This window comes from Arthrobacter sp. NPDC056493, from assembly GCF_042795115.1.
Lineage (GTDB): Bacteria > Actinomycetota > Actinomycetes > Actinomycetales > Micrococcaceae > Arthrobacter.
The window spans coordinates 1-41752 of the sequence record NZ_JBHTSL010000051.1; the positions used below are offsets into that span (position 1 = coordinate 1).

The following is a 41752-nucleotide window of genomic DNA, read 5'->3' on the forward strand; positions in this document are numbered from 1 at the left end:
CCAACGTTCCTCGAAGGAGCCCTCCGGACCTCCCCGATTTTCGCCGGGCTCGCCTTGGCGGCGTTGACCATCGGCTGGCCGATCAGCGCGTCCCAGGCCGGCCGGTTCTACCTGCGGATCGGGTTCCGGAGGACCGCCCTGATCGGCGTCACTGTTACGGTCATCGGGACAGCCGTCCTGGCACTAACTGCCCCGGCACCCAACATTTTGGTGGCAGCGGCAGGTTGCTTCGTCGTCGGACTTGGCCTGGGGCTGGTGGCGGGCCCGAGCCTTATTGCCGCCCAGTCAAGCGTCGAATGGAATGAGCGCGGTGTAGTTACCGGCACCAATCTTTTTGCACGGTCGATCGGAAGCTCCATCGGCGTCGCCGTATTCGGGGCAGTGGCCAACGCGATTTACGCCGGCGCCCCCGGCGGCGTTGCCGATCCGCAGACAATCGTGTCGGCGTCGGCCGCCGTCTTCCTGGCAGTGTTGGTGAGTGCTGTACTCACCGTGGTTGCCGTTGTCGCGATGCCTGCCGTGGACGGCACGGGCGCCGCCCCCGCTGCGGCCGCCAAGGCCAGCGCGGCGGCCGCACAGGATTAGGACCGTACCCGACCTGCCGGCGCTGCCAGCCGCTGCCTCTTTTGTCGGGCAGCCTGAACAGGCTGGGGGCGGGTGACGGCCAGGATCATGCCGACGCCGGCCAGGGAAGAGATCACGATGGCCATCACAGCCTGGCCGATGATCCATCGTTATCATCACGCTGGAGGAGACGATGCGGGCAAGCGTGACCTCGGTCCGGGCGATGATCTTGAAAACGGCGATGCCGAGGACCGAAAACAGGACGAGAGCCAAGAGAGTCAGCAGTTCTTCGCCGAGGATCATGAGGATGAAGTCGTTGTAGGCGTCGGGGACAAGTTCCATTTCTCCCGCGCGGGTTCCACAGCTGGCGTTGCTCGGTGGGTTCTGTTGGTCGGGTCAGGGCGTGGTGGTTGCTTCTTAGGTCGGGACGGCGGCCGTGCAGGTGTGTCACTGCATCCAGGATCCAGGCGATGAGTGCTCTCCCGGGCGTCCTTGGGAAAGCAGCAGGTGCTTTCGTCTGGGCGGGGTGATGATTTCTCCCGACGGTGGCGAACAGCCGGAAGCGCCGGGCTCTAATATCCCAGTTTGGCGTGGTGGCCGTCCTGGCAGTGCGGATGTGCAGCCAGGAGACGAGGTCGCTGCCCACGTCGGCGGTGTTGGCCCAAGGTGGTTGACGGTCAAGTCGAACGGAAGTTTGCCCGGCCCGTTGTTTTCAGGGTCTTGATCCGCTTTCGGAACCGACCGCCGAACAGGGGCCTGTCTTGCAGAGCAGTCGAAGTCCAGGGCGTGAAGGAATTCCGTCAGGACGTTCGTGCCACCGCTGAAATCGAGTGAGGGCGGGTGAAAGAAACCGGTAGGGATGGAAAGGTACGGCTAATATCAGGCACCCGAAGGGTGCTCCTTCGCTCGGCAGCGTAACGGTCTCGACAACCACTATTTTCCCCGGCCCTCAGAGCACCCTTCCTTTCCTTAAACACGCAACCTGGGATCATCGGCTCATGAAGCCGAGGCTAGTCAGGAAAGACAACGGCGCCTGGATCGCCGGCCACGAAGGCATTTCGTCGACAAGGTAACACTTCCTCGACATGCCCCGCCGGTAACGCGCCCGGCGTCCTGGCGGGACGCCGGGAACGTGCTCGGGCAGAGCCCTACCGCCGGTTGCCGTCAGGGCTGAAAAGCGACCGTGGGCTACTCGTCGTCCGTGGATGAACTTGCCAGCCGAGAGGCCAGAGCATCGAGCCACTCCACTAGCGCTGTCGTGGCTGAGTAGAACGGTGAATGGTCCGTATCCAAGACCGCGTAGTCTCCAATGAGCTTCGCCCGTTCCAGCTGGTAGCCGGGACTCGAGCTGCGATCATCGCTGCTGACAAGATAGCTTGAAGGAATGTCCTTCCATGCTGGATGACCAATGCGTTCGTCCAGTGTCCGGACGCCCCTCGGTCGTAGTCGTGCGACTGCCTTGGCGATTTGGTCGGGGTGGCATCGATGGTAAAAGATCGTCCCGGCATGGTCCGGATTGATACTAGTGGAGAGCCCGTCCGGCGACCGAATCACGGCATCGGCGAGGTGAGGGACACCGCTTCGGGGAGCCAATGACTCGACGCAATCACCGGCGTCGGGCACGGCGGCTGCGACAAATGCGAGGTGATCGGCCTCGTGACCGCCCTGTGAAATCGGGAATCCGCCGTAGCTGTGCCCGACGAGTAAGACCGCATCGGCTCTTTTGCGCGCGCTGCGGACAGCGGCGCGGACGGTGTCGCCGTCGGCACTCAGCGAGGTCATGGGAAGATCGATCGCCGACACGTCCCACCCTCTGCGGGTCAGGGGCGGTTCCACCTCCTCCCAGCACCACGCCCCGTGGTAGGCGCCGTGTACCAACACGACTGCCACGGTCTTATGCCTTCCGACATGCGAGTCTGACGCTTGCATACTCGGTCCTTCTTTCTGTATTGGGTTGCACGGCAGGGCAGACGTGCTCAGTGCTCCAGCCCTGCAAGGGACGGGGCTTGCAATCGGCGGTCCACATGCGACACTGTCAGCAGCCGCGTGAACTCTCGCACGTCGGTTACGGATTCGAGGTCATCCAACAAACGTAGGGCCCGCCGCGCCTGTCCTTCGTCGACACCGGCGCGGTTTGCCGCTTCAAGGAATACGAGCGAGATCTCGTCTGTGCTGAGTGGGTTGTTCGGGTGACCGGCAGCGAAGACAACCGGTTCCGAGCACACCATTGATCCGTCGCGCAGCCGTATCTCAACCGCGGTCCCCTTCGCCTGCGGGGACATCAGCACGGTGGTGCGTTCGGCCAACGCCCGCAGTTGAGGATCGGACAGTGCTGCAGCTGTGTAGTGGTCAATCGTGACGTTTCCGTCGCGCAGTGCGGCGCTGACTGCCCAGGGGATGCTGAACTGTGCTTGGACAGGCGTCTGAGGCGATCGCCTTAACTCCACCGGTTCGGCCATTATCAACAGGGTCTCCGGACCCTTGACGGAAATGGAGTCGACTTGCGATAAATCAACGCGTTCACGGATGCTGCGCACGGCGTCGAGCGCGGGATGCGCGGCTACTCCGCATGGATACGCCTTGTACGCCACTTCAGTGATGAGCGAGCCGCTCCCAAGCCCGTCGAGCAGTTCATCGACGGAAACCTCGATGTGCGGATAGTGCGTGGCGTACAACCCGGCTTTTCCAGTGATCGACGCGCGTGGACCCTGCATTCCCACTTCCGCCAACCGCGCCGACTCAATACCGCTACGAGCAGCAAGGCCTCCTTGCAGAGCGACGCCTCGACCCTCTATCTGGGTCTGAAAGCTGCCGGAGGCATGTTCGTGGGCAAGGCCAAGCGCGTTGACGAGGCGTTCTTGGTCAAGTCCGAAGATCCTGCCAGCTGCGGCGGCAGCGCCATATGTGCCGAGTATGAATGACGGATGTTGCGTTGAGTGTCCAACCGTGAATTTCATTCCGAGCAGGCGAGACATACGCACCACGAGATCAACGCCGCAGGCGACGGCAGCGCCCAAGTCCTGCCCGGTCACCGGGCTGCGAGCTTCCGCGGCAGCCACGGCTGCCGAAATGACGCAGTAGGCCACACCCGGCCCGATGCTCTCGTCGGCCCAGTACTTATCCTCGTGTTCCCAGGTTTTTGCAGCACGCCCGTGGAGCAATGCAGCCAATTCCGCCGAAGTTTGTAAAGCAGTACCGAGTACTGTCGCCTCCGGTTCTGCACGACGCGAGGCCGCGTAGCGCATCAGTCGACGTTGATCTGGATCAGTGACCCCCTCAAGCGCTGTGGCCGTCCACCACATGAGTGCCCGAACAGTCTGGTCTTTCGCTTCAGCAGGCAAGCTGTTCCAGCTTGCCTGCTGAATAGTGGCCGCAACGGCCTCCTCGATGTGAGGGTCGGTGGTTCCACGCATTGGGCTCCCGTATTCCTTCCGCATTGAATCTCGGCACCGCATCCGGTTGGACCGACTTGCGGATCGGCCGGCATGGAGGCGGCATATACGCCAAGAGCTCGTAATCTTAGGTTCGATGGTCTTCGGGAGAACTGGGCGAATAAGTCATTTTGGATTCAAAATGAAAGTCGCGGCCATCTCACCGACGCGATCGAAGAACGATCGGAAACGCTCAACGTTCTGATCAAGATGGCATTTTCAAAGCTGGCATTCTCTTGTCTTCTTTAGGCGTCCAGCGGTCGCTTGGCGGTCTCCTTCATGAAGAAGCACGCGATGAGCGACGGCACGGCCGAGGCGATGAGCAGCCAGGCCGGGGCGTATCCGCTGCCTGTCACCGAGACCAGCCAGGTGGCGATATAGGGTGTCGGGCCGCCGAAGAAGGCCGAAATGATGCCGAGCGCGAGGGCGAACCCGGAGTAGCGGTACCTCGTGGGGAAGGCTTCGAGGGCCGGCGCAGTCGCCTGGCCGGTGACAGCGCCGTGCAGGATCCCAAGCAGTATCAGCCCCAGGGCCGGGACGAGGACCCCTCCGCTTCCGTGTCCGCTCTGCAGCAGGGCGAACGCGGGGAAGGCCAGAGCAATCTCGATCACGCAGGCCGAGAACAGCACCGGACGGCGGCCGAAGCGGTCCGAGAGGTGACCGGCGACTGGCTGTACGACCATTGCGACGATCACCGCGGCCGCCACTGCCAGCAGGGCCTGCCCGCTGTTGAGGTGCAGGCTCGTGGTGAGGTAAGCCGGCATGTACGTGGCGAGCATGTACCCGGTGAACCCAAAGGGCAGGAAGAACAGGAACGCCTTGCCGAGCATACGCCAGCCCTGCGCATTGCCGAGGATGGCCTTGAGCGGGTGTTCGAGCTTGACTAGCGACTGCTCGACCTTGCGGAACTCGGGGGACTCCGACACTCTTGAACGGATGTAGAGGCCCACAGCGCCCAGCGGAAGACCGAGCAGGAACGGCAGACGCCAACCCCAACTCAGCATGTCGTCAGCTGAGAGCACCGTGAACATCAGGGTGGCGACGAGCAGGCCGACGATCTGACCGAAAGTCACCCCCCACATCAGGAAACTAGTCTGGAGGCCCCGTCGTTCGTGTCCGCTGTGTTCTCCAACGAAAGTGGCCGCGCCCGGGAACTCACCGCCGGCAGAAATGCCCTGGACGAAGCGCAGCACGACGAGCAGGATCGGAGCCCAGATACCCGCCGAGGCATAGCTGGGCAGTACGCCGACCCCCGCTGTGGCGATGGCCATTAGGACGATAATCGCGACCAGCGTGCGTTTCCGGCCGATCCGGTCGCCCAAGGGCCCCCAGAACAGGCCGCCGATCGGCCGGGCCACGAACGCCAAGGCGAACACGGCGAAGGTGTTCAGCAGACCGGTGGTGGCGTCTCCAGCCGGGAAGAAGACCTTGGCCATCAGGGCCGCGAACGATCCGTAGACCGCCAGATCGAAATACTCGATCAGTGAACCAGTCGTTGCCGAGACGGTGATCCGCCTCAGCATCGGGCGGTCTGTCTTAGGGATTGTGTCACCGCCAAAGGACTCCGGGTCCGCGGATTCTTCGGTACTCGAGTTTGCAGTCAATTTGCCTCCCCTTTGAGGAAAAGTATGGGAACGGCACCGGTCCCTACCGGCGTCATTGTTCCAAATCGTTCTAACGAAGTCTCACATTGCAGGATTTATTTAGTCCTGTCAAGAGTGACTTGTCGAACACTCATCCTCTTCTCCCGGAAGCGCGGGGCCAGACCGTCCTCCCCAGCCTGGCCACCCGGTCAGTCAGGGCCAGGCTGGGGAGGACTTCGCGGTCGCGGCCAAAACTACGTGCCGGCTATGTCGCCGACCTCCGCGAACGCGTGGCCGGTACGATCTCGCCGGAGTCCTGTACAGCGACTACGGAGCCGGCCACCTGCACGAACCGCACCATTTTGTGTCCGGGACTAGCGCGTGGATGGGGCAAGTGACGACTGTTATCGAGTAGTAGTCAACTCAGGCCGCAAGAGAGCCGTAAGGGTTGAGACATCCTCGACCTTGTCCAGGCCCAGGACCGTTTCGATGACAGAATCTGTTGCTTCAGGGCTGAGGACACCATCGGCATTGTGGCGGAATTTGACCAGCAGCTCTTCTGTCGTGGTGTAGGTCGAAGGATCCGGAGACGTGCTGCCCTTGGGGTACGAACGCTCACCGACGAAGGTCTTGCCCCGCGCGGACACCTCAACCCGGGCCGGCCGGGCCAGGGGGTCGCCCTTGACGGCACTACCCCAGTTGGGATTTCCCCGCCAGTCGACGCGGGACATGAGGTTCAGAACGGAGTCGCTGAACACAACGGCAGGGTCCTGCCAGTCCTTGCCCGGGCGGATCCCGTGTGCGGCGACGGCGACGCCATGTTTGAAGCTGAACTGCGCGTCGTAAGGCTTGCTGATTACGGTTTCCGCGTAGACCGGAACCTTGGCCGACCACGCCTCGCCGTAGGCGACGATGGAGTCGATCTCCTCTACCTTGATGTCGTTGTCATGGATGGTCTGAATGAGTGCGTCGAGAGTCGCGTGCGTGGTCCGCGTCTGGGTGTAGGGCTTGAACGAGGTTGCCGTGGGGAAGCGCCAATCGACACCGAGCTTGTCGGTGAGTCCTGAAGGATCCCAACGCTTGCTCGCGACCAGGCTGGGGTAGCCGAATTCAGGATCATCGAGCATCAGCTTGTTGCCCCGGTGGCCGAGCTCTGCCAGGTAGGCCGCTGTGAGCGCCGTGGTCACAACTCCGCCGCCCAGGCCGTACTTGATGGTCGTGTTGGGGATGTGCATCTGCCACGGCCGCAGCGAGTTAACCGGCGAGGTGCTACCGGCGATACCCAACGCTTCAACGGTCGCGTTTTCCGGCAAGTCTTTCATCATCGATGCCGCTGCCGTCAGACCGAAGACCATGCTCGCGTATCCGAACACCCGCGGCGTGGCGGGCTTTCCATCCTCCGAAACATCCCGCAGGTCGTCCATGGACTTTGAGAGGCGGAAACACATTTCCAGGCAGACCGACATGGCGGACAGCAGACGCGCGCCGGACAGGTGCCTGCTTTCGCCGAGGGCAAGGGTAATCGGCAGGATGTACGGTGCGACGTGCGCAGGGAGGTTGATGGGGGCGAGATCGAGTGCCGAGATGAGTTCAGCGTTGGCGAAGGCGGCGCCATGGACAGATGTCCGGTCTCGCTGACCGATGATTGTCGCTTCATCTCCGTTTGCACCCAGGATCTTGCCGTACTCAACGCCGACCCGGCCGTACTCGCTGGAGGTGGCGGCCAAACCGCAGCCGAGCGCGTCGAGCAGGATCCTCTTTGCTTCGTCTACAACTTCAACCGGCGGAGGCGCGATTACTGTGTTCGTGGCAAAAGCCCCATATTTTTCGATGTTCGTAGGTGACACTGTATTTCCCTTCGATTGATTTCAGGACCGGGCATGCCGGAAACGGTGCCCGGGGCCCGGAATTATTGCCAGTTCGTTTGGTTTGTGGTCCATGGGCCTTCGGCCCAGACATTTTCGGCTTAATTGATCGCGGCGCTTAGGTTTACTTTTCTCGCTGCGCGACTGCGAAGTCGTACGGAAGGCCGTATGACTTTGGTTCGACGTACGCTTCGAAGCCCTCGTGGCCGGCTTCTCTTCCGATGCCGCTGGCCTTGAACCCACCGACAGGTGCATGGAAGCCTGGTGGGTTCCCATTGATTTCAACGGTGCCCGTTCGGATGCGTGAGGCGATGGCCAATCCATGGTCGAGATCGGTGGTGAAGACGGCGCCGTTCAGTCCATACTGCGAGTGGTTGGCCAGTTCTACCGCCATTTCCTCGTTGTCGTAAGGGAGCACTGCGAGAACGGGACCGAAGACTTCTTCGAGGGCGATTCTCATGTCGGGAGTGACGTCTGTGAACACGGTGGGATCGACAAACCATCCCTTCTCGTGGGGGGTGCGTCCTCCGCCGATGATTGGCTTCGCGCCCTCTTGCGCGCCAATTTCGATGTAGTTTTGGACATTGTCGCGCTGGCGAGCGGTGACCATTGGTCCAATCTGTGTGGCGGGGTCATGGGGGTCACCCACGGGCATAGATGCGACGAGGTCACCCAAACGGTCGATAAATTCGTCGTGACGGCGGCGAGAGATCAGGAGCCGTGTCTTCAGGCTGCATACTTGACCGCTGTTGCGCAGGGCGCCGAGGCGCAACGATTCAACTGTCTGGTCCAGGTCCGCATCGTCAAGGATCAATGCGGCCGATTTTCCACCCAGCTCCAAGGTCACCCGGGTGAGCTGCTGGCCGCAGATAGAGGCTATCCGGCGTCCTGCTGCTGTTGACCCCGTGAAAGTCACCTTGTCCAGCCCGGGGTGTCCAACGAGGTATTCGCTGACTTCCCGGCCTGCGGGCAAAACATTCAGTACGCCCTTGGGTAATCCCGCCTGTTCGAAGAGCTGCGCCAAGGCCAACGTGGTCAAAGAGGTTTCGGGGGAAGGCTTGAGTACTACTGTGCAGCCGACCAGCAACGCGGGCGCCAGCTTGATGACGGCAACGGTTAGAGGTACGTTCCACGGCACAACCGCCGCGACCACTCCGACTGGTTCCCGAGTGACCAGCGCGCTGCCGGATGGGCTGGTGCGGATGTCCCGGAACGGGAATGTTTCTGCCAGTTCGATATACGAATCGAGCAATGCGAGCGGTGTACCCACCTGGATTGCCCTCGACTGCGTGATGGGACTGCCCATTTCATCCGTGATCAGCTGGGCAAAATCTTCGCGCCGCTCCGCGATCGCGTCCCGCACGCGCCGAAGGACGTCACCCCGCTCGGCAGGTGACATACGAGGCCACGGCCCGTTGTCGAATGCGCCCCGGGCCGCCTTAACGGCGGAATTCACGTCTTCGACTGCAGCCGCGGAGACGGATCCAATAGCGGCCTCAGTTGCAGGGGAAACTATTTCTATCCGCTCAGCGCCCGAGGGCTTCACCCATTCTCCGTTGATGAACAGGGAATCGTAAGTTCGCGCAAAGGTCATCTGGTTACTCAAGCTTTCGTCTCAACTTTTCGTTTTGCCCCGGTCAAGGCTCTCGAACGCACTGGTAAACCAGCTCCGCGTCTCAACCCCGCAGGGATAGTGCAGCTCTAGACCGCGCTCCTGGACCCAGTTGCCGTCAAAGCCGGATCTCAAGCCGCGTGTACTGGAACCGCCGAATTGAACTAATCGTAGCAACCGTTCGTATGTATGTACAGTGATTCGTAGATACGAACATATTCTCTGCGTGTTGAGCAGGTTCCGGGTACGGCTTTCCAAAAATCCGGTGTCACCAAAACAGCCCCTCTGGCCGGCTGCAGCGCAAGGCGTAGCCTCATGATCCTGATTTCGAGTACGGCGTGTTCCTATGCGTCCGCCGAAAGGTGGCGGTGCCGCGTTGCCCCTAATGGCCACCCTTGGATCATGGACCGAACGGCGCCGCATGGCCACGGAGGCTCGATGGGCGCGGTCCGCGCGGCTGAATAAGGCTGGGCGAAGCAGAGGGTGCGTTCGTGCTGCCATCATACTGTTCGATATGCCGCACGCTGCTATCATGAGACTAGCCCATCGCCCAACAAGAAGGTGTCCATCCCATGACGACTCCAGTGGACGAAGTAACGTCGACCAGATCCCCAGAGCATCGCACCGTGAGCCGCGTGATGGCCCTTCTGGAAGTGGTGATAGCGAGCGAGCCTGGAGGCCTCCGGCTGGCAGACCTTGCCGACCTGGTGGGTGCGCCCAAGTCCTCAATCCATGGGCTCGCCAAAGGCCTCGCCGCAACCGGCTACTTTCGCGAGCACCAGGGCCGCTACTTCACCGGCCCGGCCGTTGCGATGTTGTCCATCGGCAGCGGAGACGTCTCTGCTCCCTACCGCCATGCCCTCGAAGAACTTTCGGCCACTTGGAACGAGACGGCAACCTTGGCGACCCTTGCGGGAGAATCGGTAATTCACCTGGCGAAGGTCGAACCGAAGCAGATGATCCGAGCCTCGCCTCCGGTCCACCAACGGCGTCCAATGTGGCCCGGGAGTAGCGGCAAGGTTTTCTTGGCCTTCATGGAGCCCGCAAAGCGGGAGCGATATCTCAATCGTGCGCACAAGGATGCCGCTGAGCGGACACGTATCGATGCGGAGCTGGAGGCTGTCCGTGCCAATAGAGTTGCCTACAATATGGGCGAAATGGATCCGGCGCTCTATGGTGTGGCCAGCCCGATTCTGATACCGGGCATGGAGATTAGCTTGGCCATCGGGGTTTCAGGCCTTGGTTCCCGCATGGCTGACCGCATGGATGAGATTGCCGACTCGGTGCGACGCACGGCCGAGAAGCTTTCAGGTTCTTTTGGTTAGTCACTAAGTCGACGCCCGCTGTTCGTGCAGGTCCTTATTGCCGCGCAATAAGGTCCTCACTGAGTCGGTCATCCAGAGTCCCCATGGATTGCAAAGAGTCACGAAATGTGTGGTGAGACACTTCTGCCCACCAGCTGGACGGCTGCGGGCTTTTGCACTTCGAGGATCATACAAGGGCGGGCCGACGCCCTGCGGAGATGATGGCCAAAAAGCTATCGTCCACCACCGGCATCAAGAACGCTCGCGACTTGGCTGCAGGCGCCAGCAACCTCAGGTTGCGCCTAGCCGGGTCGGCGCCGGGTTAACGCGCCGACCCATACACGGCCCGCCATCTGTCCGTCCTGGCGGAACCGGGGGCACAGGGCCCCTCGCCGTTGAGTCGCATGCGGTGCGCCAGACATGACACGAGTAGTTCAGGATTCCTGGGCGAGGACATACAGCCAGCCAGTGCGACTGCGGCAAACCACGCCGGCCCCCAGTGGTTCCAAAGCTGAAAACCAGCCCTTTGATGCAGAGCCTTGGACTCCCGGAATTGCCGTCGCCAATTAGGTCACGCTACGGATGCAGCCTCCGCTGATTATGGCGGGTCTCGACCACTTTTGGACTCCCAGCGTCGGCCACCTCCCCAGGGTCCCCCGGTCGACTTCACGAACCTTGGCAGGGCGCCTGGCCGTTACGGATTGGCCGCAAGCGCAACATACGACTGTTCAGAACTGCTGCGCATGGGGCACGGCGTTCCCAGGGGCCGCCTGCAGCCTAGGTGCTAGAATCAATATTTCGTACAATAATTCGTATTTACGAACACAGGGGCCGTATGCATAACGAAGTCACCGACATCCATTCCTCTCAATCGCGGCCAAGAAGCTCTCTAAAACTCATGTTTGACCCCACTTTCGGCCTTGTCTTCTGGGCAAAACTCGTGATGCAGACAGCAGTATGGGCGTTCATCATGATCAGCGCGATCCTGGCCTTCAGGCTCACGGAGTCCGCCGCGTGGGTGGGTATAGTTGGAGCCGCTGTTATGCTTCCGCAATTAGGGTTAGCCCTCCTTAGCGGCAGGCTTTCGGACCAGCACGGGCCGGTCCGCCAGCTCGTCACGGGGTCATTGATCTCCGGCGTTGCAAGCCTCGCATTGTCACTCTGGTTCGTCTTCTCGGACGTCGGCGCCGACGTTGGTGCAATGGCCCTCGTGGTCTCCTCGCTAATTTTCGGCGTCGGCCTGGCGCTCTCATCCCCTGCTCAGCAGTCGATTGTTCCCCTACTCGTTAGCGCTGAGGAGCTGCGTGCCGCCGTCGGTTTGAATTTTGTCCCCATGACGCTGGCGCGCACAGCTGGCCCCGCGCTGGGCGCACTGGCAGTCAGCACCTGGGGCCCGGTCCCTGCAACCCTGGTCGTGGGTCTCATAACGCTCCTGGTGATACCTTGCTTCCGCTTCATCCAACGCAGTCTTGTCCAAGACTTCTCGGCAGCAGACGATCATCGCATACTGAATGCTCTGAAATTCGTCTGGACTAACAAGCCTGTGCTCGTCTGCCTACTTGGAGTGGCTGCTATAGGCGCCGGTTCGGAGGCTGCCGTGACACTCTCCCCGGTCGTTGCCAGCAGTCTCGGGGAATCCAGTAGCGGAGGTGGGGTACTGACCGCCGCATTCGGTCTCGGCGGTTTAATCGGCGTCGTTATCCATCGTATGGCTGAAAGGCGGGGAACAGCCGGTGTCCAAGGCTGCCTGGCAATGATCTTCCTGGGGGCTGCGGTCACAGTTGCCCCGCTGGGTGGCACACTTGCATTCGCCGCGGGAGTGCTTGTTTTGGGTGGGGCTGGAATGGTGGCGGGCTTCACAGCCTTTAGTATTGCAGTTCAGCTTGGGTCCCCACCCGAAATGCTGGGCCGCGTGATGGCGTTGTGGACACTAGCAGCCGCCGGGTTCCGTCCACCTGCTGCAGTTGTGTTGGGCCTTGTAGCTGACCACTTTTCGACGGAGGCGGCCCTGATAGGGGCGGGCGTCTTCATGGTGGCTGCCGGCTGTGGTATCTGGGCTGCGCTTCGCCACTGTAGACCCATGTCAGGAACTCCCTCTGCCTGACTCGATGCCTAACCGCGAGTTGCTGCTTGATGCGACCAGGATTCGTGCTCATCCGCCGCCAGGTTCTGCCTACGTGGGGCAGGAAGGAAGCCCTCTACCGGAACGCCGCGCCGGAGGTGGACGCCTTTAGGGCGAGATGGGTGGCCTGAGTCCTTGTCCGGCGGCAAGGTCTGTTTGCAGCTTCCGGGTGCGCCGAGTAGGACGTTGTCGGACGCTCCGGTGAGGAACGCGCCGGTGGCCAGGTGCGCGGGGTGGTCGCATGTGGGGCCGGACGGGCGGTCGAAGCCGAAAGTCTCGAGCGATTTGCAGGCCGGGAACCCGGCGGTACGTGCGCGCGCCTCGGCCCGGGCGAACACGGGAGAGGACTGCGGCGAGGTATTCCTGATGCGCCGACTCACCATCCCGGACCTGCCCGGCGATTTCCTTGGTTTCAGGCATCAGGCGGCGACCTGCCCGTCATCGAGGACACCGCCCAAGGCCCGGTCATAGTCGCCCAGGTCCCGCACTCCAGCGGACTCGACGGGTGCCGGGCCTGGAAGGCCTTCTGCAAGCCGGCGCACCAGGACCGGGCATGGTCCCCGATGCTCCTGCCGTCCACAGTGATCCCAGTGCCCCAGGTCCGCGATGTCCTCAACGAACCTGCCAAACGCCTGCGGGTGGACGGAGTAGTCGATTGATCCCATCCGGACGTAGTAATCCCGCAGGAGCCGGACCCTTGCTGCGAAATCCGGTCACGGGCGGGGCGACAGTCCATGCATTGCCGCACTGTCCTGAATGATCCGATCCGTTGGCAGGGCACCGGCCCGGCGGGCCAGCTGGCAGTTGGCCTTGGGAAGCCACACGGCGAGCTGGGCGTTGAAGTCGTCCGGCGAGGCCAAGGAACGCCCCCGGCAGGAACGAGAATTCCAGGAACTGGTTCGTGCCTCCGGCCATGATGAACCGCGACAATGCGAGGACACCATGACGGGTGTTATGAGTGTGCCAGGGACTCCTGGCGCGCCGAAGGCTTAGCATCCCGCCGCTGGCTGCAAGCTGCAGCAGTGACGTTTTAGGAACGATGGCAGGTAGTTTACGAATATTGGTGGCCGCCAGCGAGGATGATCACCTGCAGCATCCCGCGACCAGTCTTGGCAGCCGAGGTGCCCTACCAAGGCCGGGTGGCGTGCCGTGCCGACGGTTGCGTGACCCTCCAAAATTGCCAATGCAGGGGCTGAACCCAAAAGGGGGCTGCTTATCGCGCGGCAGCCCCCCCCCAGCGATAATCCGGTTACCGGCCAGTTCTCATTGCATTTTCCGCTACAGCCGGCCGGAAGCACGGGCCCGTGTCGGCCTCAGGTTATACCTTGGCGCCGGACCGGTTGGAGGTGAGCTCTACGTCGGCAAGCCTTTCGACGACCGTGGCTATCGTTTCCACGTGGCTATCGCGGCCAAGCAATGCGATTCCCGTCTGGTAAAGCTCTCGGCTTAGGCTACCGAAAAAGGTCGGAACACCACTCGCCGCACCGAGAGCACATGCGAGTTTCAGATCCTTATGGGCCAGTCCCAAGCTGAATCCCCTGTCGCGGTCTCCGGCAAGAACTTTACTTCCCTGCTGCTCAAGATATGCATTTCGTCCGCCGCCGGCCAGCAACACCTTCAACGCAGCTTCGGGATCGATGCCGTTTTTCGTGGCGATGGCCAGCGCCTCCAGTGAGAGCCAGCGCTGCGAGCACGACAGAAGGTTATTGATCAACTTAATTGTGTGGCCCGTTCCGACTCCTCCAATATGAGTAATCGTTGAGCTGATCGATTCAAGCACTTCTACGGCTCGCTCAACAACCTGGTCGTCTGCGCCCAGCATGATGGAGATTGTGCCGGCCAAAGCGGCCGGCGCACCGCCACTGACTGGCGCGTCGACAAGCACTATCTGGTATTTTTCCAAGTCCTGAGCCATTGCCCTTGTCGCCTCAGGATCACCGGACGTTTGATCGATGATGAGGGAACCCGGCGCCAGCGTCTCGACCAACCCGCCGCTGCCGAAGATGACAGTACGGACGTGCTGCGAAGTCGGCAGGCACAAGAACACGGTCGTACATGTCCGCCCCAATTCGGCGAGGCTTCCACAGGCGACGGCTCCCTGGGAAACCAAGGCCGAAACGGCACTCTCGTTCATGTCGTAGACACTGATCTGGCGCTGACTCTGCAATCGACTTGCAAGCGCGCCTCCCATGTCGCCGAGGCCGATATATCCAGTGCTCATTTTGATCCTCTCATCGGTGTTGCGTTCCAGCAGGCAAAGTGCTCGCGAAACCAAGTTTCCGTACTCTCTGCCGGCGTGCCGGCAGGTAACGACAGTGCAAGTGGCCAGTCCAGAATCCAGCCGACAGCTCACTTGTGATGAACTGTGATTGTAGCGACCAACTGTCCAAAGTGTACCGAATAACGATCATACATTCATCATTTTGAATGAAATTTAGTTTCCGACCGCAATCCACGCACAAGCCTCGAGAGGTGATTCGCAAGTGGCACATGCGAGATTCGAGGTGGAGTCAAAGTGCAACGGCTTGGCACAGCATGCTGGACCAAGTCGCTCCGCAGATGACCATGTTCAGCCGCCGATCAGTTCTGAAGAAACTTATCTATGGACGTCCACCCGCGCTCGGGATTTCGGTGCAGATTCAGGGAATGGCCCATCCCTTCGACCTGGTCGGTGAGGACGAGGCTGTTCAGGGGCCACTGTTGACGTTCGGTCTCCAGGAAGCGTCCGGGCAAGACCGGGTCATGCTCGCCCAACTGAATGAGTACTGGGCATGTCAGTTTCATCAGGCCGGCTTCTTCTGGATCAGCGCGATATCGGATGCTGTCTTTCCAAATCCGCCGCGGTATGGACGTGCGCAGCGTTGAGTTGTCGTACGCTATGACCTCGGGATCGGTCGCTGGGGGGTAGTAAAAGACACGTGCCCGGTCTGCGGGTGCCAGTGTCGAATAGGGTTCCAAGAGGGCCCTCTCCCGAGTACCCGGACCGTGCGGCGAAGGCAGATCAGCAGAGCTGTACCCCGTCCCGGTACTCACGAAAAAATCGGCGACCGGCCACCTGGCCTGCGTGTGGACGAGCAGATAAGTACCCATGGAATGTCCGACGAGCGCGACGAGGTCATGGCCCCCCAGAAATTCCCGGACCCTGGTTACCCCCTGCGCCAGGGCGCTGGCGACATAATCGAAGGAGACTGAGTCTCCGTCAGGTCGGGTGCTTGCCCCAGTACCTGGTAGATCAATGGCGAGGATGTCATAACCCCGCGCTGTCATATATCCAGCATAGGAGTAGTCCATACCGTTGATCCGTCCCGCGTCCCAGTACCGGTGATCATAGGTAACGCCATGAACCAGAACCTGAAGGATGCCGCGGCGGCGTCCTTCAGCCCTGTACAGGTGTCCGGCGAACGTGGCAGCCGTGCCGTCATCCGTGTGCACGGGAAAGTCCAGTTTGATGCTTGCGTTCAAAGTCTTCACTTCACTTACTTTCAATCTGGTCCGCCTGGGTCTTCATCGCTACCTCAACCGAACCAATTTTGAAACTGTACGAATCAGTCGGTCACTTAGCGGATCGAGCCGCTTCATATGTCTCGTTCGACACTGCTTCCTGCCAGTTCACGTCACCGAACGAGAAGGCAAGGTGGAGCATCGAGCGGTCATGTGATCCGCCGTGCCAATGGCGGACATTGGCTGGCGTCCAGACGATGTCACCGACTCCCATTCGAACAACTTCTTCTTCGGTCGCAACGAAGCCCTCACCCGCTTCGACGATCAGCAGCTGGCCGCCCTCATGGCTGTGCCAATGAGTCCGGGCACACGGTGTAAAGAAGTTCTTGCTGGCACTGGTTCCATCTTTCTGGTGGAGAATATCGCGCCAGATCTCGCCCGTGACCGGCCCGTTGACCTGTTCCGAGGTGCCGGTCGTGAGCCTGTCTCTGACGATTGTTAGCATTGGGTTCCTATCGTTAGTTTTGCCTGGACGAAAAAGCCAGGATCGTGCGCACATTGATGGGTGAATAGGCAGTCCCGCGATGAAGCAGGACTGCCTATTCCGTTACGGCGTGAGTGAAGCCTGGGGCTATTAGTGGCCCGAGACAACCTTGTGCTTCTTGAGGACCGCTTCCTCTGTCCAGTCGAGTTCCGTGTTGCTTGTTTCACGAAGCGAGAAAGTGCACGCAGCGGCTATCAGGCAGAGCACGGATACGTATACTCCAAAAGCGAATCCACCAATTGATTGGGTCAGGCCCGCAGCGATAACCGGCCCAAGACCGCCTCCAACGACGCCGGCGAGGTTGTAGGCAAAGCCAGTCGCGGTGTACCGGTAGCGCGTGTGAAACTGCTCAGGCAAGAAGGCCCCGATAGGACCATAGGCAAGCCCTGCGATGAAGAACGTCACGCAGGCCGTGACCGCGAATGCGGTGACCGTGCCCAGATCAAGAATCGCGAAAATGGCCAGCGCCCAAACTGCCGCAATGATGTTGGCCCCGCCGATGACCTTCTTCCGACCGATACGGTCGGACAGGATGGCGCTGACCGGAACCCCGAGGGAGTAGGCCGCTCCGCTGAGGATGCCGATTACAAGAATCGTGGTACTGGAAAGCTTCAACGTGTGGCTGGCGTAGCTGATCAAGTACGTGCTGGAGAAGTAGGCGAAGGAGAACACCATCAAAATGGCTCCTGCCCCGCGGAGGATTGCACCGGGCTGCTTCTTGAATGCCTCCACGAATGGAACGCGGCTTGAGCCACGGTCGTGTTCTTTCTTGAAAACCGGCGTTTCTTCGACCTTCAGCCGAAGGTAGAGACCAACGATGACAAGCAGGCCGCTGGCAAGGAACGGAATACGCCATCCGTAGCTGACGAATTCGTCCTGGCTCATCAGCGCGCTGGTCAAGAGGAATGTAGCGCTACCCAGGATGTTGGGCACCGTCGCTCCAAGCTGCGGAGCGATGCCCCATAGTCCGCGCTTTTCTTTAGGCGCGTGCTCGGATACGAACAGCGTTGCGCCCGCCCACTCGCCTCCTACTGAGATTCCCTGGACAATTCGCAAGATCACCAGGATAACCGGTGCTGCCACTCCGATTTGCGCAGCTGATGGCAAGATGCCCATCAAGAACGTGCCGATGCCCATCAATAGCAATGTGGCAACAAGCGTGTTTTTGCGCCCAAGCCGGTCACCGAGGTGACCAAAAACTATACTGCCAAGCGGGCGCGCCACGAAGGCTGCACCAAAGGTAGCGAGGGAAGCTATCGTCCCCGCACTTTCACCCAGTGCAGGGAAGAAAATATGCGGGAAAACCAAGGCAGCCGCCGTGCCGTAGATGACGAAATCGTAGCCTTCGATCATCGTTCCCATGAAGCTGGCCGTCGCAACGCGCCGCATCTTGCGGTTCTCGGCCCGGTTCTGATCGGAGGTCGCTGGGAAGCCAGATCCGGCTTCGGTTGAGGGTTTGTCCATTGTTAGTCCTGAAGGTGAGTGTGGTGCGGAAAGAATGAGGTGGTTAGGTCCGAGCTGAGCGTATGCCTGCCGTCCGGGTTCGGCGTCCAAACGTCTGGACTTCGAAATCTAAGGAGCGACATCCAGGGCATTCAGCCGGCCAGGCGAATATCGGATTTGAATCGCGTGCCCTTGTAACCTGTGAGCCGCTCGGCAGTTGGGCCGTTCAGTGCGCAACTCATGCGGCGCGGTAGACCTGGTCGAGGTGGGGGCGGGACATCCCAGTTCTCCTATGACAATTAGCGACATCAATACTCCTGTCCTGTGAGTGCTGCCTCGTTGCAGATTGGGATAGCTCCGGCAGCCCATTGACTCGGCCACTCGGGTTGCGGGCGGCCCGTCCAAGATTCGACGAACTTGGCCCTTCTAAATCTGTACCTAAATACGAACGTCTGTGCGTATTCATAAATGAAGCTAGCCGCCGCCGCGTTCCGTGTCAAGCGTCACACGGCCCCTGGCTCACCAATTGGGAAGCGTTTGGTTCTCAATGGTCACCCAGTGTCAACATGTCCGTATCTATGAATGTTATCCCGTAATATGGGATACTGTCCATGGCTTGCTGGCGACGAGACGTCGCTCGTAGCCGTGGCCGACAGACCATCAACTGGAGGATGACCCATGGGCATCCCTTCATCCGACTCAAGGTAGAAGGGCACCTAGCTGCATCGTCTGCTCAGTTTCGCTGCGGAATTCAGCAACTATCGGCGGTCCCAGGAGCAGTTTGGCCTGGACGCGTTACACAACAAAGAAGAGAGCAAACGTGACACGTATAGGAATAGTGGCGGAACTAGGACAGGAAACGAGGGTCGCAGCCACGCCCAGCACAGTGACGCAGCTGGCGGCGTTAGGCTACGACGTCGTAGTCGAGAAGGGTGCCGGGGAGTCTGCCTCCTTCCCCGACTCTGCATATGTCGAAGCGGGCGCCTTGGTTGCGGGTGCCGACGAGGCGTGGGGCAGTGAAGTCGTGCTGCGGATTAATCCGCCCACTGAGGAGGAGATCGGCCGGCTGGCCGATGGTGCGACGCTGATTGGTTCGCTGAGCCCGGGCTTGCGCCCGGAGCTGGTCGAGGCCCTGGCCATGCGTTCCATCACGGCGCTCGCCCTGGATGCTGTGCCGCGCATATCCCGGGCGCAGTCGATGGACGTGCTTAGTTCCATGGCCAACATTGCCGGGTACCGGGCGGTAATCGAGGCCGCGCACGAGTTTGGCAGGTTCTTCACCGGCCAGGTGACCGCGGCGGGCAAGGTGCCACCTGCGAAGGTCCTTATTGCTGGAGCGGGTGTTGCAGGCTTATCAGCCATCGGTGCCGCCAGCAGCTTGGGTGCCATCGTGCGTGCGACCGATCCGCGGCCAGAGGTCGCGGACCAAGTCAAGTCGATCGGCGGAGAATACCTGAAGGTTGAAGTGGACGAGGTGATGAAGTCTTCGGACGGGTATGCCAAAGCCACCAGCGAGGCCTACAACCGGCGCGCTGCGGAGATTTACTCCGAGCAGGCCCGCGACGTGGACATCATCATCACTACCGCACTCATCCCCGGCCGTCCGGCTCCGAAGCTGATCACTGCCGAGGATGTCGAAAGCATGAAACCTGGCAGCGTGATCGTTGACATGGCCGCCGGTCAAGGCGGGAATGTGGAAGGTTCCGTCGCCGGGGAACGCGTGGTCACGGACAACGGGGTTGTGATCCTCGGATATACAGACCTACCCGCGCGGCTTCCCGCCCAGGCCTCGCAGCTGTACGCGACGAACATGCTGAACCTGCTCAAGCTTCTGACACCGGACAAGGACGGCCAGCTGAGAATCGATTTCGACGACGTGGTCCAGCGATCGGTCACCGTGGTACGGAACGGCGCGAAGACCTGGCCGCCGCCTCCAGTCCAGGTCTCAGCAGCACCGGCAAAAGCCGCGAGCACGCAGGCCGCCGAAACCTTGGGCGACAAAGCTGCGAGCAGGAAGGGAATCAGTCCCGCCGCCAAAGCAGTGCGCGTTGCCGCGGGAATCGCGGCTCTCTTCGGCATCAGTGCCGTTGCTCCGGCGCCCCTGCCGCAGCACTTCACAGTATTGGTGCTATCGGTCGTGGTGGGCTTCTACGTCATCGGCAAAGTGCATCACGCCCTGCACACCCCGCTGATGTCCGTCACCAACGCCATCTCGGGAATCATCGTCGTTGGCGCCCTGCTCCAGGTCACATCCGACAACATCATCATGCAGATCTGCGCTGCGGTCGCGATCCTGCTGGCCAGCATCAACATCTTCGGCGGTTTCGCCGTCACCCGTCGCATGCTCGCGATGTTCTCACGCGGAGACAAAGCGCGTGCGTGAACATCACCTGCAAAGCACCCTGAGCATCAACGAGGAGTTCAACCGTGTTTGATACCGTCTCCGGTCCGTTGACCGCCGACTCCATTGCGGGAGCGGCCTACATCGTCGCCGGCCTGCTGTTCATCCTCAGCCTCGCCGGTTTGAGCCAACATGAGAAGGCACGCGGGGGCGTGATCTACGGTATCTCCGGCATGATCGTCGCCCTGGCCGCCACCATCTGGCTCACCCTGCAAAAAGCCTGGGGAGGAGAACAGACCCTCACCGGAGTGGTCTTTCTCGTCGTTGCCGTACTGATCGGCGGCGCCATCGGCTTGTGGCGCGCACGCGTCGTGGAAATGACCGGCATGCCCGAGCTCATCGCACTGCTGCACAGCTTCGTCGGCCTCGCCGCCGTCTTGGTCGGCTGGAACGGCCACTTAGAAGAACCACACCTGCCCGAATCCCTCCTGGCGGTCCACCACGCCGAAGTCTTCATCGGAGTCTTCATCGGGGCCGTCACCTTCACGGGATCGATCGTCGCCTTCCTCAAACTGTCCGCCAGGATGAAATCCGCGCCGCTCACCCTGCCGGGAAAGAACGCGATCAACCTCGCCGCTCTCATCGCTTTCGTCGCCCTCACAGTCTGGTACGTCAACGACACACAGCTGTGGCTGCTGGTCGCCGTCACTCTATTGGCCCTCGGACTGGGTTGGCATCTGGTAGCTTCCATCGGCGGCGGAGACATGCCCGTCGTCGTGTCCATGCTCAACAGCTACTCCGGCTGGGCCGCAGCGGCCGCAGGTTTCCTGCTCAACAATGACCTTCTCATAATCACCGGCGCGCTCGTCGGCTCCTCGGGCGCCTACCTTTCCTACATCATGTGCAAGGCCATGAACAGGTCCTTCATTTCCGTCATCGCCGGCGGCTTCGGCATCACGACATCGGCAAACAAGGACGCGGACTACGGAGAGCACCGGGAAATCACCGCACAGGAAACCGCAGAACTCCTCACCAACGCTTCCACGGTCGTGATCACCCCCGGGTACGGCATGGCGGTCGCGCAAGCCCAGTACCCCGTCGCCGAGCTTGCCCACAAACTGCGCGAACGCGGGGTGAACGTCCGGTTCGGGATCCACCCGGTCGCCGGTCGCCTGCCAGGACACATGAACGTGCTCCTGGCCGAAGCCAAAGTCCCCTACGACATCGTCTTGGAAATGGACGAGATCAACGAAGACCTTGAGGAAACCTCCGTCGTCCTCGTCATCGGCGCCAACGACACCGTCAACCCCGCCGCAGCCGAAGACCCAGGAAGCCCCATCGCAGGGATGCCCGTCCTCCGCGTATGGGAAGCGGACAACGTCGTCGTGTTCAAACGCTCCATGGCCGCCGGCTACGCAGGCGTACAAAACCCCTTGTTCTTCCGGGAAAACTCCCAGATGCTCTTCGGCGACGCAAAACAACGCGTCGAAGACATCCTCCGCGCTTTCTAACGGAGACCGATCAGTACGGTCAGCTCGTCCACTTCGGTTTCATAAAATAGCCCCGTGTTTGAAACGAAATCGCCTAAAAGGTCTTCGCGCCTGGAGCCCCAACTGCCGGTGCTCCTGTACAGACGAGGCGTCAGTAGCCGGACGGGTTGTCGACATCGATGAACCTTCGGCGTCACCTTGGATTGGCCTCCACTGCCAAACGGGACCTAGAAAGCATCCCCCTGAGGAGTTATGGAGTACCAGCGGCGATATTGATATGTCTAATCGATCGGGGAATAACAGATAAAGAGCCTCCGACCAGCAACACAGCCTGGTTGGAGGCTCCTTATTTGACATGTCAGCAAGCAACTCAACCAAGGCAGCGGACGCCGGCGATGAGCCTGCCTCATGGGAACCCATCGATGACTGGTCCAGGCTCAAGGATCAACACCTAGACGCAACCAGAGGAGGAAGAGTGACTGACCAAGGTCGCGTGGATGACGTTATGGCTGACGGGTCCGCGCTTTGGCTAAAGCATGACCGAGTATCCAGTCGGCGCATCATAGAGAACCTCCGGGGACTCATATCCGCCTTAGCGCGAGATGCGGGACAACCGCTTCCGGTTTTCCGTGGCCCGAAACTCGTCCATGCCAAGCGTTTAGGCCCCGATGGGGCATCAGGTTGCGGTACACCCCAACCTGACGCGCAGGACCTGCAACTCTTGACGTTCGTCCGGGAAGGCCCTAAAACTCAATCCCACATGTAAGAGTGTTGGAGGCAACGGTGGCTGGTCTGCGGATTGGGTACGTGGGCGGGAGCACGCTGGATCAGAACGGGAAGCGCCAGCTCGACGGGCTGGTCCTCGACCGGGTCTTCACCGACATTGCATCCGGCAGGGACACCACCAGACCCCAGCTGACGGAGCTGCTAGGGATTGCCCGCGACGGGGACACTGTCGTGGTGCACAGCATGGACCGCCTCGCCAGGAACCTCGATGACCTCCGCGCCCTGGTCCAAGGCCTCACCCGTAAATGCGTGCGGGTGGAGTTCGTCAAAGAGGGCCTGGTCTTTACAGGTGGGGACTCCCCCATGGCCAACCTCATGCTCTCGGTCATGGGCGCCTTCGCCGAATTCGAACGCGCCCTCATCAGGGAACGCCAGCGCGAAGGCATCGCCCTGGCCAAGCAGCGCGGCGCCTACTAAGGGCGGTAGAAAACCCTCACACCGGAACGCGCTGCCGAACTGGTCCAGCGCGCCGCTGGCGGCGTTCCGAAATCCGTCCTCGCCCGTGATTACGGCATCAGCCGGGAGACCGTGTACCAGTACCTACGGCTCGCGCCCCTTCCGTAGCGGCCTCAGGGCTCCTCGTTAACGGAACATTGTGGTTTCCGCCCCGGGCCCTGGAAACCGACCTGGGCGCGGAGCGGACGGGAACGGGCCACCGACGGACACGTTCCCCGGTTTCAGGCCGTGGGAGTCCTCCGAGGCATGGGGACGAACGGTTTCGTGGGAAGCAATAGGTTGGGTCCGGCTGGATGGATACATCTGCTCGGCTGCTCCGGGCAAGCGAAGGGGGAAGCGCCGTGGCCATCGTCGCCCATGACACAGTTCATGCACAGCAGCTCTTTTGGGGAACGTTGTACGGTTGCATGCAGCTTCGCTTGGCTATGTTCGGAAGTGGTTTCACCGGTAGCTGGATAATGGGGGCCGCTGGGTTCGGTAAGAGTTCCCGTCGCCTTGTGTCTTGGTCGTAAGGATAAACGGCAGGGCGGCCCGTCCAGACTGGGCCGCCCTGCCGTCTTAATCATTGGGATCTTTTATCAGAGTCCCGCTTGCGCTGCGTACGGGTCAAAAGGGAAGGTCGAGGGCATCGATCGCCTCGTTGATCAGCCAGCGGCCGTTTTGTTTCACCATGTTGAAAACGTAGATCCCGGTCGTCACAAGACGTGCGCTATACGTTATCCCGTAGATCGCTGTGTGTGCCAGTACTTTGGCTTCCCCTGCGCTGAGCCCTTCCACCACAAGGCTGCCAACTATATGGCGCCTTTGGTCCGGTTGGGACTGCATCACCTGCGCGAGCCAGTCCAAAACGTTCGTTCGTCCCGACTGGCTGTGCACGGGTCCTTCGCCGAAGCGATAAGCGAAAGTTGTTGTCTCCGTCATCAGGCTTTCGAGGACGTCCAACCGCCGCTCGTCGTAGGCCAGACAGTACCTGGACGCAGTCTCCTGAACCATGAGCCTGTCGGCAATGGCGGTTATCTCGCTGGGTACCGGGGCCACGGGCCGCAAATTGATGACTCCGGTCGCGTGCACCCATCCCGGGGTGCACGCGACCGGCTGCGTCGCTGCCATCAGGTGATGGTCCGGCCGCCGTCGACCAGAATCTCCGCGCCTGTGATGTAGGAGGCCTCATCGCTTGCAAGGAAGAGAACTGTCTGGGCAACTTCGATAGGCTGGCCCGCGCGCTGCAGGGGCGTCCTCGTGATGTCCGGGTGTGGGGGGCCCGCTGCGGCGAGCACTTCACGGGTCATCGGTGTTTCGATAATGCCTGGCGCGACGGAGTTGACGCGGATCCCGTCGGGGGCAAACTCGACGGCCGCAGTTTTCGTCATGATGAACACGGCCCCCTTGCTTGCCTGATAGGCCACGGCGCCTCCGCTGCCGACGTGCGCGTAGGTCGAGGACAGATTGATGATCGAGCCGCCGCTGCCGCCCTCGCGCATGAGCGCGGTGCCGTGCTTCATTCCGAGCATCACACTGGTCTGATTGACGCTGATCACCTTGTCCCATTCGCCGCGGTCGATCTTCGCGATCCCCTCCAGCGAAAGAATGCCGGCATTGTTGACCTGAATGTCGAGGCGCCCAAAGCGTGTCCGGATGCTGTCCATCGCGGATTCCCAGGCTGCTTCGTCGGTGACGTTCAGTTCAATACCGAGGGCTTCTCCGCCGGCCCGTTCTACCCGGTCGACCACTGCGGCTACCCCGTCGGCGCTGATGTCGGCGACGACAACCTTAGCTCCTTCCCGGGCGAAGAGTTCGGCCTCGACGGCCCCTTGACCGCCCGCTGCGCCGGTGATCAGCGCGACCTTTCCATTGAGACGTCCCATATTGCTGTTCCTTTTCTTGCTGGAGGTTACTTAGTGGTCTTCCAGAGCTTGGTGTAGGCGCTCTTCCAGTCGATGTCCCCGTCCCACGGGACCGAGGTGACGTTGTCTTTGTTCACGAGTTTCTGGGGGACGTTCACGGTCTTGAGGTTCGCCGGGAGGCTACCGTCGAAAAGGCGGACCATCTGGTCCATGGCGGCGTAGGACTGCCACTCAACGCTGAAGGCGACGCTGGCGCTGAACGGCTGGTTGCCGGCCTTAATGGCTTGGAGCGCCTCTGGATCGCCGTTGTGGGAGACGACAGTCAGCTTGCCGTTCTGGGCGGAGCGGGTGATAACGGGGGCGATTGCCAGGGCTACAGGGTCGTAAGCGGTCCAGACAGCGTTGGCTTTGGGGTTGGCCTGGAGGATGGCCTGGAACTGGGTTGGGACCTGGCTCTGGAGGTTGGCGATCTGGAAATCGAAGTCCTTGACGATCTCGCAGCCGGGGCAGAGCTCCTTGAGCCCGTCAGTGAAGCCCTGGTGAAGCTCGACGTCGGACTGGAACTCGGAGTCGTTGACGGAGATGACTTTGCCGGCACCGTTGGTCGCCGCGGCCACGTAGGCAGCATTCGCCCGTCCGGCCTGGACGTGATCGTAGAGGCTGTTGGCGTCAGCAAAGCCTTCGGGGGCGGGCTCGAATGTGTTCACCACTTTGATTCCCGCCGACCGGGCTGCCGCAACGTCGTCCTTGACCACACTGGCGGGAACGGCGCCGAGGACGATTCCGTCTGCGTGGAGCTGGATGGCGGTGCGCACAGCTGATCGCATTTTCTGTGGATCCCCGGCCGGGTCGATCATCTGGTACCGCCAGCCGAGAGTCTTAGCAGCCTCGGCGACGGCGTCCACGCCCCGCTTGCAGCCCTCGGCCGCGTAGGCGCAGGGAATACCGATGACGAGCTTGTCCTTGGGGACGGAGACGGCATCCTTCGGGAAATCGAACTTGGTGACGGGGGCCTGTGATTGTTTGACCACGTTCTGTGCCGCAGTGATGTCGTGGCTGCCGGCGGAAGCGGATGTACTCTTCGCGCTTCCGCAACCCGTGAGAGCGAGGGCGGTCACGGCGAAGGCTGCAGCCCAGGGGGCAACGCGGCGCTTGCTGAGGATCATGGTGTCTCTTTCGACTAAGGGGGTGGGTTGATGGTGTTTTAGCGGGCGGCGCGGCGCCGGCGTCTGCCGACGAGCACCGAGGCTGATACGGCGATCATGAGGGCGACTCCGTTGAAGATGTTGGTGACCCAGGTCGCCACCCCAAGCAGGGTCAGGCCATTGCTGCCGACGGCGAGAAGGATGACGCCGATGACGGTGCCCCAGACGTTGAAGTATCCGGGCTTGATGGTGGTCGCCCCGAGGAAGGCGGCGGCGTAGGCAGGAAGGAGAAAGTCAGGACCGAGTGTCGGGGCGGCAGTGCCACCCCGGGAGGCGAGCAGAGCCCCGGCCAGCGCGGCAAGAACGCCCGCGGCGATAAAGGATGTGGCGAGGTAGCGGTCAACGCGGACCCCGCTGAGGCGTGCGGCGTCTCGGCCCATGCCCGTGGCCCGCAGGTAGCGGCCGAACGGGGTCTTCTCCATCACGAAGTAGAGCACAAGGCTCAGCACGATGGCGTAGGCGAGGACGATTTGGATACCGAATGTCTCTGTGGTGGTGAGGGCTCCGAACTCGGCCGAGTCCAGGACGAGCAGGGAGCTGTTGGTGAGCAGGAGGTTCAGGCCCGATAGGATCGTCGCCGAGGCGAGCGTGGCGATGAACGCGTTGACCCCGACCTTGACGACGAGGAAGGCATTCACGCCACCAACGGCAGCGCCGACCAGCAGGGACACCAACACTGCCACGGGCCAGGGGACCCCCGCATCAGAAAGAGCAATGGACGTGATCGCGCTGAAACCCAGGACGGCACCAAGCGACAGGTCAAACTCGCCGGCAGCCAGCGGCAGGACAGCAGCCAGGGCAAGCATCGCGGGGATCGACTGGTCGGAGAGCACAGCCTTGGCGTTATCGAATGTAGGGAAGGTGTCCGGCAGCAGAAGGGAGAAGACAGCGACCATCACGATCAGGAAGATGATCACGCCATAGGAGGTGGCGATGGTGCCGAAATCGGGAAGGCTCCTCTTTGGCTTCGGGGACCGTTGGACCTCCGATGGCGTGCTGGTGGTGGTGCTCATGGTTTCCTTCTGCTGATTCTCGTGGGTGGTCGTGCGTGATGTGGTGAAGGCGCTCATGCCGCGGCCCCGTTCGTAGATCCGTGCTGGGCACACAGGAGGGCAAGGTGCTCTTCACTGATGTCAAGTCCCGTGGCTTCGGCAACCAAGCGGCCGCGGTCGAGGATGAGGACCCTGTCGCAGAGGCCGACGAACTCCTCGAAGTCGGTCGAGGCCAAAACCACGGCCAGGCCGTCGGCCGCGAGGGACCGGACGATGTTGGCGATCTCCTGCTTGGCCAGGGCGTCCACCCCCTGGCTCGGTTCGTCGAGCAGGAGCGCGGTCCCGCCATAGCCGGCGGCGCGGGCGACAACGACCTTTTGCTGGTTCCCGCCTGAGAGCAGTCCGATGAGCTGGGAGGGAGCAGGGGGTTTGACGGCGAACTGTTCGATCAGCCGCAGTGCGCCCTCACGTTCCTTCCGTCCGTCGAGCATGCCGTTCTTCGCGAAGGCCTTCAGGCGGCCGAGGGTGATGTTCTCCCTCACCGTCATGGAAAGCACGGCGCCCTCGCGGCGGCGTTCCTGAGGAACGCATGCAACCCCGCGTGAGATGGCGGTGGCTGGAGAGTCGGGCCGGTACGGCTTGCCATCGAGCTGCATCTCTCCCATCAACGGCTTCTGCGCCCCGGCAAGGATGCGGACGAGTTCGCTGCGCCCGCACCCGACGAGGCCGGCAATGCCGACGATCTCTCCGGAGCGGACATCGAGGTCCACTTCGCGCAACCGCGGTCCGCTGATGCCGCGGGCCGAGAGGACGACGCCTCCTTCGCGTTCGCTCTGCCGGGGGAGGCGCGTCTTCTCGAGCCTCTTTCCGACGACGCGGGAGACGATGTCGTCCACTGTCATGTCCGCGATCGGCTCGTCCGCAACGAGCTTTCCATCCCTGAGGATCACGAGCTGGTCCGCGATCCGTTTCACTTCCTCGGTGCGGTGACTGACGTAGATCACCGTGCCGCCGTTGGCCTTGAGCTCCTCCAAGGAGGTCAGGATGGTGTCGACCTCCTCGACAGGGAGGGAAGCGGTGGGCTCGTCGAGGACAACGACGTTCTTTGCGAACGCGGCAACGCCCGACTCTTCCTCGTCCTGGAACGCCCGTGCCAGACCGACCATAGTACGCAGAGTCGGGTTCAGCTGTGCCACGAGGGTCCCGGGGTGGACGGAAACGCCGAACTTCGCCAACGTCGCGGCCACATGCTCATGCTGGCGGCGTTGGTTGATGGGACCGAGCAGTCCCGGGGAACGGAAGCGGTCGACAAAAGCGAAGTTGTCGGCAATCGTCAGGCTGTCGACGAGCCCGACGTCTTGGTGCAGAAAACGGAGACCTGCCTCATGAGCGGTTCGGGGCGTCATCGGCAGTCGGGCCTCCGTGTCGCCGATCGTCAAGCTGGCGCCGTCGTCGGGCTGGTAGACGCCGGCGAGGACCTTGATGAGGGTGGATTTTCCTGATCCGTTCATGCCCAGCAGAGCAGTGATCTTCCCGCGTTGTACCGAGAAAGATACGGAGTCCAGCGCTTTTTGGCTGGCGAACGTCTTGGAGAGGTTCTCTATGCGCAGCGCATTCGTCGCGACACGGACGTCGGTGTCCGAGGTGGCCATGGGGTGCCTTCCAGAGGGGATTTTGGGTGCACTAAGGGCAGGCATCGTCCTCGATCGGGATGCCTTGGCGGTAGTACTTCAAGGGGTGGTGGGGGCCGGAGTGGGCTCACGGCCCCCAGGGGAGGCGGGACCTGGTCGGTTCCGGGTTATTTAGAACGGGTTATCGAATCCGCCGAACATGTACTCGATCTGCCAGACCCCGGACTCTGCCTTGGCGAAGCGCACGCGATAGAAGCCTGAGGTGACGACCTTGGTGGTTCCTTCGCTGGCCGATGTCAGAAGCAGGTAGCTAAGAACCTCCGCGGTGGTCTCGGTCTGGGAGACAAATATGTGGTTGATAGCGTTGTGGCGCCGCTGGTCGCTCTGCGCGGCCATGTGTCCCTGCAGCCAGTCGGAGATGGCCTGACGCCCCCGAATTGGTTCGATGGCAAAGGTTCCGGCGACCGATCCTTCCCAGACCGCGTCCTCACTGAAACTGCTCTCGAGGGCAGCGATGTTCCGCTCGTCATATGACCACGCGTACCGCCCGAGTACATCGAGGATGTTCAGGCGGTCGACCAGGCCTGCCTGAGTCAGCGGTGTCTGGGAATCCCCGAAGCTGAGGAAACTGTTTGACCTTCCCCAAGCGGGGAAAGGGGTCTGCTGAACTTCAGTAGTCATCGTCGACTCCTTGGTTAGTAAAACTTTTTACTTGTTACCCGAATCACGGTACACCGCACTCGGAGGGTGTGCAATAGGTGCTCTTCAAGTGCCCGACAAGTCTTGTGCGAGCCCGGAAAAGCAGGCACAGTCATCTGGTAGTAAAAGTTTGAACGACCTTGAATTGGCCCTTTCGCCTGAGTGGAGAAGCAAGATGACCTGTCCCATCGACGACGCGGATGTCTCGGATCAGGACTTCCTGTCCTTCCCGGAAGCAGCACTGGCAGTTACCCGCGGTCGCCTCCCCTCGGCCGACCTGGAGTCGATGCGAGCGGTACTCCTCCTGCACCGCGTCACGAGCGCCATCGTGTACGACCTCGAATCGTCAGTCCACCGCCCTGCCGGTTGGTCATGGTCTTCCTTCCGGCTCCTGTTTACCCTCTGGATCTCAGGGAATCTGGAGTCAAAGCGGGCCGCAGCACTCTCCGGCATGAGCCGCGCCGCAGTTTCCAGCCTTACCAAGACACTGGAAAAGGCCGGCCTGCTTGCCAGGAGGACCGACCCGCTCGATGGCCGAAGCGTCATTCTGAAGCTCACCCCCACGGGCGCCCGCCGATTTGAAGAAGTCTTCCGCGAGCACAACTCCAGGGAGACGAGCTGGATGGGGGAACTGCCGGACGAGGACCGGGCCGCGATCATCCGCATCCTCCTCGAACTGAACCACACGGCCCGGAGCCCCTGGGTCAAGCGCCGCTGACGAAAGTAAAACTCTTGACTATCCTCGCCGGCAAAGCTATCTTCGACAGAAGCGCATGCCGCTCTGCATTCCGCCATTCCGGGGGGATTAATGCCGGGCCGCGGGTCTACCGAACTCTTCATAATGCAATTGCGCTTTTCCGACCTGCCCATTCTCCAAAGGGACCAGACGTGCCAAATTCACATCTTTTCAAGCCGCTGAACATTCGCAAGACGACGATCCGCAATCGTATTTGGGTATCGCCGATGTGCCAGTACTCGGTCGACGAGCACGACGGTGTGCCGCACGACTGGCATCTGGTGAATCTCGGACAGACGGCCGCCGGCGGAGCCGGCCTGGTCTTCACCGAAGCCACCGCCGTGAGCCCTGAAGGCCGGATCACGAGCGAAGATACCGGCATATGGAACGACGAGCAGGCCCGGGCGTGGGCGCGGGTCGTAAAATTCCTGCACTCCCAAGGCGCATCGGCCGGCATCCAGCTCTCGCATGCCGGTCGAAAAGGCTCCGACTATAAGCTTTTCACCGACAAGTGCGGGACCACTAAGCCCGTCTCAGAGGGCGGATGGGAGACTGTAGCCCCCTCACCGCTGGCCTACCCTGGCTTCGACATTCCGAAGGAACTGGATTGGGAAGGCATCGACGCAGTCGTGGACGACTTCGCCGCCGCGGCCCAACGATCAAGAGAATCCGGCTTTGACGTCGTGGAAATCCACGCCGCACACGGATACCTCATCCACCAGTTCCTCTCGCCCCTTAGCAACGAGCGCACGGACGACTATGGCGGCAGCTTGGAGAACCGGTCCCGTCTTCTCCTCCGCATCATCGCGGCCGTCCGGGAGGCCATCGGCGAGGAAATGGCGCTCTTTGTGCGCTTCTCAGCCACCGACTGGACTGAGGGCGGCTGGGATGAACACCAGAATGCCACCGTCGCCGCATGGTGCCGGGAAGCCGGTGCAGACTTCTTCGACATCTCCAGCGGCGGCATCATCAACGGCATCTTCATTTCCGTTGAGCCCGGGTACCAGGTGCCACTCGCGGAGCACGTAGGCCGCCACGGCGAGGTCGACGTCGCTGCCGTCGGACTCATCACTACCCCTGCCCAGGCAGAAGAGATCGTGGCCTCCGGGCGCGCGGAAGCGGTCATGCTTGGCCGCGAGATGATCCGGGACCCCCACTTCGCCCTCCGTGCCGCCCACGAACTCGGTGAAGAGATCGACTACTGGACCAGACAGTACAGGGGCGCGGTCTACCAGACGGCCGTCCTCGCAGAGTCCTCACGTGGAGGCGAATAACATGCAGAACGTTCTCGTCTTCGGCGCTACCGGCTATGCCGGCGCCCACATCAGCCGCGAACTTACCCACCGTGGCTTCCCGGTTACGGGAGTAGCGCGCCGTATACCGCAGGCGAATCCCGACCAGATGCTTCCGCCGATGGTCGAAGGTTCAATCTTCGATGAAGCTCTGGTCAAGCAGAACGTGCGGGAAGCGGACATTATTGTCGTGGCAGTCCCGTCCACCGCCGACGGAGCCGGAGGGGAACTGCATACAGCTATGCCCGGCCTCTTGTCTGCCGCAGCCGAGACCGGATGCAGCCGGCTTGCCGTGGTTGGCGGAGCAGGAAGCCTCAGGATGCCGCAAGGAGACCACACCCTCGCCGAGGATTCTTCGTTCCCCGACGCGGCGAAACCTTCGGCCGCTGGGCAGAAGAAGGTTTTGGACGCCCTGGAATCGGCGCCAACCGACCTCGATTGGTTCTACCTCAGCCCGCCCGCGCAATTCGGCGCCCGCTTCCCGGGTGAGAGGACAGGCCGCTATCGGGTGGGAAAGGACACGCTCCTCGTCTCAGATGGTAAATCGACGATCTCCGGCGCGGACTATGCGCTGGCGTTCGTCGATGAGATCGACCTCCCCATACACCACCAAAGGCGTTTCACGGTTGGCTACTAGCTGCATTCAACGCCGGTGTACTCGTTTGTCCTCCATCGCAGTATGAGGAACCTTCACGTCGAGGGGCCACCTGCCCCCGCCGTTATTCGATTTCCACGTACAAGCTGTTGGCTGCAGCCCATCGGGCGCGCCGAGGCAGTAGAGGAGAGTGTGCAGCGGCGGTTGCAGGGCTGCGAGCCCGAACCGCCGCTGGCGCGTGTCCCTGGTGATTCTGGCGGGGCACCAAACCGTCCGCCGCGCACCGGATCGGGGGCCGGCGATATGCCGCTCTGTCGGCGCCGGTACGCCTGTCATGCGAAGCTTCTCGCGGTGCTAGGGTTCACCCATGACACATATCGCGGGAATGGAAGCCCTCGACTCGCTCTCGATGACCGACATCGCAGTCCAGCGGACAAAGGAGCGCTTCCCGGCTACGGATGCGGACGCCATGCATCTTGTCCTGCTCCTGCACCGGGTCGCCAATGTGCTCACTTACGACCTGGAGTCGGCGGTTCATAGGCCGCGCGGTCTTAGCTGGCCTGCCTTCCGACTTCTGTTCACCATTTGGGTGGGCGGGGAATTAGAGTCAAAGGCCGCAGCGGCCCAGAGTGGCATGAGCCGGGCAGCAGTTTCCAGCCTGGTGAACACTTTGGACAACCTCGGCTTCATCCAGAGGACTTCCGATGCGCAGGACAAGCGGAAAATCCTGCTGTCCCTAACCGCAACCGGACGCTCCACACTCGAAGATGCACTCCAAGCGAATAACGTCCAAGAACAGAAGTGGGCGCAAAACCTGACCAGGGACGATCTCCAAGCCCTCATCGGGCTCCTCAGCAAGCTCGGGCAGACAGCGCAGTCCGAATGGGTGACCCACAGGGACTAGGGTCAGGAAAGCACGGGCTCCCTTCGCGGCGCCGGGAGGTTCCCTGACGCGAACTCCACCTCTTCCCAGTCGAACACATCCGCTGTCTCATCAAGGAGCTCTACCCACTCTCTTGAAGTGAGGGCCATGGCAAAGTCCTGTTCCGAGGGGAACCACAGGTTGCAGGAAGCATGGAGCTCCGAACCGCCGGCACTCAGCAGCGGACCGGGCATGGCATCCAGGAGGCAAGGCAGGCATGAGACGAGCGATGGGAACACCCTCGCATAAACAGCCTCAGCCAGCTCTGCAGCGATCCCTGACGAAGCGGGGATATTCATGACGACGTTGTGCATGGCCCAAACTTCCCAAAGCCGGAGCGGATAATCTGACACCTTGAGTCTGAAAGAAACCCGGCGCCCGAGAAAGGCTCATGCAGATAATGGCAAGAGCGGTTCAGGAATTGGAAAGCCGCTCGTCGCAGATCCGCCGCCCGAGACCACCGGTAGAATTGTGCAATGGAGCTCGACCGAATCCACAACGTGGAGGACTGGGAACGGCGCATCAGCCAGTCATACTTTCCCTTGGTAATGAACCATGCCCAATCCGACTTTGAGGCCTCCATTGCCACTGTTGACCTTCCTCGCGGGATGCGCGTTTCAAAGGTCGACGTAGAGGCGAACCACCTCAAGCGGACCGGACGGCTTGTCAGGGCAGAGCCATCCGAGCACGTCCTCGTGCTCTTCCAACACACAGGAAAAGCGATCATGCGGCAGACCGATCGCGAAGTACTTATCGAAAACGGTTCGGCCGCCATCGCGGACCCGTCCGAACCTTACGAAGTCAAGATGACGCAGGGTTCGCACCAGATGGTGCTCCTCGTTCCAGCGGCTTCGATCCGGTCGGCGGGCGCCCAGATCGCTGAGGTTCGCACGCGGCTCCTCCCGGGGAACTCTCTCGCTACCAAAACCCTCTCATCCCTCGCCGCTGACATCGTCGAGAACGGCGTTCCATCCGAAGAGGCGGAGGGCCTTGCGGCGGCTTGCTTCGACCTCTTGCGTGGGGCGCTCGGCCGACTGGGCGGCTCTCCCCCCTCTGTTGGTGCCGTCTCCCATGAAGCGCAGCGCCGGCTCGTCGAGGAGTACATCCACAGGCACCTTGGCGACCCTGGTCTTAACGTTGAAGCCGTAGCGAGGGCGCACCAAATTTCGACCCGGCATCTGGCCACGCTCTTTGGCTCCAACGTGACTCCCGGCGCTTATATCCGTCAGGCGCGCCTCCAGCGGATTTTCGATGACCTCACCAACCCAGGGTTGGCGGGCATGACCGCTGCCAGTATTGCCTCACGATGGGGCGTCGACCACTATCCCACTTTGAGTCGGGCGTTCCGCCGGGAGTTTGGGCTGACTCCTGTCGAAGCGCGCGCTTACGGGCGGTGGCCGAAGGCCGCAGAGTAGCGGCCCAGCCGTGTGCCTTCGGGCCCAGAGTGCACACGGGCTTTCATGCCCCCGGTCAGGGTGGTCAGTAGGCGACGGTGAATCGGCTGCGCCTGTGCGCGGGGTACCCGATCTCGTCGGCGAAGGCGATCGCATAGTCCTGGCCTGATATGTACGAATTGCCTTCCGCGTCGAAAAGCAGCTCGTCCCCGCCCAGACGGTACGTGCCCTTGCGTTCTCCCGGGGCATACGAGCCAAACAGTGCCGGCGGGCTAATGTAGAACCAGTCGAGATTGCCCCCGTAGTTCTGCAACAGTTCGAGGGCTTCGGCATGCAACCGGGCTTCCGGCAACTGTGACTGATTGAACTCCGGCCGGTCCATGTGCTTCACGCCGGTCCCCGGGAGGCGGAGGCTTCCCGCTCCCCCGACGATGCCGAGGCGTGCACCCGACTCAGCGACGAGTGGGAGGATCCGCTCGAGGGCCTGCGCGAAAGTGCGCCCTTCGGCGGCGATCATCCCAGCTCGCGTTGCGAGTACAACGACGTCCACGTCTTGAACCGCGCGCTTTACAGCATCAAAATCATGGATCGATCCGGTTTCGAACCTGATGCGGGGGTCAAGCGAATCGGGCTTTGAGCGGGCAATCCCCGATACCTCGAATCCCCGGTCCAGCAGCTCCTTGGCAATGTAGCCACCCGCGTACCCGGTGATTCCGAAGATTCCGGCCTTATGCATTCTGGTTTCCGTTCCTTGCGCCCTGCTTTCAGGCGCACCTGTGGTCATTTATGCCCGGACAGGGTTTCCTGCGTTGAGCCAGGTCTCATCCGGGGTCGGGAATTCGTAGCAGTCCAGGGCGGGTGTCCCCACCAGAGGATCAATCCGGGTACGGACAAGTCCGGAGAACGAGATGCGCCAACCGGCGGGTGTCCGCAGGTACTCGTCCTGGTAAAGGCCGTACCCCCGAATGCCATACATGCCCGGCACCCGAACGTTTTTGTAAATGCGGCTGTCCGGCTCCCAGGTGACATAGTCGTTCATGGTCCATACTGCGCGGACCACATCGGCAGCGATCGGTTGGAACCGTGGCATTGTCGCGCTGTGATGGCTGCGGGCGGAATCGAGGAAGGCGGAAAGAGCGGCGACGAATTCCTTTGTTGTGCCCGCGACGTTGAACGCGTATCCGGTGAACCGCGCGTTGTCCGTGAAAAGGCCCGGGACAAGGTCCCACCGCTTCGAATCAACGTAAAGGAAGTACCGCGCCTTGAGGTCGCTGATCGCGAGAAGGTCATCGAACTTCAGAGTCGGGGGCACAGTCAAATAAAGCTCCTGCTGGTGTTAGCCTTCCCTGCGGTCCTTCGGAGGGGTAGGCCGGAGAGATCAAGCGGTGGCGGGACATGTACCGGGCCCGGCCATGGATGAAGGGGTGTTACCGGCCAAAGGCGGATTCAGGAGGTTATGCCTGACTGCCCGTTTCAGTGACACCTTGGGTCCCGGGTGTCGGGATGTCCGTAGTGGCTCGTGTCAGCAACTGCCAGCCCGCGCAGCAGGCGTCGGCTGGCAGTTGCGGTTACGGGCGCCGGAAAGGGCTGGGTGAGCAACTGTTCTTACTCCCCCGGCCCCTGCCGGTCGTTGGCTTCTGCTCAAAAGCCCCGCTCGTAGGGGCCCGTCGCACGGGCATAAGTGGGGATAGCCAGATGAGGATCGGCTCCGGCGAGTCGCGCAGCGCCCAGCGCCCAGTGGGGGTCCCGCAGAAGCGCCCGACCAACAAAGACCAGGTCCGCGGCCCCGCTGGATACGAGGTATTCTGCCAGCTCGGGGCTGCTGATGGATCCCATTGCGGCGGTCATGACCCCGAGCTCCTTCTTGAGATCGAGCGCGTAGTTCGCCTGATAGCCCGGGTAAACAGGAGCCTCGTAACCAGGGACAATGTTCCCGGTTGAGACATCGAAGAGGTCCACGCCCTCTGCCATGAGCTGCGAGGCAAGCCAGCTGGATTCCTTAAGGCTTAGTCCGCCGTCGACCACGTCTTCGGCCGAGAGGCGGACGAAGATGGGCATGGAGTCCGGAACGATGCGGCGGATTTCCGATGCGATCCGAAGCACAATGCGTGAACGGTTTTCGAGGGATCCGCCGTACTCATCGGTTCGGGCGTTGGCGATTGGTGAGAGGAATTCGTGGAGCAGGTAACCGTGGGCGACGTGGAGTTCGAGGCAGTCAAAGCCCGCGGCGACAGCGCGTCGTGCTGCTTCCGCGTAGGCGCCCACAACGTCGTCGATCTCGGGTGCAGTTAGTTCCCGGGGCACGGGGAGCCCCTCGTAGGCTATGGCGGAGGGAGCGACGCCCTGTTCTTGGGCTTTCGATTTCCGCCCCGCGTGGGCCACCTGAAGGCCCATCTTCGCGCCGTGCTCGTGCGCGAAGTCGACGATGCGGGCCAGGCCGGGGATGTGTTCATCACTCCACAACCCGAGGTCGGACGTGCTGATGCGTCCCTCGGGGAGGACCGCGGTGACCTCAGTCATCACGAGACCGACCCCGCCGAGGATCCGTGCGCCGTAGTGCACCAGGTGCAGATCCCTGGCGACGCCGTCTTCGGCGGCCATGTACATGAGCATCGGCGACATTGCGATGCGGTTGCTTACGGTCATGCCCCTCACGGTAAGGGGTTCGAAGAGCGTGCTCATTCCTGTCACCAGATCGAAAGTCCGCCGGTGACGGGGATGCTCGCGCCCGTGATGTTCCTGGCGCGGTCCGAGGCGAGGAACGCCACGGCTTCCCCGATGTCCTCGGGAGTCTGGCCGCGGCGAAGCGGTATCTTGGCCTCCTGCATAGCCCACTGTTCCGGGTCCAGTCCATCCCACAGACGGGTCTTCACCACGCCGGGGCAGACGGCGTTCACGGTGACACCGGAGGGTCCCAGCTCGAGTGCGAGGGTCTGGGTGATGGCGACGGCCGCGAACTTTGAGGCGTTGTAGGGGGCGTATTCCTCGATTGCCTGCTTGCCGCAAAAGGAAGCCACGTTAATGATCCTGCCATCGCCCTGTCCCGCCAGGGCCTTGCCCGCAGTCTGCGCGGCAAAGAATGTGGACTTGGCGTTGATGTTGTTGATGAAGTCCCAATCACGCTCGGTAACCTCGTCGTAGGGCTTTTGCATTGCGACGCCGGCATTGTTCACCCAGATGTCGAACTGCCCGAATTCCTGGCGAGCCCGGGCGATAAGCCCCTCGGCAGCTTCGAGATCGGTGACGTCATGCTGGACACCGATTGCTTTTCCGCCGGCCGCAACAATCTGTTCTGCCGTCAGCTTCGCCTGTTCGCCGTCGAGGTCACTCACGACGACCGCGGCACCATGCCTGGCGAGGACCGTGGCGATACCCTGGCCAATACCTTGGGCTGCTCCTGTAACGATGGCCACTTTGCCATTCAATTCGGACATGTCGTCCTCCATTCGACTGGGGCGGAGGACGCCTTGGGCCCGCTCCGCAATGAGTTGTCTCTAGGAGACTAGGCGGAGGCAGATATTTAGTCAAGAGTTTTACTATCTGTTCGGCCTAGGCTCTATGGGGCTGGGGAGTCTGCCCGGAAGTCGGACGGGACCATGCCGTAAGCCCTTTTGAACGCCCTCGTGAAAGATGTGGGGTCGGGGAATCCGACCCGGAGTCCGATGTCGAATATCGCCGTGCTGCGGTGGGCCGGAGCCCGAAGAAGGTGCGCCGCGGCCTTCATCCTCGTGTCCCTGATGAAGGTTGCGGGGGAAGTTCCGGCATTGGAAAAGATTTTGGCAAGGAGCCGAGGCGAGATGCCCAGATGCGCTGCGACGCGGTCGGGTCCGAGCAGCGGATCCCTGTACCGCGCAAGGATGAAATCCTGAGCGGCCCGGAGCAGTGCCTCGTGGCCGAGGAGCCCCCGCCGGCGTGACGGGTCGGCGGCGTAAACGCCCGCCAGAAGATCTAGGGCCGCCGAGGCCATTGACGTGGCGGCTACTCCCTGCCCACCGTCGGAAAGGCCGGCGTCGCCGGCTGGGGATCCGGTGCCGTCGAGCTCGACGAGCTCCAAGAGGACAGCCCTCAGTGCCCTGCCGACTGGGCTCCCGTGGGCGTGTACCACCCGACCTGCCTCAGCCTCAAGGCGGGATGCGGTCGCCCGAGGAACCTTCACTACCGTCTGCTGCAGCGGAGTTGTGAAGTCGAACAGGTAGGGCAGCCGGGTGTCAATCAGGACGGCGTCCCCCGGACCAAGCAGGGAACGCTCTCCCTTGTGCTCAACCCGGCCCTGCCCTCCTCCTTCCTGGAAGACGATCATCAGGTCGTCGGAGTCGTGCCGGCGCGTTTGGATCGGCGTTCTCGATACTCCGAAGGGACCCGCGGCGAGGAGGTGCAGGGAAAGGTCGGGGATGACAGAGGTCGCCTTGATTCCCGCCCCAAAAGACGGGGCAGCCCAATCGACTGTGCAGAGCTGAAACTGCTCGGTACAGAGGGCCTCCCACGCGTCGGACGACTGCGCGCGATACTCAATCACCCTGTTGATTCTACGCGCGCCCTTGTTTCTGGATTCCTTCGGGCGCTTACCGCCTAAAGGCTACGGGCGAGTCTCCCAGCCTGCGCGGTCCGCATCCTCTCCCGTCCGAGCTGCCGCACAATGCGCAGATTGCCGAGAACCCCGTGCAGATTTTGCCGTCTCAACTGGCTCAAAGACTTATAGCGTTCTGATTCCCTAACACGCCTAGCGCCCTACCCAAGGGAGAATTCCATGGAACAACGCGACAGCATCGTCGAATCGCGCTCGTTCGACCACGTACCCGAAACGGAACGGCACGGAACCATCCGCAGCCAGGTCCAGTTCTGGTTCATGGTCAATGCCACACTGATTACACTCTTCACCGGAGCCGTCGGACCAGCAATGGGGCTGGGACTGACTTGGACGCTGCTCGCCGTCATTGTCGGCAGCATCTTTGGCACGCTGTTTCAGGCCTTCCACGGGGCCCAAGGTCCACACATGGGCCTTCCGCAAATGATCCAGTCCCGCGTCCAGTTCGGCTCCAAGGGAGCCGTGCTCCCCTTGGCTGCCGTAACCATCGTCCAACTCGGCTTTGCGATCTTCTTTATTCAAACGGCTTCGTCATCACTTGCCGCCATCACCGTTGACCAGACGGCGGTCTTCGACATCGTCATCGGCGCTTCCGCGGTCGTTCTCGCCATTGTGGGATACAGCCTCCTGCTGCGGGTGGAAAAGGTCGCCTCCTACATCACGCTGGTAAACCTCGTGCTCCTCACAGTTGCCGCGGCCGCGGTCCTCCCGATCGGCGCCCTCCTTGGAAACAGCGCGTTCGTGCCGATCGCGTTCCTGGCCCAGTTCGGTGCATCGGCGATGTACCAGATCGCAATCGCGCCGATGGTCTCGGACTACACCCGTTACCTTCCGTTCCGGACCAGCGGTCGTGCCGTCTCTGCCGCAGTCTTCGGCGGTACCCTGCTCTCCGCAGTGTGGCTCGAGGCCCTCGGCGCAGCACTTGCCCTTGCTGATCCGCAGGGAGCCGACCTCATTTCCGGAATCCGGGACATGGGAGACAGATTCGGGTTCGGACTCGGCACAGTATCAATGGCCGTGGCCGTCATGTCCTGCCTGATTACATGCTCCCTCTCCTTCTACAGCGGAAGCGTCTCACTCCTCAGCGCCTTCGAAGCCTTCCGGCCGCTGAAGTCGACCGGAGCGGTGCGCGCCATCGCCCTGGCCGCCGCCGGCATCGTCGTCATCACAGCAACTCTCTCCCTGCCGGCCGACTTCCTCCCTGTCTTCAATGCCTTCCTGAGTATCCTGGGCTACTTCCTTATCCCGTGGACGGCCGTGAACCTCACGGACTACTACCTCGTGCGCCGCGGCGTGTACTCAATCACCGACATCATGAAGTCCGACGGGGGGATCTACGGGCGATGGGGTATGCCCGGCATGATCAGCTACGCCATCGGCTTCATCGCCATGATCCCGTTCCTCAGCAGCGCGATCTACACCGGTCCCATTGCTACGGCCTTGGGAGGTGCCGACATCTCCTTCGTCGTCGGGCTCGCCGTAGCGTCGGGCTCGTACCTTTTGATCATGCGGGGCCGTGACTTCTCGGCAGAGTTTGAGGCCGTCCGCGCTGCCCCACTGAACACTCTCGGCCACCCGCAGACCAGCACCCCAGTGCCGGCGGAACCAATGGAAGGAAACATCCCAGCATGACGAACCAAGCGACAACAGGGGGCGCATTGCGTCTTCTATGGCCCCAGTGGCAAGGGGCCGCGCCCAACGTCGTAAGCGCACTCGCGCCCGAACTCCCACTCAGCATTGCCCAGACCGGCTATTCTCTCGGCACCCGGATCCTGGACTTGCTCGTACCACCCGCGCCAGGCCAAAGGACCGAGAGTGTCCCCGTGACCGAAGATTCCCCGGATCCTGAAACAGAGAAGGGCATCTACGCCAGGAACGTTGTCATAAGCCAGCTCCATGCCGCACTGGGGATCCTCCAGGAGGCCGACCCCGAACGGGTCACCACGCTCGGCGGTGAATGCTCGGTCAGTGTGGCGCCATTCAGCCATCTGGCATCAAAGTACGGCGATGACCTCGCCGTCGTCTGGCTCGATGCCCACCCGGACTGCACCCTCCCCGAAAGCGACTACGACGGCTACCATGCCATGGCCATCTCGCACCTCACCGGCCACGGCGACCCCGAAGTCCTCGACGCACTGCCGGCAACCATCGACCCGTCGCGCGTGGCCCTCGCGGGTCTGCATGCTTGGGCAGAGGACGAACTGCCGAACGTCCAAAATTGGGGACTAAAAACATTCGCACCCCAAGTACTCAACCAGGGCGCAGACAGCCTGCTCGCATGGTTCAAGGCCACCGGGTGCTCAAAACTGGCCATTCACCTCGATGTGGATGTGATCGACAGCGCCGACGTCGTCTTGGGGCTCGGCATGGAACCCCAAGGGCTTACAAGGGATGCCGTCACTAAAACGATCGCAGCGCTTCAAAGCTCCGCAGACGTGGTCGGGCTTACTGTTGCAGAGTACGTTCCGCGCCAGGTCCTTGCACTCCAAGACCTCCTCACAAGCATCGAATTCCCCGTATAGGAGCATCAGGTGAACTACACGCTCGCCTTCCTCACACGCCCCAAGAACGGCCTGTCCCTGGAAGAGTTCTACGCCCACTACACAGACGTTCACCGCCCGCTGGCCGAGAAGCTGCCCGGACTGGTGGCCTACCGTCAGACACGGATCCTCAAAGAGGGATACCGCGGCGAGGACGCAATCGACTACGCGGCGTACTCCGAGGACACCTTCGAAACCGAGGAAGCCGCAGCGGCATCATGGAAATCACCCGAAGCTGAAGGGACTGCCCCCGGTTTTGTTGACTCCTTGATCTAGCGAGCTTGTGCTCGTGGAAGGATGTTGACCATGCCCACGCCGTATGGGGCGGAGTTCCG

Annotated in this window: 35 protein-coding genes and 2 pseudogenes; 15 read left to right on the forward strand and 22 right to left on the reverse strand. The window is 61.7% G+C overall.

The genetic code is table 11. The features are described 5' to 3' along the window. Together ACFQ50_RS18150 and ACFQ50_RS18155 are read left to right on the forward strand one after the other, a co-directional pair. Window positions 1-585, forward strand: a 585-nt coding sequence (locus ACFQ50_RS18150) for an MFS transporter (protein ID WP_377997036.1), incomplete at its 5' end; no start/stop codon positions are given. Window positions 586-702: 117 nt separating this feature from the next. Further along, window positions 703-1038 (forward strand): hypothetical protein, encoded by a 336-nt coding sequence (locus ACFQ50_RS18155; RefSeq protein ID WP_377997037.1) that lies wholly within the window; start codon window positions 703-705, stop codon window positions 1036-1038. Between the two features lie 714 nt (window positions 1039-1752). Here the strand turns inward: ACFQ50_RS18155 and ACFQ50_RS18160 are convergent. From ACFQ50_RS18160 to ACFQ50_RS18180, 5 genes are all read right to left on the reverse strand, one after another. Further along, window positions 1753-2493, reverse strand: coding sequence for an alpha/beta fold hydrolase (locus tag ACFQ50_RS18160; protein ID WP_377997038.1), 741 nt, complete (start codon window positions 2491-2493; stop codon window positions 1753-1755). 47 nt (window positions 2494-2540) lie between these two features. Then, window positions 2541-3977: an MmgE/PrpD family protein gene (locus ACFQ50_RS18165; RefSeq protein WP_377997039.1), complete on the reverse strand. Its 1437-nt coding sequence runs from the start codon at window positions 3975-3977 to the stop codon at window positions 2541-2543. 263 nt (window positions 3978-4240) lie between these two features. After that, window positions 4241-5599, reverse strand: a complete 1359-nt coding sequence (locus ACFQ50_RS18170; RefSeq protein ID WP_377997040.1) for an MFS transporter — start codon at window positions 5597-5599, stop codon at window positions 4241-4243. 383 nt (window positions 5600-5982) lie between these two features. Continuing rightward, window positions 5983-7425 (reverse strand): MmgE/PrpD family protein, encoded by a 1443-nt coding sequence (locus ACFQ50_RS18175; RefSeq protein ID WP_377997041.1) that lies wholly within the window; start codon window positions 7423-7425, stop codon window positions 5983-5985. A 142-nt stretch (window positions 7426-7567) separates the two neighbouring features. Next, window positions 7568-9037: an aldehyde dehydrogenase gene (locus ACFQ50_RS18180; RefSeq protein ID WP_377997042.1), complete on the reverse strand. Its 1470-nt coding sequence runs from the start codon at window positions 9035-9037 to the stop codon at window positions 7568-7570. A 590-nt stretch (window positions 9038-9627) separates the two neighbouring features. On the opposite strand from ACFQ50_RS18180, the gene ACFQ50_RS18185 reads away from it, so the two are divergent. After that, on the forward strand, window positions 9628-10380 hold the full coding sequence (locus ACFQ50_RS18185; protein ID WP_377997043.1) for an IclR family transcriptional regulator: 753 nt from the start codon (window positions 9628-9630) through the stop codon (window positions 10378-10380). Between the two features lie 877 nt (window positions 10381-11257). Further along, on the forward strand, window positions 11258-12463 hold the full coding sequence (locus tag ACFQ50_RS18190) for an MFS transporter (protein WP_377997044.1): 1206 nt from the start codon (window positions 11258-11260) through the stop codon (window positions 12461-12463). 437 nt (window positions 12464-12900) lie between these two features. Here ACFQ50_RS18190 and ACFQ50_RS18195 read toward each other — a convergent pair. The 5 genes and pseudogenes from ACFQ50_RS18195 to ACFQ50_RS18215 all read right to left on the reverse strand — a co-directional run. Continuing rightward, window positions 12901-13170 (reverse strand): annotated as a pseudogene (locus ACFQ50_RS18195) (hypothetical protein); the annotation flags it as partial. 629 nt (window positions 13171-13799) lie between these two features. Next, window positions 13800-14702 (reverse strand): NAD(P)-dependent oxidoreductase, encoded by a 903-nt coding sequence (locus tag ACFQ50_RS18200; RefSeq protein ID WP_377997045.1) that lies wholly within the window; start codon window positions 14700-14702, stop codon window positions 13800-13802. A 359-nt stretch (window positions 14703-15061) separates the two neighbouring features. After that, the gene (locus tag ACFQ50_RS18205; protein WP_377997046.1) at window positions 15062-15952 is read right to left on the reverse strand and encodes an alpha/beta hydrolase; all 891 of its coding nucleotides are present in this window, start codon (window positions 15950-15952) and stop codon (window positions 15062-15064) included. An 82-nt stretch (window positions 15953-16034) separates the two neighbouring features. Further along, window positions 16035-16427, reverse strand: a complete 393-nt coding sequence (locus ACFQ50_RS18210; protein ID WP_377997047.1) for a cupin domain-containing protein — start codon at window positions 16425-16427, stop codon at window positions 16035-16037. Between the two features lie 129 nt (window positions 16428-16556). Next, window positions 16557-17930, reverse strand: coding sequence for an MFS transporter (locus tag ACFQ50_RS18215; RefSeq protein WP_377997048.1), 1374 nt, complete (start codon window positions 17928-17930; stop codon window positions 16557-16559). A 799-nt stretch (window positions 17931-18729) separates the two neighbouring features. Here ACFQ50_RS18215 and ACFQ50_RS18220 point away from each other — a divergent pair. The 3 genes and pseudogenes from ACFQ50_RS18220 to ACFQ50_RS18230 all read left to right on the forward strand — a co-directional run bounded on the left by ACFQ50_RS18220 (window position 18730) and on the right by ACFQ50_RS18230 (window position 23090). Beyond that, window positions 18730-20292, forward strand: coding sequence for a Re/Si-specific NAD(P)(+) transhydrogenase subunit alpha (locus tag ACFQ50_RS18220; protein WP_377997049.1), 1563 nt, complete (start codon window positions 18730-18732; stop codon window positions 20290-20292). Window positions 20293-20336: 44 nt separating this feature from the next. Next, window positions 20337-21761, forward strand: coding sequence for a Re/Si-specific NAD(P)(+) transhydrogenase subunit beta (gene pntB / locus ACFQ50_RS18225; protein WP_377997050.1), 1425 nt, complete (start codon window positions 20337-20339; stop codon window positions 21759-21761). A gap of 762 nt (window positions 21762-22523) precedes the next feature. Next, window positions 22524-23090 (forward strand): annotated as a pseudogene (locus tag ACFQ50_RS18230) (recombinase family protein). A gap of 498 nt (window positions 23091-23588) precedes the next feature. Here ACFQ50_RS18230 and ACFQ50_RS18235 read toward each other — a convergent pair. The 6 genes from ACFQ50_RS18235 to ACFQ50_RS18260 all read right to left on the reverse strand — a co-directional run bounded on the left by ACFQ50_RS18235 (window position 23589) and on the right by ACFQ50_RS18260 (window position 29335). Beyond that, entirely contained in the window at window positions 23589-24092 is a 504-nt protein-coding gene (locus ACFQ50_RS18235) for a nuclear transport factor 2 family protein (RefSeq protein ID WP_377997051.1), read from the reverse strand. Further along, on the reverse strand, window positions 24092-24847 hold the full coding sequence (locus ACFQ50_RS18240; protein WP_377997052.1) for an SDR family NAD(P)-dependent oxidoreductase: 756 nt from the start codon (window positions 24845-24847) through the stop codon (window positions 24092-24094). The genes ACFQ50_RS18235 and ACFQ50_RS18240 overlap by 1 nt, the downstream gene beginning before the upstream one ends. A gap of 26 nt (window positions 24848-24873) precedes the next feature. Continuing rightward, window positions 24874-25992, reverse strand: coding sequence for a sugar ABC transporter substrate-binding protein (locus ACFQ50_RS18245; protein ID WP_377997053.1), 1119 nt, complete (start codon window positions 25990-25992; stop codon window positions 24874-24876). A gap of 38 nt (window positions 25993-26030) precedes the next feature. Continuing rightward, complete coding sequence (locus ACFQ50_RS18250) at window positions 26031-27101, reverse strand: ABC transporter permease (protein WP_377997054.1); 1071 nt, start codon at window positions 27099-27101, stop codon at window positions 26031-26033. Further along, window positions 27098-28675 carry a sugar ABC transporter ATP-binding protein gene (locus ACFQ50_RS18255; RefSeq protein WP_377997055.1) on the reverse strand — a complete coding sequence of 526 codons (1578 nt, stop codon included), beginning with the start codon at window positions 28673-28675 and terminating at the stop codon, window positions 27098-27100. Before ACFQ50_RS18255 ends, ACFQ50_RS18250 begins: the two co-directional genes overlap by 4 nt. A gap of 150 nt (window positions 28676-28825) precedes the next feature. After that, window positions 28826-29335 carry a nuclear transport factor 2 family protein gene (locus ACFQ50_RS18260; protein ID WP_377997056.1) on the reverse strand — a complete coding sequence of 170 codons (510 nt, stop codon included), beginning with the start codon at window positions 29333-29335 and terminating at the stop codon, window positions 28826-28828. 193 nt (window positions 29336-29528) lie between these two features. Between ACFQ50_RS18260 and ACFQ50_RS18265 the strand changes: the two genes are divergently transcribed. The 4 genes from ACFQ50_RS18265 (at window position 29529) to ACFQ50_RS18280 (ending at window position 32880) form a co-directional block, all read left to right on the forward strand. Continuing rightward, window positions 29529-30071, forward strand: coding sequence for a MarR family winged helix-turn-helix transcriptional regulator (locus tag ACFQ50_RS18265; RefSeq protein WP_377991942.1), 543 nt, complete (start codon window positions 29529-29531; stop codon window positions 30069-30071). Between the two features lie 170 nt (window positions 30072-30241). Beyond that, entirely contained in the window at window positions 30242-31363 is a 1122-nt protein-coding gene (locus tag ACFQ50_RS18270; protein WP_377997057.1) for an NADH:flavin oxidoreductase/NADH oxidase, read from the forward strand. Then, a complete protein-coding gene (locus tag ACFQ50_RS18275) occupies window positions 31350-32018 on the forward strand; it encodes an NAD(P)-dependent oxidoreductase (protein ID WP_377991940.1) in 669 nt (222 codons plus the stop codon). Before ACFQ50_RS18270 ends, ACFQ50_RS18275 begins: the two co-directional genes overlap by 14 nt. Before the next feature lie 325 nt (window positions 32019-32343). Beyond that, window positions 32344-32880 (forward strand): MarR family winged helix-turn-helix transcriptional regulator, encoded by a 537-nt coding sequence (locus ACFQ50_RS18280; protein WP_377991939.1) that lies wholly within the window; start codon window positions 32344-32346, stop codon window positions 32878-32880. A 2-nt stretch (window positions 32881-32882) separates the two neighbouring features. Here ACFQ50_RS18280 and ACFQ50_RS18285 read toward each other — a convergent pair whose 3' ends face one another. Beyond that, entirely contained in the window at window positions 32883-33212 is a 330-nt protein-coding gene (locus tag ACFQ50_RS18285) for a hypothetical protein (RefSeq protein WP_377991938.1), read from the reverse strand. 162 nt (window positions 33213-33374) lie between these two features. On the opposite strand from ACFQ50_RS18285, the gene ACFQ50_RS18290 reads away from it, so the two are divergent. Further along, window positions 33375-34313: a helix-turn-helix domain-containing protein gene (locus tag ACFQ50_RS18290; RefSeq protein ID WP_377997058.1), complete on the forward strand. Its 939-nt coding sequence runs from the start codon at window positions 33375-33377 to the stop codon at window positions 34311-34313. Between the two features lie 64 nt (window positions 34314-34377). Here ACFQ50_RS18290 and ACFQ50_RS18295 read toward each other — a convergent pair whose 3' ends face one another. From ACFQ50_RS18295 to ACFQ50_RS18315, 5 genes are all read right to left on the reverse strand, one after another. Beyond that, a complete protein-coding gene (locus tag ACFQ50_RS18295) occupies window positions 34378-35028 on the reverse strand; it encodes an NAD(P)-dependent oxidoreductase (protein WP_377997059.1) in 651 nt (216 codons plus the stop codon). Window positions 35029-35076: 48 nt separating this feature from the next. After that, window positions 35077-35604, reverse strand: a complete 528-nt coding sequence (locus ACFQ50_RS18300; protein WP_377997065.1) for a nuclear transport factor 2 family protein — start codon at window positions 35602-35604, stop codon at window positions 35077-35079. Window positions 35605-35933: 329 nt separating this feature from the next. Further along, a complete protein-coding gene (locus ACFQ50_RS18305) occupies window positions 35934-36974 on the reverse strand; it encodes an NADH:flavin oxidoreductase/NADH oxidase (RefSeq protein ID WP_377997060.1) in 1041 nt (346 codons plus the stop codon). Between the two features lie 5 nt (window positions 36975-36979). Beyond that, entirely contained in the window at window positions 36980-37726 is a 747-nt protein-coding gene (locus tag ACFQ50_RS18310) for an SDR family NAD(P)-dependent oxidoreductase (RefSeq protein ID WP_377997061.1), read from the reverse strand. 122 nt (window positions 37727-37848) lie between these two features. Beyond that, on the reverse strand, window positions 37849-38808 hold the full coding sequence (locus ACFQ50_RS18315; RefSeq protein ID WP_377991933.1) for a helix-turn-helix domain-containing protein: 960 nt from the start codon (window positions 38806-38808) through the stop codon (window positions 37849-37851). A gap of 231 nt (window positions 38809-39039) precedes the next feature. Here ACFQ50_RS18315 and ACFQ50_RS18320 point away from each other — a divergent pair, with 231 nt between their 5' ends. The 3 genes from ACFQ50_RS18320 (at window position 39040) to ACFQ50_RS18330 (ending at window position 41693) form a co-directional block, all read left to right on the forward strand. Next, window positions 39040-40509: a purine-cytosine permease family protein gene (locus ACFQ50_RS18320; RefSeq protein ID WP_377997062.1), complete on the forward strand. Its 1470-nt coding sequence runs from the start codon at window positions 39040-39042 to the stop codon at window positions 40507-40509. 191 nt (window positions 40510-40700) lie between these two features. Beyond that, entirely contained in the window at window positions 40701-41399 is a 699-nt protein-coding gene (locus tag ACFQ50_RS18325) for an arginase family protein (protein ID WP_377997063.1), read from the forward strand. Between the two features lie 9 nt (window positions 41400-41408). Beyond that, window positions 41409-41693, forward strand: a complete 285-nt coding sequence (locus ACFQ50_RS18330) for an EthD family reductase (protein ID WP_377997064.1) — start codon at window positions 41409-41411, stop codon at window positions 41691-41693. Window positions 41694-41752: the final 59 nt, after the last annotated feature.

Coding starts and splice junctions, on each gene's coding strand:
- ACFQ50_RS18155 (WP_377997037.1), top strand. CDS start 703: ATGGCCATCACAGCCTGGCCGATGATCCATCGTTATCATCACGCTGGA.
- ACFQ50_RS18160 (WP_377997038.1), bottom strand. CDS start 2,493: ATGCAAGCGTCAGACTCGCATGTCGGAAGGCATAAGACCGTGGCAGTC.
- ACFQ50_RS18165 (WP_377997039.1), bottom strand. CDS start 3,977: ATGCGTGGAACCACCGACCCTCACATCGAGGAGGCCGTTGCGGCCACT.
- ACFQ50_RS18180 (WP_377997042.1), bottom strand. CDS start 9,037: ATGACCTTTGCGCGAACTTACGATTCCCTGTTCATCAACGGAGAATGG.
- ACFQ50_RS18185 (WP_377997043.1), top strand. CDS start 9,628: ATGACGACTCCAGTGGACGAAGTAACGTCGACCAGATCCCCAGAGCAT.
- ACFQ50_RS18190 (WP_377997044.1), top strand. CDS start 11,258: ATGTTTGACCCCACTTTCGGCCTTGTCTTCTGGGCAAAACTCGTGATG.
- ACFQ50_RS18200 (WP_377997045.1), bottom strand. CDS start 14,702: ATGAGCACTGGATATATCGGCCTCGGCGACATGGGAGGCGCGCTTGCA.
- ACFQ50_RS18210 (WP_377997047.1), bottom strand. CDS start 16,427: ATGCTAACAATCGTCAGAGACAGGCTCACGACCGGCACCTCGGAACAG.
- ACFQ50_RS18215 (WP_377997048.1), bottom strand. CDS start 17,930: ATGGACAAACCCTCAACCGAAGCCGGATCTGGCTTCCCAGCGACCTCC.
- ACFQ50_RS18235 (WP_377997051.1), bottom strand. CDS start 24,092: ATGGCAGCGACGCAGCCGGTCGCGTGCACCCCGGGATGGGTGCACGCG.
- ACFQ50_RS18240 (WP_377997052.1), bottom strand. CDS start 24,847: ATGGGACGTCTCAATGGAAAGGTCGCGCTGATCACCGGCGCAGCGGGC.
- ACFQ50_RS18245 (WP_377997053.1), bottom strand. CDS start 25,992: ATGATCCTCAGCAAGCGCCGCGTTGCCCCCTGGGCTGCAGCCTTCGCC.
- ACFQ50_RS18250 (WP_377997054.1), bottom strand. CDS start 27,101: ATGAGCGCCTTCACCACATCACGCACGACCACCCACGAGAATCAGCAG.
- ACFQ50_RS18255 (WP_377997055.1), bottom strand. CDS start 28,675: ATGGCCACCTCGGACACCGACGTCCGTGTCGCGACGAATGCGCTGCGC.
- ACFQ50_RS18260 (WP_377997056.1), bottom strand. CDS start 29,335: ATGACTACTGAAGTTCAGCAGACCCCTTTCCCCGCTTGGGGAAGGTCA.
- ACFQ50_RS18265 (WP_377991942.1), top strand. CDS start 29,529: ATGACCTGTCCCATCGACGACGCGGATGTCTCGGATCAGGACTTCCTG.
- ACFQ50_RS18280 (WP_377991939.1), top strand. CDS start 32,344: ATGACACATATCGCGGGAATGGAAGCCCTCGACTCGCTCTCGATGACC.
- ACFQ50_RS18285 (WP_377991938.1), bottom strand. CDS start 33,212: ATGCACAACGTCGTCATGAATATCCCCGCTTCGTCAGGGATCGCTGCA.
- ACFQ50_RS18290 (WP_377997058.1), top strand. CDS start 33,375: ATGGAGCTCGACCGAATCCACAACGTGGAGGACTGGGAACGGCGCATC.
- ACFQ50_RS18295 (WP_377997059.1), bottom strand. CDS start 35,028: ATGCATAAGGCCGGAATCTTCGGAATCACCGGGTACGCGGGTGGCTAC.
- ACFQ50_RS18305 (WP_377997060.1), bottom strand. CDS start 36,974: ATGAGCACGCTCTTCGAACCCCTTACCGTGAGGGGCATGACCGTAAGC.
- ACFQ50_RS18310 (WP_377997061.1), bottom strand. CDS start 37,726: ATGTCCGAATTGAATGGCAAAGTGGCCATCGTTACAGGAGCAGCCCAA.
- ACFQ50_RS18320 (WP_377997062.1), top strand. CDS start 39,040: ATGGAACAACGCGACAGCATCGTCGAATCGCGCTCGTTCGACCACGTA.